This window comes from Escherichia sp. E4930 (assembly GCF_005845405.1).
Lineage (GTDB): Bacteria > Pseudomonadota > Gammaproteobacteria > Enterobacterales > Enterobacteriaceae > Escherichia.
The window spans coordinates 171,724-217,832 of the sequence record NZ_VCDZ01000001.1 but is presented as its reverse complement, the minus strand read 5'-3'; the positions used below and the strand labels follow the sequence as shown (position 1 = coordinate 217,832).

At 50.6% G+C, this 46,109-nt stretch carries 46 protein-coding genes and 2 tRNA genes (1 of these 48 running past the window's edge); 26 read left to right on the top strand and 22 right to left on the bottom strand.

All coding sequences use genetic code 11. The annotated features are described in order from the left end of the window. The first annotated feature begins 90 nt into the window (after positions 1–90). From FFT88_RS01105 to gstA, 7 genes are all read left to right on the top strand, one after another. The gene (locus FFT88_RS01105; RefSeq protein WP_276609669.1) at positions 91–276 is read left to right on the top strand and encodes a hypothetical protein; all 186 of its coding nucleotides are present in this window, start codon (positions 91–93) and stop codon (positions 274–276) included. After that, complete coding sequence (rsxD, locus tag FFT88_RS01100) at positions 277–1,335, top strand: electron transport complex subunit RsxD (protein ID WP_135405862.1); 1,059 nt, start codon at positions 277–279, stop codon at positions 1,333–1,335. A gap of 3 nt (positions 1,336–1,338) precedes the next feature. Then, complete coding sequence (gene rsxG / locus FFT88_RS01095) at positions 1,339–1,959, top strand: electron transport complex subunit RsxG (protein ID WP_130219004.1); 621 nt, start codon at positions 1,339–1,341, stop codon at positions 1,957–1,959. A 3-nt stretch (positions 1,960–1,962) separates the two neighbouring features. Beyond that, positions 1,963–2,658 carry an electron transport complex subunit RsxE gene (gene rsxE / locus FFT88_RS01090; RefSeq protein ID WP_064530022.1) on the top strand — a complete coding sequence of 232 codons (696 nt, stop codon included), beginning with the start codon at positions 1,963–1,965 and terminating at the stop codon, positions 2,656–2,658. Continuing rightward, complete coding sequence (gene nth, locus FFT88_RS01085; protein ID WP_001030332.1) at positions 2,658–3,293, top strand: endonuclease III; 636 nt, start codon at positions 2,658–2,660, stop codon at positions 3,291–3,293. The genes rsxE and nth overlap by 1 nt, the downstream gene beginning before the upstream one ends. Positions 3,294–3,902: 609 nt before the next feature. Then, on the top strand, positions 3,903–5,405 hold the full coding sequence (gene dtpA, locus FFT88_RS01080) for a dipeptide/tripeptide permease DtpA (protein WP_135405861.1): 1,503 nt from the start codon (positions 3,903–3,905) through the stop codon (positions 5,403–5,405). Positions 5,406–5,511: 106 nt separating this feature from the next. Continuing rightward, on the top strand, positions 5,512–6,117 hold the full coding sequence (gene gstA / locus FFT88_RS01075; RefSeq protein ID WP_135405860.1) for a glutathione transferase GstA: 606 nt from the start codon (positions 5,512–5,514) through the stop codon (positions 6,115–6,117). Between the two features lie 44 nt (positions 6,118–6,161). Here gstA and pdxY read toward each other — a convergent pair whose 3' ends face one another. The 5 genes from pdxY to anmK form a co-directional block, all read right to left on the bottom strand. Further along, entirely contained in the window at positions 6,162–7,022 is an 861-nt protein-coding gene (gene pdxY / locus FFT88_RS01070) for a pyridoxal kinase PdxY (protein WP_130219000.1), read from the bottom strand. A gap of 60 nt (positions 7,023–7,082) precedes the next feature. Then, a complete protein-coding gene (gene tyrS / locus FFT88_RS01065) occupies positions 7,083–8,357 on the bottom strand; it encodes a tyrosine--tRNA ligase (RefSeq protein ID WP_053264059.1) in 1,275 nt (424 codons plus the stop codon). A gap of 128 nt (positions 8,358–8,485) precedes the next feature. After that, positions 8,486–9,142, bottom strand: a complete 657-nt coding sequence (pdxH, locus tag FFT88_RS01060) for a pyridoxamine 5'-phosphate oxidase (RefSeq protein WP_130224736.1) — start codon at positions 9,140–9,142, stop codon at positions 8,486–8,488. A 58-nt stretch (positions 9,143–9,200) separates the two neighbouring features. Then, the gene (gene mliC / locus FFT88_RS01055; RefSeq protein WP_130208174.1) at positions 9,201–9,530 is read right to left on the bottom strand and encodes a C-type lysozyme inhibitor; all 330 of its coding nucleotides are present in this window, start codon (positions 9,528–9,530) and stop codon (positions 9,201–9,203) included. Between the two features lie 85 nt (positions 9,531–9,615). Continuing rightward, entirely contained in the window at positions 9,616–10,737 is a 1,122-nt protein-coding gene (gene anmK, locus FFT88_RS01050) for an anhydro-N-acetylmuramic acid kinase (protein WP_135405859.1), read from the bottom strand. A 274-nt stretch (positions 10,738–11,011) separates the two neighbouring features. Here anmK and slyB point away from each other — a divergent pair, with 274 nt between their 5' ends. Next, positions 11,012–11,479, top strand: coding sequence for an outer membrane lipoprotein SlyB (gene slyB, locus FFT88_RS01045; protein WP_064530029.1), 468 nt, complete (start codon positions 11,012–11,014; stop codon positions 11,477–11,479). A gap of 46 nt (positions 11,480–11,525) precedes the next feature. Here the strand turns inward: slyB and slyA are convergent, their stop codons facing one another. Further along, positions 11,526–11,960 (bottom strand): transcriptional regulator SlyA, encoded by a 435-nt coding sequence (gene slyA / locus FFT88_RS01040; RefSeq protein WP_064530079.1) that lies wholly within the window; start codon positions 11,958–11,960, stop codon positions 11,526–11,528. Between the two features lie 200 nt (positions 11,961–12,160). On the opposite strand from slyA, the gene FFT88_RS01035 reads away from it, so the two are divergent. Genes FFT88_RS01035 through FFT88_RS01025 form a run of 3 tightly spaced genes read left to right on the top strand, consistent with a single transcriptional unit; the run spans position 12,161 to position 15,269 of the window. After that, positions 12,161–12,397, top strand: a complete 237-nt coding sequence (locus FFT88_RS01035; protein WP_130208178.1) for a DUF1656 domain-containing protein — start codon at positions 12,161–12,163, stop codon at positions 12,395–12,397. A 2-nt stretch (positions 12,398–12,399) separates the two neighbouring features. Further along, positions 12,400–13,257 (top strand): HlyD family secretion protein, encoded by an 858-nt coding sequence (locus tag FFT88_RS01030; protein WP_135405858.1) that lies wholly within the window; start codon positions 12,400–12,402, stop codon positions 13,255–13,257. Next, on the top strand, positions 13,257–15,269 hold the full coding sequence (locus FFT88_RS01025; protein WP_135405857.1) for an FUSC family protein: 2,013 nt from the start codon (positions 13,257–13,259) through the stop codon (positions 15,267–15,269). Before FFT88_RS01030 ends, FFT88_RS01025 begins: the two co-directional genes overlap by 1 nt. Here FFT88_RS01025 and sodC read toward each other — a convergent pair whose 3' ends face one another. From sodC to FFT88_RS01010, 3 genes are all read right to left on the bottom strand, one after another. Continuing rightward, positions 15,270–15,791: a superoxide dismutase [Cu-Zn] SodC gene (gene sodC, locus FFT88_RS01020; RefSeq protein WP_135405856.1), complete on the bottom strand. Its 522-nt coding sequence runs from the start codon at positions 15,789–15,791 to the stop codon at positions 15,270–15,272. Between the two features lie 79 nt (positions 15,792–15,870). Next, complete coding sequence (locus tag FFT88_RS01015; protein WP_135405855.1) at positions 15,871–16,767, bottom strand: aldo/keto reductase family oxidoreductase; 897 nt, start codon at positions 16,765–16,767, stop codon at positions 15,871–15,873. Positions 16,768–16,815: 48 nt separating this feature from the next. Then, a complete protein-coding gene (locus tag FFT88_RS01010) occupies positions 16,816–17,055 on the bottom strand; it encodes a DUF1289 domain-containing protein (protein ID WP_024258169.1) in 240 nt (79 codons plus the stop codon). A 102-nt stretch (positions 17,056–17,157) separates the two neighbouring features. Between FFT88_RS01010 and nemR the strand changes: the two genes are divergently transcribed. The 5 genes from nemR (at position 17,158) to FFT88_RS00985 (ending at position 24,837) form a co-directional block, all read left to right on the top strand. Beyond that, the gene (gene nemR, locus FFT88_RS01005; RefSeq protein WP_135405854.1) at positions 17,158–17,757 is read left to right on the top strand and encodes a DNA-binding transcriptional regulator NemR; all 600 of its coding nucleotides are present in this window, start codon (positions 17,158–17,160) and stop codon (positions 17,755–17,757) included. A gap of 35 nt (positions 17,758–17,792) precedes the next feature. Then, entirely contained in the window at positions 17,793–18,890 is a 1,098-nt protein-coding gene (gene nemA, locus FFT88_RS01000; protein ID WP_135405853.1) for an N-ethylmaleimide reductase, read from the top strand. Between the two features lie 80 nt (positions 18,891–18,970). Continuing rightward, the gene (gene gloA / locus FFT88_RS00995) at positions 18,971–19,378 is read left to right on the top strand and encodes a lactoylglutathione lyase (RefSeq protein ID WP_001237796.1); all 408 of its coding nucleotides are present in this window, start codon (positions 18,971–18,973) and stop codon (positions 19,376–19,378) included. A gap of 102 nt (positions 19,379–19,480) precedes the next feature. Further along, positions 19,481–20,128, top strand: coding sequence for a ribonuclease T (gene rnt / locus FFT88_RS00990; RefSeq protein WP_001282281.1), 648 nt, complete (start codon positions 19,481–19,483; stop codon positions 20,126–20,128). 92 nt (positions 20,129–20,220) lie between these two features. After that, positions 20,221–24,837 carry an ATP-dependent helicase gene (locus tag FFT88_RS00985; protein ID WP_135405852.1) on the top strand — a complete coding sequence of 1,539 codons (4,617 nt, stop codon included), beginning with the start codon at positions 20,221–20,223 and terminating at the stop codon, positions 24,835–24,837. A 48-nt stretch (positions 24,838–24,885) separates the two neighbouring features. On the opposite strand, the gene grxD is transcribed toward FFT88_RS00985, so the two are convergent. Further along, positions 24,886–25,233 carry a monothiol glutaredoxin 4 gene (grxD, locus tag FFT88_RS00980; RefSeq protein WP_000108172.1) on the bottom strand — a complete coding sequence of 116 codons (348 nt, stop codon included), beginning with the start codon at positions 25,231–25,233 and terminating at the stop codon, positions 24,886–24,888. 335 nt (positions 25,234–25,568) lie between these two features. Between grxD and mepH the strand changes: the two genes are divergently transcribed. Next, positions 25,569–26,399, top strand: coding sequence for a peptidoglycan DD-endopeptidase MepH (mepH, locus tag FFT88_RS00975; RefSeq protein ID WP_130208194.1), 831 nt, complete (start codon positions 25,569–25,571; stop codon positions 26,397–26,399). 127 nt (positions 26,400–26,526) lie between these two features. Further along, entirely contained in the window at positions 26,527–27,108 is a 582-nt protein-coding gene (gene sodB, locus FFT88_RS00970; protein ID WP_130208196.1) for a superoxide dismutase [Fe], read from the top strand. Between the two features lie 163 nt (positions 27,109–27,271). Here sodB and FFT88_RS00965 read toward each other — a convergent pair whose 3' ends face one another. Continuing rightward, the gene (locus tag FFT88_RS00965; protein WP_130208198.1) at positions 27,272–28,441 is read right to left on the bottom strand and encodes an MFS transporter; all 1,170 of its coding nucleotides are present in this window, start codon (positions 28,439–28,441) and stop codon (positions 27,272–27,274) included. A 165-nt stretch (positions 28,442–28,606) separates the two neighbouring features. Further along, on the bottom strand, positions 28,607–28,696 hold the full coding sequence (gene cydH, locus FFT88_RS00960) for a cytochrome bd-I accessory subunit CydH (protein WP_000102278.1): 90 nt from the start codon (positions 28,694–28,696) through the stop codon (positions 28,607–28,609). A gap of 298 nt (positions 28,697–28,994) precedes the next feature. Between cydH and purR the strand changes: the two genes are divergently transcribed. Then, positions 28,995–30,020 carry an HTH-type transcriptional repressor PurR gene (gene purR, locus FFT88_RS00955; RefSeq protein ID WP_000190978.1) on the top strand — a complete coding sequence of 342 codons (1,026 nt, stop codon included), beginning with the start codon at positions 28,995–28,997 and terminating at the stop codon, positions 30,018–30,020. On the opposite strand, the gene punR is transcribed toward purR, so the two are convergent. Beyond that, entirely contained in the window at positions 30,017–30,949 is a 933-nt protein-coding gene (punR, locus tag FFT88_RS00950; protein WP_130218967.1) for a DNA-binding transcriptional activator PunR, read from the bottom strand. The genes purR and punR overlap by 4 nt on opposite strands. A 112-nt stretch (positions 30,950–31,061) precedes the next feature. Here punR and punC point away from each other — a divergent pair, with 112 nt between their 5' ends. Then, positions 31,062–32,273 carry a purine nucleoside transporter PunC gene (gene punC / locus FFT88_RS00945; protein WP_135405851.1) on the top strand — a complete coding sequence of 404 codons (1,212 nt, stop codon included), beginning with the start codon at positions 31,062–31,064 and terminating at the stop codon, positions 32,271–32,273. Positions 32,274–32,561: 288 nt separating this feature from the next. Further along, positions 32,562–33,710 (top strand): cyclopropane fatty acyl phospholipid synthase, encoded by a 1,149-nt coding sequence (cfa, locus tag FFT88_RS00940; RefSeq protein ID WP_130208204.1) that lies wholly within the window; start codon positions 32,562–32,564, stop codon positions 33,708–33,710. A 51-nt stretch (positions 33,711–33,761) separates the two neighbouring features. On the opposite strand, the gene FFT88_RS00935 is transcribed toward cfa, so the two are convergent. Beyond that, the gene (locus FFT88_RS00935; protein WP_064530047.1) at positions 33,762–34,379 is read right to left on the bottom strand and encodes a riboflavin synthase; all 618 of its coding nucleotides are present in this window, start codon (positions 34,377–34,379) and stop codon (positions 33,762–33,764) included. 215 nt (positions 34,380–34,594) lie between these two features. On the opposite strand from FFT88_RS00935, the gene mdtK reads away from it, so the two are divergent. Then, positions 34,595–35,968, top strand: a complete 1,374-nt coding sequence (gene mdtK, locus FFT88_RS00930; RefSeq protein ID WP_130218963.1) for a multidrug efflux MATE transporter MdtK — start codon at positions 34,595–34,597, stop codon at positions 35,966–35,968. Positions 35,969–36,007: 39 nt separating this feature from the next. On the opposite strand, the gene FFT88_RS00925 is transcribed toward mdtK, so the two are convergent. After that, positions 36,008–37,264, bottom strand: a complete 1,257-nt coding sequence (locus FFT88_RS00925; RefSeq protein WP_135405850.1) for an AIDA repeat-containing protein — start codon at positions 37,262–37,264, stop codon at positions 36,008–36,010. Between the two features lie 308 nt (positions 37,265–37,572). Between FFT88_RS00925 and FFT88_RS00920 the strand changes: the two genes are divergently transcribed. The 4 genes from FFT88_RS00920 (at position 37,573) to FFT88_RS00905 (ending at position 39,879) form a co-directional block, all read left to right on the top strand. After that, positions 37,573–37,649: transfer RNA gene (locus FFT88_RS00920), tRNA-Val, on the top strand. 4 nt (positions 37,650–37,653) lie between these two features. Then, positions 37,654–37,730: transfer RNA gene (locus FFT88_RS00915), tRNA-Val, on the top strand. A 113-nt stretch (positions 37,731–37,843) separates the two neighbouring features. Further along, on the top strand, positions 37,844–38,149 hold the full coding sequence (locus FFT88_RS00910; protein WP_130218959.1) for a monooxygenase: 306 nt from the start codon (positions 37,844–37,846) through the stop codon (positions 38,147–38,149). A 125-nt stretch (positions 38,150–38,274) separates the two neighbouring features. Beyond that, the gene (locus tag FFT88_RS00905) at positions 38,275–39,879 is read left to right on the top strand and encodes an FAD-NAD(P)-binding protein (protein WP_135405849.1); all 1,605 of its coding nucleotides are present in this window, start codon (positions 38,275–38,277) and stop codon (positions 39,877–39,879) included. Between the two features lie 10 nt (positions 39,880–39,889). Here FFT88_RS00905 and ydhT read toward each other — a convergent pair whose 3' ends face one another. The 7 genes from ydhT to fumD form a co-directional block, all read right to left on the bottom strand. Continuing rightward, positions 39,890–40,702, bottom strand: coding sequence for a protein YdhT (gene ydhT / locus FFT88_RS00900; protein WP_135405848.1), 813 nt, complete (start codon positions 40,700–40,702; stop codon positions 39,890–39,892). 3 nt (positions 40,703–40,705) lie between these two features. After that, positions 40,706–41,491 (bottom strand): thiosulfate reductase cytochrome B subunit, encoded by a 786-nt coding sequence (gene phsC / locus FFT88_RS00895; protein WP_135405847.1) that lies wholly within the window; start codon positions 41,489–41,491, stop codon positions 40,706–40,708. Then, positions 41,488–42,156, bottom strand: a complete 669-nt coding sequence (locus FFT88_RS00890) for a 4Fe-4S dicluster domain-containing protein (RefSeq protein WP_135405846.1) — start codon at positions 42,154–42,156, stop codon at positions 41,488–41,490. The genes phsC and FFT88_RS00890 overlap by 4 nt, the downstream gene beginning before the upstream one ends. Positions 42,157–42,225: 69 nt before the next feature. Further along, positions 42,226–42,876, bottom strand: coding sequence for a YdhW family putative oxidoreductase system protein (locus tag FFT88_RS00885; protein WP_130218951.1), 651 nt, complete (start codon positions 42,874–42,876; stop codon positions 42,226–42,228). Between the two features lie 12 nt (positions 42,877–42,888). Next, complete coding sequence (locus FFT88_RS00880) at positions 42,889–44,991, bottom strand: aldehyde ferredoxin oxidoreductase (protein WP_130224705.1); 2,103 nt, start codon at positions 44,989–44,991, stop codon at positions 42,889–42,891. Between the two features lie 20 nt (positions 44,992–45,011). Continuing rightward, positions 45,012–45,638: a ferredoxin-like protein gene (locus FFT88_RS00875; RefSeq protein WP_130218947.1), complete on the bottom strand. Its 627-nt coding sequence runs from the start codon at positions 45,636–45,638 to the stop codon at positions 45,012–45,014. A 459-nt stretch (positions 45,639–46,097) separates the two neighbouring features. Continuing rightward, a protein-coding gene (gene fumD, locus FFT88_RS00870; protein WP_000528337.1) for a fumarate hydratase FumD crosses the window boundary here: on the bottom strand, positions 46,098–46,109 show its final stretch. Its footprint extends 198 nt past the window's final position; 12 of the gene's 210 nt are visible here — the last part of the coding sequence; its start codon lies off the right edge, out of view — the gene reads right to left on this strand; the stop codon is at positions 46,098–46,100.

The following is a 46,109-nucleotide window of genomic DNA, read 5'->3' as shown; positions in this document are numbered from 1 at the left end:
CGCGTAAAGCTGCCGTTGAAGCCGCTATCGCCCGCGCCAAAGCGCGCAAGCAGGAACAGCAGCAGGCCAACGTAGAGCCAGAAGAACAGATTGACCCGCGTAAAGCTGCCGTTCGAAGCCGCTATCGCCCGTGCTAAAGCGCGCAAGCTGGAACAGCAGCAGGCCAACGGAGAGCAGGAAGAACAGGTTGATCCCCGCAAAGCTGCAGTTGCCGCGGCGATCGCCCGGGTTCAGGCAAAAAAAGCCGCTCAGCAAAAGGTTGTAAACGAGGACTAAATGGTATTCAGAATAGCTAGCTCCCCTTATACCCATAACCAGCGCCAGACATCGCGCATCATGCTGCTGGTGCTGGTCGCAACCGTCCCTGGCATCGCTGCGCAACTGTGGTTTTTTGGCTGGGGTACTCTCGTTCAAATCCTGTTGGCTTCGGTCAGTGCACTCTTAGCCGAAGCTCTCGTACTCAAACTGCGCAAGCAATCTGTAGCTACAACCTTAAAAGATAACTCAGCATTGCTAACGGGCTTATTACTGGCGGTAAGTATCCCGCCTCTTGCGCCGTGGTGGATGGTGGTACTCGGCACGGTGTTTGCCGTAATCATCGCTAAACAGCTGTATGGCGGTCTGGGGCAAAATCCGTTTAACCCGGCAATGATTGGTTATGTGGTATTACTGATCTCCTTCCCGGTACAGATGACCAGCTGGTTGCCGCCGCATGAGATTGCGGTCAACATCCCTGGATTCATTGACGCTGTACAGATTATCTTCAGCGGTCATACCGCCAGTGGTGGTGATATGAACACACTTCGCTTAGGTATCGATGGCATTAGCCAGGCGACACCGCTGGATACGTTCAAAACATCTGTACGCGCCGGTCATTCGGTTGAACAGATTATGCAGTATCCAATCTACAGCGGTGTTCTCGCGGGCGCTGGCTGGCAATGGGTAAACCTCGCCTGGCTGGTTGGTGGCGTGTGGCTGCTATGGCAGAAAGCGATTCGTTGGCATATTCCCGTCAGTTTCTTAGTGACACTGGCCTTGTGCGCAACGCTGGGTTGGTTGTTCGCCCCCGAAACACTAGCTTCGCCGCAGATTCATCTGCTGTCTGGCGCGACCATGCTCGGTGCATTCTTTATTCTGACCGATCCAGTCACCGCGTCTACCACCAATCGTGGTCGTCTGATTTTCGGTGCGCTGGCGGGATTATTAGTCTGGCTGATCCGCAGTTTTGGTGGCTATCCTGACGGCGTTGCCTTCGCTGTCCTGCTGGCGAACATCACGGTTCCTCTGATCGATTACTACACGCGTCCACGCGTATACGGCCATCGCAAAGGATAAACCATGCTGAAGACTATCCGAAAACACGGTATTACGCTGGCGCTGTTCGCCGCTGGTTCAACAGGTTTAACGGCTGCCATCAACCAGATGACCAAAGCCACGATTGCTGAACAGGCTAGCCTGCAACAAAAAGCGTTATTTGATCAGGTGTTACCAGCCGATCGCTATAACAACGAGCTGGCCCAAAGTTGCTATATAGTGACTGCGCCAGAGTTAGGAAAAGGTGAACATCGGATTTACATCGCGAAACAGGATGATAAACCGGTAGCTGCCGTTCTGGAGGCCACCGCGCCGGATGGTTATTCCGGTGCGATTCAGTTGTTGGTTGGGGCCGATTTTAACGGCACGGTACTTGGCACCCGCGTGACAGAACATCACGAAACGCCGGGACTTGGCGACAAAATCGAACTACGCCTTTCTGACTGGATCACCCATTTTGCGGGTAAACAAATCAGCGGTGCGGATGACGCTCACTGGGCGGTGAAGAAAGATGGTGGTGATTTCGACCAGTTCACCGGGGCGACCATTACGCCTCGCGCGGTGGTGAATGCGGTAAAACACGCCGGATTGTATGCCCAAACGTTGCCAGCACAACTTTCTCAACTTCCTGCCTGTGGAGAATAAACCGTGAGCGAAATTAAAGACGTTATTGTTCAGGGGTTATGGAAGAACAACTCTGCGCTGGTCCAGTTACTTGGCCTCTGTCCGCTGCTGGCGGTCACTTCCACTGCCACCAACGCACTGGGTTTAGGGCTTGCGACAACGCTGGTGTTGACTCTCACCAACCTGACCATCTCGACGCTGCGTCACTGGACGCCAGCCGAAATCCGAATCCCGATTTACGTGATGATCATCGCCTCGGTGGTCAGCGCCGTACAAATGCTGATTAACGCATACGCCTTTGGCCTGTATCAATCGTTAGGGATTTTTATTCCTCTGATTGTCACTAACTGTATCGTTGTTGGCCGTGCGGAAGCCTTCGCCGCAAAAAAAGGTCCGGCGCTCTCCGCACTTGATGGTTTTTCGATAGGCATGGGCGCAACCTGCGCCATGTTCGTACTGGGTTCACTACGCGAAATCATCGGCAACGGAACATTGTTTGACGGTGCCGATGCGCTGTTAGGTAGCTGGGCCAAAGTACTGCGGGTAGAGATCTTCCATACCGATTCTCCCTTCCTGTTAGCAATGTTACCGCCAGGCGCATTCATTGGTCTGGGGCTGATGCTGGCGGGAAAATATCTGATTGATGAAAGAATGAAAAAGCGCCGTGCTGAAGCAGCTGCTACACGCGAGTTGCCAAACGGTGAAACAGGGAATGTCTGATGAACAAAGCAAAACGACTGGAGATCCTCACTCGCCTGCGTGAGAACAACCCTCATCCTACAACCGAACTTAATTTCAGTTCGCCTTTTGAATTGTTGATTGCTGTACTGCTTTCCGCCCAGGCGACCGATGTCAGCGTCAATAAGGCGACGGCAAAGCTTTACCCGGTGGCCAATACACCTGCCGCAATGCTCGAACTGGGCGTCGATGGGGTTAAAACGTATATCAAAACCATTGGGCTATATAACAGCAAAGCAGAAAATATCATCAAAACCTGCCGTATTTTGCTCGAACAGCATAATGGCGAAGTTCCGGAAGATCGCGCTGCGCTGGAAGCCCTGCCCGGTGTAGGGCGTAAAACAGCAAACGTGGTATTGAATACTGCTTTCGGTTGGCCGACCATTGCTGTAGATACGCACATTTTCCGCGTCTGTAATCGCACCCAATTTGCACCGGGGAAAAATGTCGAACAGGTTGAAGAAAAACTACTCAAAGTGGTTCCGGCAGAATTCAAAGTCGATTGCCACCACTGGTTAATCCTCCACGGGCGTTACACCTGTATTGCCCGCAAGCCTCGCTGTGGCTCCTGCATTATTGAAGATCTTTGTGAATACAAAGAGAAAGTTGACATCTGACGAAAAGGGGTAACATCGTTATCCCATTCATAACTATTTCTCATCCTCTTATAAAACATCTTGTTAACGTCAATGATGCCGCCTCGCGGCATCATTATCAGGCAATCCGTTTGTGAATAACCAAAAATGCAGGTTAATTGTTTTTTTAATAGCGAAATTTTCTATCTATTCGTGATCAAGATCACATTGATGTCATAATGTAAAAATATTGCTCTGTTTAAGTTAAATTTGACAAGGCATTGATTCAACCAGGGCATAAACCTACAAAACATTACACTGTCTATTTTTCAGATAATGGACTTTCTCACTACATAAAACACCTTACAGTAGAACATATCGCCAAATATCAGTATCTCCCCTCTTCTGGTAGTGAAAAAATCTGCCGTTACGTTTTTTGAAAAATTTAACGCTGGATAACATTTCAATGGGCCGATGATTTCTCCATGCCAGTTATATGTAACAGATTATTACAAAGGACTTGTCTGAAAGTGCAAGATAGTGAACATTACCTGCCGTTTCCCCTCCCACTATAACAATTGCGCGTATGTTTATTAGACATCACGCGAGAAAGCACCCCCGTTAATATGGGATGTAAAAAAAGAGGTAAAAGTGTCCACTGCAAACCAAAAACCAACAGAAAGCGTTAGTTTGAACGCTTTCAAACAACCGAAGGCGTTCTATCTCATCTTCTCGATCGAGTTATGGGAACGTTTTGGTTATTACGGCCTACAAGGAATTATGGCTGTTTACCTGGTTAAACAACTGGGTATGTCCGAAGCGGATTCAATCACACTTTTCTCTTCCTTTAGCGCCCTGGTTTATGGTCTTGTCGCTATTGGTGGTTGGTTAGGCGATAAAGTACTGGGTACAAAACGCGTCATTATGCTTGGTGCTATTGTGCTGGCTATTGGCTATGCGCTGGTTGCCTGGTCTGGTCACGATGCCGGTATCGTCTATATGGGTATGGCGGCAATTGCGGTCGGTAACGGCCTGTTTAAAGCCAACCCGTCTTCACTGCTGTCAACTTGCTACGAGAAAAACGATCCACGTCTGGACGGTGCATTCACCATGTACTACATGTCCGTCAACATCGGTTCATTCTTCTCTATGATTGCAACGCCGTGGTTAGCAGCCAAGTATGGCTGGAGCGTCGCATTCGCCCTTAGCGTAGTTGGTCTGTTGATCACCATCGTTAACTTCGCCTTTTGCCAACGCTGGGTTAAGCAGTACGGTTCAAAACCTGACTTCGTGCCGATCAACTACCGCAATCTGCTGTTAACCATTATTGGTGTTGTCGCGCTGATTGCTATTGCCACCTGGCTGCTGCACAACCAGGACGTTGCGCGTATGGCGCTGGGCGTTGTTGCCTTCGGTATCGTGGTTATCTTCGGTAAAGAAGCCTTTGCAATGAAAGGTGCTGCACGTCGTAAAATGATCGTTGCTTTCATCCTGATGCTTGAAGCAATCATCTTCTTCGTGCTGTACAGCCAGATGCCGACGTCTCTGAACTTCTTTGCAATCCGTAACGTTGAGCACACCATTCTGGGCCTGGCCGTAGAACCTGAACAGTATCAGGCACTGAACCCGTTCTGGATCATCATTGGTAGCCCGATTCTCGCCGCTATCTATAACAAGATGGGCGATACCCTGCCGATGCCGACTAAGTTTGCTATCGGTATGGTGATGTGTTCTGGCGCGTTCCTGATCCTGCCACTGGGCGCGAAATTCGCCTCTGACGCCGGTATCGTGTCTGTAAGCTGGCTGGTCGCAAGCTATGGCCTGCAGAGTATCGGTGAACTGATGATCTCCGGTCTGGGTCTGGCAATGGTTGCGCAGCTCGTTCCACAGCGTCTGATGGGCTTCATTATGGGTAGCTGGTTCCTGACCACTGCCGGTGCGAACCTGATTGGTGGTTATGTTGCGGGCATGATGGCTGTACCGGATAACGTAACCGATCCGCTGATGTCGCTGGAAGTCTATGGCCGCGTGTTCTTACAGATTGGTGTCGCCACTGCCGTTATTGCAGTGCTGATGCTGCTGACCGCGCCGAAACTGCATCGTATGACTCAGGACGATGCTGCTGATAAAGCGGCGAAAGCTGCCGTAGCGTAAATTTCAGGGAAACTCTTTTACAAGCCGCTAACTTTTCGTTAGCGGCTTTTTTTTTTGTTCAGCAACGCACTACCATACTTTAAACCACAGCCAAAAGGAGTTACCGATGAAACTGTTCTACAAACCGGGCGCCTGCTCTCTTGCTTCCCATATCATCCTGCGTGAGAGCGGAAAGGACTTTACGCTCACCAGTGTGGATTTAATGAAAAAACGTCTGGAAAACGGCGATGATTACTTTGCGATTAATCCTAAAGGGCAGGTTCCTGCTCTGCTGCTGGACGATGGCACTCTGCTTACGGAAGGCGTGGCCATTATGCAGTATCTTGCCGACAGCGTCCCCGACCGCCAGTTACTGGCTCCGGTAAACAGTATTTCTCGCTATAAAACCATCGAATGGCTGAACTATATCGCCACTGAGTTGCATAAAGGCTTTACTCCGCTGTTTCACCCGGCTACACCGGAAGAGTTCAAGCCGACTGCACGCGCACAGCTGGAGAAAAAACTGCAGTACGTTAACGATGCGCTGAAAGAGGATAACTGGATTTGCGGGCAACGTTTTACTATTGCTGACGCCTATCTGTTTACTGTACTGCGCTGGGCATATGGGGTGAAATTGAATCTGGAAGGTTTAGCGCATATTGCCGCCCATATGCAGCGTATGGCTGAACGTCCGACGGTAAAAGCCGCGCTAACAGCAGAAGGCTTGCAGTAATGGTTTATCGGCCCGCAGGATACTGTGGGCCGACAAGACACTTTTCAGAGCTTCGTCGCACTGAAGTAGTGTTCTGGTTTAGCAATACGATCCTGGGCAGCTACAACTTGCAGCTCATATTCCTGCATTGCTTTGGTGGTTACCATAATTTCGTATACCGCCGCGGTCACATGCTCCAGCGCCTGCTGCAACGTTGCGCCCTGTAGTAGTTTCACCAGCAGTAACCCGCTCGTCACATCACCAACACCTACTGGCTGACGCGTGCCAAAATCTACCAGAGGACGGTCGATATGCCATGCTTCATCGGCAGTGACCAGCAGCATTTCAAAACGTTCTGTGCTGTAACCGGCACGCGCCAGATGTTTCACCAGTACGATTTCAGGCCCCTGAGCAATAAGTTCGCGCGCAGCTTTAACCGCATCTTCGACGTTATGTACCGGATGCTCGCAGAGGATTTCCAGCTCAACCAGATTAGGCGCGATGATATCGCTGGCAGGAAGACCGTGACGCACGTGGAACTCCGCCACACCTGGCGCAACGATACAGCCTTTTTCGGGGTGTCCCATTACCGGATCGCAAAAATATTTCGCCTGCGGGTTCGCCGCTTTCACCTGACGGACAATACCGAGGATATGCTCGCCCTGCTCCGCCGAACCCAGATAGCCGCTTAATACAGCATCACAAGTGTGCAACTTATCGATGGCAGCAATGCCTTGCACAATTTCGGTTAAATGGCTGGGCGGCATAACACAGCCGGTCCATTTGCCGTATTGAGTGTGATTAGAAAATTGAACGGTGTTGAGCGGCCAGACATTTGCGCCCAGGCGGCGCATTGGAAACTCTGCCGCGCTGTTACCCGCATGACCATAGACAACGTGAGACTGGATAGCGAGAATATTTTTCATCGTGTTCCCTGTATAAAAATCAGGGGGAGTGATTTCTCACCCCCCTTTCCACTTAATGCATTATTTCCAGCAAATCAGACAGTAATTCTTTTTGCCGCGACGAAGTAAGGTATAACGACCAAACAGACGATCTTCTTCTTTAAAGAAGTATTCTGGATCGGACTGTTTTTCACCATTAATGGTGATGGCATTAGAGGCGATAGTTTTACGCGCCTGACCACGAGAAGGTTGCAGTTCAGAATCAACCAACGCCTGCATCAGATCAGCGCCTTTTTCCATCTCTACCATCGGTACGCCGTCCTGCGCCAGTTGTTCGAAGTCCGCTTCACTCAGCGCACTCAGAGAACCGCTGAACAGGCACTCGGTAATACGTTTCGCAGCTTGCAGACCTTCTTCACCGTGAACCAGACGCGTCACCTGCTCCGCCAGCACATACTGAGCGCGCGGCGCTTTACCGCTGTTTTTGTCTTCTTCTTCGAGGGCATTGATCTCTTCAATGCTCATAAAGGTAAAGAACTTCAGGAAGCGGTAAACGTCAGCATCAGCAGTATTGATCCAGAACTGGTAGAACTTGTACGGACTGGTTTTCTTCGGATCCAGCCATACTGCACCACCTTCAGTTTTACCGAACTTAGTGCCGTCTGCTTTGGTGATCAGCGGAACGGTCAGGCCAAACACCTGGTTCTGATGCAGACGACGGGTCAGATCGATACCAGAGGTGATGTTACCCCACTGGTCAGAACCGCCGATTTGCAGCACCACACCGTACTGTTTGTTCAGGCAGGCAAAGTCATAGCCCTGCAACAGGTTGTAGGAAAACTCGGTAAACGAAATCCCCTGATCTTCACGGTTGAGACGCTGTTTAACCGCTTCTTTGTTGATCATCTGGTTAACGGAGAAGTGTTTGCCGATATCGCGCAGGAAGGTCAGCACATTCATATTGCCGAACCAGTCATAGTTGTTCGCTGCGATAGCAGAGTTTTCTCCGCAGTCGAAATCGAGGAACGGGGCAACCTGCTTGCGGATTTTGTCCACCCACTCCTGAACAGTTTCTTCAGTGTTCAGCTTACGCTCGGCAGCTTTGAAGCTCGGGTCGCCAATCAAACCCGTGGCGCCGCCTACCAGCGCAACCGGCTTGTGGCCCGCCTGCTGGAAGCGTTTCAGGCATAACAATGGAACAAGATGCCCCAAATGCAAGCTGTCAGCGGTAGGATCGAAGCCGCAATAGAGCGCGATCGGGCCTTGCGCCAGTCGCTCTGCTAACGCTTCTTCGTCCGTCACCTGGGCCACTAGCCCCCGCTCTTGCAATTGTTTAATCAAGTTACTGCTTGCCATCAAAATCTCCATGTATATAACGACTGCACCTTTGCCGGTACACGACTTTTCGCCAGATGCGAAAGAGACATAGAATAAAGTGCCGGAATCAGGAGTACCAGCGATTAAAGCAAGATTTTTGCATCTTTTCAGGGTGCGAGGCGATCGATTTTCCACGCCTCGTTTTCACGCTGGTACAAAAAGCGGTCATGCAGCCGATGCTCACCGCCCTGCCAGAACTCAATCTGTTCAAGGCTGACGCGAAAACCGCCCCAAAAACTCGGCAACGGCACTTCGCCCTGCTGAAACTTCTGCTTCAATTCCAGGAATTTGCTTTCAAGGATCCCACGCGCAGAAATACGGCTGGATTGCTTCGATACCCACGCGCCAATCTGGCTATCACGCGGGCGGCTATGAAAATATTTCATCACTTCGAGAGTCGAAAGACGTTCCGCTTTACCGGTAACCATCACCTGGCGTTCCAGGGTATGCCACGGAAAAAGCAGGCTAACGCGCGGGTTATTTTCGATTTGGTGTGCTTTACGGCTGCCAAGGTTGGTGTAAAACACCATCCCTTTTTCATCGTAATGTTTTAGTAAAACAATCCGCTGATAGGGTTGGCCATGTTCATCAACGGTGGCGACGACCATCGCAGTAGGATCGGCCAGTTTGGCTTCACAGGCCTGAGAAAGCCAGCGTTCAAAAAGGGTTAAAGGATCGGCGGGAAGATCGCGGCGGCGTAAACCGCCTTTAGTGTATTCGCGGCGCAGATGCGCGATTTGCTGCAATTCGTCGTTATCGGCCATGGTTTTCTTTACAAATTGTCAGTGGGTGACGCTATTGTGCGCCGCCCCTGGAAAAATCTCAACGCTGTGGATTTTGTAACTGACAGTTATTCAAGACGATGCGGTCACGTTTATAGACCGTCGCCTCATCACCTTTTGACCAGAAAACGTAGATACCGTCGGTATAACGTGCGCCAGAAGCTGAAATACCCTGTTTAAGGTGCAGCAGTTGATTATCGTAAACAAAACTAACTTCCTGACGCGGATTATTCAGTTTGACCGTCAACGGTTTTTCATCACACTGGTATTCCAGCGTATCAGTTTGCATGCGCTCAACCAGTTGATTAAACGCGCCACAGCCGGTAAGAAATAGCGGCAGACAAAGTAGTAACAGTTTTTTCATAAACATATCCCGAAGACTTTCCTGGTCCGGAGGGCAAAAACGCCCTCCTCAACTTCCAAGTGTAACGGCAGACGCAGTAAGAAAAATTCAGTTAACTCTGATATCGCGGGTTGGCAGGGAAAATAGCGCCCAGCACCGTCTCCTCGCTTGCGCCGGTAACGGAAGGTAGATTGCCGGGCAGCCCAGCCAGCGTTCGCCAGGCAAGCCATGCGAAGGCTAACGCTTCCATATCATCGCCACTAATGCCAACGGCATCGGTGGTGGTCACTTCAGTACCTGGCAGTAATGCAGCCAGACGCGCCATAAGCAGCGGATTGCGACTTCCGCCACCACATACCATCAATCGATCGCAGCCACCGCTCAACAAGACTTGTTCAGAAATGGTCACGGCGGTGAGTTCCGCCAGTGTTGCCTGAACATCTCGCGCATCCAGGCCAGGGAAATCGCGTAGATGGCGCTCCAGCCAGGCATAGTTAAAGTATTCGCGCCCGGTGCTTTTGGGTGCTGGCTGGGAAAAATAGGGATCGCTAAGCATTTTTTGCAGCAGCGGCAGAATAACCTTGCCCGCCCGCGCCCACTCAGCGTCTTTATCGTAAGGTTTACCGACCTGACGCCAGATCCATGCGTCCATTAGCATGTTGCCCGGTCCGGTATCGTAGCCACCTACCGGCATCCCTGGTATGAGTAGTGACAGATTGGCAATACCACCAATATTAAGCACCATTCGCCGCTCAGTTGGATGGGCCAGCAATGCGTGATGAAAAGCAGGTACCAGCGGTGCGCCCTGGCCACCTAAGGCGATATCGCGACGGCGAAAATCCCCGACGACGGTAATTCCAGTCCGCGCAACAATTTGATTGTTATCACCAATCTGTAGCGTATGTGGCGCGACGCCCATGGGTTCGTGCCAGACGGTCTGGCCATGACAACCGATAGCTACGATATCTTTCGGCTGTAAATTTTCTGCTTTTAATAGTGCATTAACGGCATCCGCAAACAAGCAGCCAAGTCGGGTATCCAGTTGACCAAACTGGGAGAGCGTAAGCTGTTGCCCCTGGCAAATATCCAGCACCGCCTGTTTGATTGATGGGGGAATCGGCCAGCTCAAACTCGCCAGCTGCGCCACCCGGTGTTCATCGATCGTCGCTAACACAACATCGACACCATCCAGGCTAGTACCTGACATAACCCCAATAAAGCGGCCTGATTTCATAGTTCATCCTTTTTCAACCTGATGTTTGCGTTCCACTCAAACACAAACCTTTCGCGAATTCCATGCATAAGAGCCGATTTTTATCGTTGGTAGTAAAAGATTATATTCACATCAATAACTAATATGAATGTTTTGTTTATACTTGGTTAACCCTACTCTAATTATGATTTAATCATGTTTTAGTGGAACATGTAATCATGGTTATACTAATGCGAATAACTTTGACCATTAGGGATGCTCGTGAGGCGTTTCATGGTAATCAGGAGATTTTTCAATGATTAAACGCGTACTGGTTGTATCAATGGTAGGTCTTTCTCTTGTTGGTTGTGTTAACAACGATACCCTATCTGGTGATGTTTATACTGCCTCTGAAGCGAAGCAAGTGCAGAATGTCAGCTACGGCACAATCGTTAACGTACGGCAGGTACAAATTCAGGGCGGTGATGATTCCAACGTCATCGGCGCAATTGGCGGTGCAGTTCTCGGTGGTTTTCTTGGTAATACCGTTGGTGGTGGTACGGGACGCTCTTTGGCTACCGCAGCAGGTGCCGTCGCGGGTGGCGTAGCCGGTCAGGGTGTACAGAGCGCAATGAACAAAACACAGGGTGTGGAGCTGGAAATTCGTAAAGATGATGGTAACACCATCATGGTGGTTCAGAAACAGGGCAATACCCATTTCTCTCCGGGACAACGTGTCGTTCTGGCCAGCAACGGCAGCCAGGTGACGGTTTCCCCGCGCTAAACAAGTTGACGTGTGGTCAGCTACCTGGCCACACGCCCCCTTTATTTCACCCTTTGGCCTGTAACTCAGTAATATTATGCTCAAGTTTTGCAATGAGCCTAATCAGTTGTTCCAGTTCCTCTGCTGAAATCCCATCCAAAATTTCCGCCCGGGTCTTGTTAATAACAGCTTCCATTTCGCTAATCAGCGGCTCCGCCTTTTCCGTCAGTTTAATACGTTTGGCCCGCCGATCGCTGGGACAAGTTTGACGCGAAATTAACCCTTTTTCTTCCAGTTGGTCCAACGTACGAACCAGTGATGGCTGCTCAATGCCGATCGCTTTTGCCAGTTGAATTTGCGACTGGTCTGGAGGTAACTGATGTATATTGTGCAACGTCACCCAATGGGTTTGCGTTAACTCCAGGGGTTTCAGGCGATGGTCTATCAGAGCACGCCATATGCGCACCAACCGTGCCAGATCAGAACCTAGTGGCGATTCCAATTTCATCTCCTTATAATTAGCTTGCTAAGATATTATACGGCTTTTAGAATAGTGTGCAGCAATTGTATTGCTAAAACAAATGGATTGCTGCATTTGCTTACCGTCAGACATGCTTTTCAGAAATAGCGAGTAATTTTCTCTCACATAAACAATATTTATTAATCTAAAGCAATAAACTCAGCCTCAAAGGAATCTATTTTGTGAAGTTTATGCATAGTGCAACAGGATTGCCCCTACAAGATCTGGTGTTCGGTGCATCCGTCTACTTTCCTCCGTTTTTCAAAGCCTTCGCGCTTGGATTCGTCGTCTGGCTTGTCCTGCACCGCCTGCTTCGCGACTGGATCTACGCGGGCGACATCTGGCATCCCTTGTTAATGGATTTGTCGCTGTTTGCGATCTGCGTATGCTCCGCCCTGGCAATATTGATTGCGTGGTAACTATGTCAATTAAAACCATTAAGTATTTCTCAACAATAATTGTAGCAGTAGTTGCCGTTCTCGCCGGGTGGTGGCTCTGGAACTATTACATGCAGTCACCGTGGACGCGGGATGGCAAAATACGCGCGGAACAGGTCGCTATCACCCCACAAGTGTCCGGACGTATTGTTGAGATGAATATAAAAGACAACCAGTTGGTTAACGCTGGCGATATTCTGTTCACTATCGATAAAACACCCTTCCAGATTGCCGAACTGAATACCCAGGCCCAACTGGCGAAAGCGCAATCGGATCTTGCCAGAGCCAATAATGAGGCCAATCGCCGCCGTCATCTCTCGCAAAATTTTATCTCTGCCGAAGAACTGGATACGGCAAACCTCAATGTTAAAGCGATGCAGGCCAGTGTCGATGCTGCACAAGCAACGCTGAAACAGGCACAATGGCAACTGGCACAAACGGAAATTCGCGCCCCGGTCAGCGGATGGGTCACCAACCTCACTACCCGCATCGGCGACTACGCCGACACAGGAAAACCGCTGTTTGCCCTGGTGGACAGTCACTCGTTTTACGTCATTGGTTATTTTGAAGAAACCAAATTGCGGCATATCCGCGACGGTGCGCCAGCACACATTACGCTCTATAGCGACAACAAAACGTTACAGGGTCACGTCTCCAGTATCGGTCGGGCAATTTATGATCAGAGTGTGGAAAACGATTCCAGCCTGATTCCAGACGTTAAACCTAACGTTCCCTGGGTTCGTCTCGCCCAGCGCGTCCCGGTTCGCTTTGCCCTTGATAATGTTCCCGGCGATGTCACGCTAGTATCCGGCACAACTTGTAGTATCGCAGTAGGTCAGTAATGAACGCCTGGTCATGGTCTCTGCGCAATCTGCCCTGGTTTAAGGCCACGCTGGCACAATGGCGCTATGCGTTGCGCAATACCCTTGCCATGTGTCTGGCGCTGACTGTTGCTTATTATTTAAATCTGGACGAGCCCTATTGGGCGATGACGTCAGCCGCGGTAGTGAGCTTTCCGACAGTTGGCGGTGTCATCAGCAAAAGCCTGGGGCGCATCGCTGGCAGTTTGCTGGGGGCTATCGCGGCGCTAATCCTTGCCGGGCATACTCTCAACGAACCGTGGTTCTTCCTGTTGAGCATGTCGGCATGGCTTGGTTTTTGTACCTGGGCCTGCGCGCATTTCACGAATAACGTGGCCTATGCGTTTCAACTGGCGGGTTACACAGCCGCGATTATCGCCTTCCCGATGGTCAATATCACTGAAGCAAGCCAGTTGTGGGACATCGCCCAGGCGCGCGTTTGCGAAGTGATCGTCGGTATTCTCTGCGGTGGGATGATGATGATGATTCTGCCGAGCACTTCCGATGCCACTGCCCTTTTGACCGCATTGAAAAACATGCACGCCCGTTTACTGGAACATGCCAGTTTACTCTGGCAGCCTGAAACAACCGATGCCATTCGTACCGCACATGAAGGGGTGATTGGGCAGATACTGACCATGAATTTGCTGCGTATCCAGGCTTTCTGGAGCCACTATCGCTTCCGCCAGCAAAACGCGCGCCTCAATGCGTTACTCCACCAGCAATTACGCATGACCAGCGTAATTTCGAGCTTGCGGCGTATGTTGCTCAACTGGCCATCACCCCCTGGTGCTATACGGGAAATTCTTGAACAGTTGCTAACGACCCTCGCCAGCGGGCAAACGGATTTTTACACCGTCGCACGCATTATTGCCCCGCTACGCCCGACGAACTCAGCTGACTACCAGCACGTCGCCTTCTGGCATCGACTACGTTATTTTTGCCGCCTTTATCTGCAAAGTAGTCAGGAATTACATCGTCTGCAAAGCGGCGTAGATGATCAAACCAGACTCCCTCGCGCGTCCGGGCTGGCACGTCATACCGATAATGCAGAAGCCATGTGGAGCGGGCTGCGGACATTTTGTACGTTGATGATGATTGGTGCGTGGAGTATTGCCTCGCAATGGGATGCCGGAGCCAATGCATTAACCCTGGCTGCAATTAGCTGCGTCCTTTACTCCGCCGTCGCAGCACCGTTTAAGTCATTGTCGCTGCTGATGCGCACGCTGGTATTGCTTTCGTTCTTTAGCTTTGTGGTTAAATTTGGCCTGATGGTCCAAATTAGCGAGCTGTGGCAATTTTTGCTGTTTCTTTTCCCCCTGCTGGCAACGATGCAGCTACTCAAAATACAATTGCCAAAACAAGCTGCATTATGGGGGCAACTGATTGTTTTTATGGGATCATTTATCGCTGTCACTAATCCCCCGGTGTATGATTTTGCTGATTTTCTTAACGATAATCTGGCAAAAATCGTTGGCGTGGCGTTGGCGTGGTTAGCGTTCGCCATTCTGCGTCCAGGATCAGATGCTCGTAAAAGCCGTCGTCATATTCGCGCGCTGCGCCGGGATTTTGTCGATCAACTAAGCCGCCATCCAACACTGAGTGAAAGCGAATTTGAATCGCTCACTTATCATCACGTCAGTCAGTTGAGCAACAGCCAGGATGCGCTGGCGCGCCGCTGGTTATTACGTTGGGGGGTGGTGCTACTGAACTGTTCGCATGTTGTCTGGCAATTACGCGAGTGGGAGTCACGTTCTGATCCGTTATCACAAGTGCGGGATAACTGTATTTCGCTGTTGCGGGGAGTGATGAGTGAGCGTGGCGTTCAGCAAAAATCGCTGGCAGCCACACTTGAAGAATTACAGCGGATTTGCGACAGCCTTGCCCGGCATCATCAGCCTGCCGCCCGTGAGCTGGCGGCGATAGTCTGGCGACTATACTGCTCGCTTTCACAACTTGAGCAAGCACCGCCGCAAGGTACGCTGGCCTCTTAACTACTTAATAACACCACAGGCATAGCGTTCACCGCCACCGCCCAGCGGTTTAGGTTGATCGGACATATTATCGCCGCCAACGTGGATCATCAGCGCCTTGTCTTTGATTTCATCGAGTGATTTCAGACGAGGCGCAATAACGGCATCGGTCGCCTTGCCGTCATTATTGACCACCAGCGCAGGCAGATCGCCTAAATGTCCCGCACCTTCCGGCCCTTCATGCTTGTTGGTTTTTTGTGGATCAAGATGCCCGCCTGCAGATTCCGCGGCGCTGGCTTTGCCATCTTTGGTGGCTGGCTGGCAGCTTCCTTTAGCATGAATATGGAAGCCATGTTCACCGGGGGGTAATGCTTTCAGATCGGGTGAAAACTCCAGACCTTTATCGGTTTCAGTAATAGTTACGCTACCTATTGACTGCCCAACCCCTTGCGACGTAACGAGGTTCATCTCGACTTTTTCACTGGCCGCTTGTGCGCCGGTCGCAACAACCAGCGCCAGAATAGCCAGACTAAAACGCTTCATAGGACCTCCGTTCATTGTGCATACCCGTTAAGTGTAAACCAGTGACACATATTTGAACGGCGGCTATTCCTAAAAGTGTTTATGGTACGTCGTAACCCAGTGCCGCTTTACGGATACGGAACCACTGCTGACGCGTCATTTTCAGGGCTTCTGCCTCTACAGCAGCCCGTACGCGCTCAATTTTACCGGAACCAATTATCGGCAACGGTTGCGACGGCAGACGTAATATCCAGGCATAAACAACCTGCTCAATAGTGGCCGCGTTTAATTCCTGGGCTATCACAGCGAGTTCATCACGCAGCGGCTGGAAAAAATCATCATTGAACAGACGTCCACCACCAAGGCACGACCACGCCATCGGACGAACACGCAGTTGTTGCAGTTGGTCGAGCGTGCCATCCAGCAGCAACGGCTGATGCACCGGGGATATTTCCACCTGATTAGTGGCAAGGGTAAATGGCAGGCGTGATTGCAACAGGGCAAATTGCGCAGACGTGAAGTTGGAGACGCCAAAATGGCGCACTTTGCCGCTCTGATGCAGATGTTTAAACGCATCCGCCACTTCATCGGCATCCATTAACGGGTCGGGACGGTGGATTAACAGCAGATCCAGATGATCGGTCGCGAGATTAATCAGCGACTGTTCGGCGCTTTTAATAATATGGTCGCGGTCAGTGATGTAATGACCAATGACGTTTTCTTCACGCGCGGTCGTTGCGATGCCACATTTGCTGACGATTTCCATCCGTTCACGCAGATGAGGCGCCAGCTTCAGCGCCTCGCCAAACGCTGCTTCGCACTGATAGCCGCCATAAATATCAGCATGGTCCACAGTGGTAATGCCGAGATCCAGATGCTCCTCAATAAAGCTAACCAACTGACGGGCAGACATATTCCAGTCCATCAGTCGCCAGTAGCCCATCACAAAACGGGATAACTCCGGGCCTTGCGGCGCAATAGTAATACGCTGAACCATAATCGCTTCCTCTTATCAGATATGAGAGGAGTATACGCAAGATTATGCTCAAAAGAGTGATGGTTGCTCCGGTTCATCTGATGACGTTGGCTTATTTGCGCGTAATTTACGCATCAGCCGTTGCCGACAAAGGCGCAGCACCTCTTGTTTTTCGCCATCGCTCATATTATTCCAGTTAAAACGCTCGTCCCGGCTTCGAAAACAGCCGCGACAAAACCCGCGCTCATCAGACTGGCAAATTCCCCGGCACGGGCTCTGGACGGGAAAGAACTCTAGTTGCTCCGCCACTTCGCCCCCCTGAAATGAGATTATTACCACTATTGAAGCTCTTAATGCCCAAAGTAGCAACTTTGCTTGCACTAGACCGACTGGTCTACTACACTCGAACGCATGAACAAACACACCGAACATGATACTCGCGAACACCTCCTGGCGACGGGTGAGCAACTTTGCCTGCAACGTGGATTCACCGGGATGGGATTAAGCGAATTACTGAAGACCGCTGAAGTGCCGAAAGGATCCTTCTATCACTACTTTCGCTCTAAAGAAGCGTTTGGCGTTGCCATGCTTGAACGTCATTACGCAGCATATCACCAGCGACTAACAGAGTTACTGCAATCCGGCGAAGGTAATTACCGCGACCGCATACTGGCTTATTACCAGCAGACGCTGAACCAGTTTTGCCAACACGGAACCATCAGTGGTTGCCTGACAGTAAAACTCTCTGCCGAAGTGTGCGATCTGTCAGAAGATATGCGCAGCGCGATGGATAAAGGCGCTAGCGGCGTGATCGCCCTGCTCTCGCAGGCGCTGGAAAATGGCCGTGAGAACCATTGTTTAACCTTTTGTGGCGAACCGCTGCAACAGGCGCAAGTGCTTTACGCACTATGGCTGGGTGCGAATCTGCAGGCCAAAATTTCGCGCAATTCCGAACCACTGGAAAACGCGCTGGCACATGTAAAAACCATTATTGCGACGCCTGCCGTTTAGTAGGCTTTTTTATCACCAGACGACCGGGAGCCTTTATGTCATCTGAAAAACTGTATTCCCCACTGAAAGTAGGCGCGATCACGGCGGCAAACCGTATTTTTATGGCACCACTAACGCGTCTGCGCAGTATTGAACCGGGTGACATCCCTACCCCGTTGATGGCGGAATACTATCGCCAACGTGCCAGTGCTGGTTTGATTATTAGCGAAGCCACGCAAATTTCTGCCCAGGCAAAAGGATATGCAGGCGCGCCAGGCATCCATAGCCCGGAGCAAATTGCCGCATGGAAAAAAATCACCGCTGGCGTTCATGCTGAAAATGGTCATATGGCCGTACAGCTGTGGCACACCGGACGCATTTCTCACGCCAGCCTGCAACCTGGCGGCCAGGCACCGGTAGCGCCTTCAGCACTTAGCGCGGGAACACGTACTTCTCTGCGCGATGAAAATGGTCAGGCGATCCGTGTTGAAACATCCACGCCGCGGGCACTGGAACTGGAAGAAATTCCGGGTATCGTCAATGATTTCCGTCAGGCCATCGCTAACGCGCGTGAAGCCGGGTTTGATCTGGTGGAGCTCCACTCCGCTCACGGTTATTTGCTGCATCAGTTCCTTTCCCCTTCTTCAAACCATCGTACCGATCAGTACGGCGGCAGCGTGGAAAATCGCGCACGCCTGGTACTGGAAGTCGTTGATGCCGGGATTGAAGAATGGGGAGCCGATCGCATTGGCATTCGCGTTTCGCCAATTGGTACTTTCCAGAATACGGATAACGGCCCGAATGAAGAAGCCGATGCGCTGTATCTGATTGAACAACTGGGCAAACGCGGCATTGCTTACCTGCATATGTCAGAACCAGACTGGGCAGGCGGCAAACCATATACCGAGGCGTTTCGCGAAAAAGTACGCGCCCGTTTCCACGGTCCGATTATCGGCGCAGGTGCATACACGGTAGAAAAAGCAGAAATGCTGATCGGTAAAGGGCTAATTGATGCGGTGGCATTTGGGCGTGACTGGATTGCGAACCCGGATCTGGTCGCCCGCTTGCAGCGCAAAGCCGAGCTTAACCCACAACGTGCTGAAAGTTTCTACGGTGGCGGCGCGGAAGGCTATACCGATTACCCGACGCTATAATCCAACATTGCGAGCGGCGTAAAGCCGCCGCTATACTAAAACAACATTTTGAATCTGTTAGCCATTTTGAGGATATAAAGATGCGTCTTCTTCATACCATGCTGCGCGTTGGCGATCTGCAACGCTCCATCGATTTTTATACCAAAGTGCTGGGCATGAAACTGCTGCGTACCAGCGAAAACCCGGAATACAAATACTCACTGGCGTTTGTTGGCTACGGCCCGGAAACCGAAGAAGCGGTGATTGAACTGACCTACAACTGGGGCGTGGATAAATACGAACTCGGCACTGCTTATGGTCACATCGCGCTTAGCGTAGATAACGCCGCTGAAGCGTGCGAAAAAATCCGTCAGAACGGGGGTAACGTCACCCGTGAAGCGGGTCCGGTAAAAGGCGGTACTACGGTTATCGCGTTTGTGGAAGATCCGGATGGTTACAAAATTGAATTAATCGAAGAGAAAGACGCCGGTCGCGGTCTGGGCAACTAATCTCCTGCCGGGCGCGAACTCATCGCGCCCGCATCTTTACTGCATCGACAAGTAATATTTGTCATAATGCGCGCTGCAATTTATCCGTATTAAGAGAATCAGATGTCCGATAACGCTCAACTTACCGGTCTGTGCGACCGTTTTCGTGGTTTTTATCCTGTTGTGATCGATGTTGAAACAGCCGGATTTAACGCCAAAACCGATGCGCTGCTTGAGATTGCCGCCATCACCCTGAAAATGGATGAACAAGGCTGGCTGATGCCGGACACCACATTACATTTCCACGTCGAACCATTTGTCGGCGCAAATTTGCAGCCAGAGGCCCTCGCCTTCAACGGCATTGACCCGAACGATCCCGATCGCGGCGCGGTCAGCGAATACGAGGCGCTGCACGAAATTTTTAAAGTTGTACGTAAAGGCATTAAAGCGAGCGGCTGTAACCGCGCCATTATGGTGGCGCACAACGCCAATTTTGATCACAGCTTTATGATGGCCGCCGCAGAACGCGCCTCACTGAAACGTAACCCATTCCACCCTTTCGCCACTTTTGACACCGCGGCACTGGCCGGGCTGGCTCTCGGACAAACCGTATTATCAAAAGCCTGCCAGACCGCGGGGATGGACTTCGACAGCACCCAGGCGCACTCCGCGCTGTACGACACCGAACGCACTGCTGTGCTGTTTTGTGAAATCGTCAATCGCTGGAAACGTCTGGGAGGCTGGCCGCTGCCTGCCGCCGAAGAGGTGTAATCGAGTCGATGCCTGATGACATGCAATGATTCAGGCATCTATAGTGAGGCTATCCCACGCATCATGCATGATATTCACGGGGAATAGCGTTAATGGCAGATAATCAACCCCCTTCATCGCCCCTGCCGGACGTGTTTTCACCGGCGACCCGCGACTGGTTTCTTCGCGCCTTTAAACAGCCGACCGCTGTCCAGTCACAAACCTGGCATGTGGCGGCACGAGGTGAACATGCGCTGGTGATTGCACCGACCGGCTCCGGGAAAACGCTGGCAGCATTTCTCTACGCCCTCGATCAGCTCTTCCGCGAAGGCGGCGAAGATACCCGCGAGGCGCATAAACGTATAACCTCACGCATCCTCTATATTTCACCGATAAAAGCCTTAGGCACCGACGTTCAGCGCAATTTGCAGATCCCGTTACAAGGCATTGCAGAGGAACGGCGGCGGCGCGGCGAAATGGAAGTCAACCTCCGCGTGGGCATCCGGACTGGCGATACGCCCGCGCAAGAACGCAGCAAACTGACCCGCAATCCGCCGGATATTCTGATCACCACACCCGAATCACTCTATCTGATACTGACCTCCCGCGCGCGCGAGACGCTGCGCGGCGTCGAAACGGTAATTATTGATGAAGTCCACGCGGTAGCGGGCAGTAAACGTGGTGCGCATCTGGCGTTAAGTCTGGAGCGGCTCGATGCGCTGCTCCACACCTCAGCACAGCGAATTGGCCTCTCCGCGACTGTACGCTCAGCCAGCGATGTGGCAGCATTTCTTGGTGGCGATCGTCCGGTTACGGTAGTCAACCCGCCCGCAATGCGCCATCCGCAGATACGGATTGTCGTACCGGTCGCCAATATGGATGATGTCTCATCGGTCGCCAGCGGCACCGGGGAAGACAGCCATGCGGGCAGAGAAGGCTCAATCTGGCCGTATATTGAAACCGGCATTCTTGATGAAGTGTTGCGCCATCGCTCGACCATCGTCTTTACAAATTCACGCGGCCTGGCGGAAAAACTGACGGCACGGCTGAATGAGCTTTACGCCGCACGATTGCAGCGCTCCCCGGCCTTCGCCATAGACGCCACTCATTTCGAGTCGACCTCCGGCGCAACCTCAAACCGCGTACAAAGTAGCGACGTTTTCATTGCCCGCTCGCACCACGGTTCCGTCTCTAAAGAACAACGGGCGATAACCGAACAAGCCCTGAAATCAGGCGAATTGCGCTGTGTGGTCGCGACTTCCAGTCTCGAACTGGGGATTGATATGGGCGCGGTGGATCTGGTGATTCAGGTGGCGACGCCGCTTTCTGTCGCCAGCGGGCTACAGCGCATTGGTCGCGCCGGACATCAGGTTGGCGGTGTATCTAAAGGGCTATTTTTCCCCCGTACCCGGCGTGATTTAGTCGATTGCGCCGTCATTGTCGAGTGTATGTTTGCAGGCAGGCTGGAAAACCTGACGCCACCGCATAATCCACTCGACGTCCTTGCGCAGCAAACCGTTGCCGCCGCGGCGATGGACGCCTTACAGGTGGAGGAATGGTATGCTCTGGTGCGTCGCGCGGCACCGTGGAAAGATCTGCCAAGACGCGTTTTTGACGCCACGCTGGATATGCTTTCCGGGCGCTATCCCTCTGGCGATTTTTCTGCTTTTCGACCAAAACTGGTCTGGAACAGGGAGACGGGGATATTGACCGCCCGACCTGGCGCTCAGCTGTTGGCTGTTACCAGCGGTGGCACCATTCCGGATCGTGGCATGTACAGTGTGTTATTACCCGAAGGTGAAGAACAGACAGGCTCGCGGCGGGTGGGCGAACTGGATGAAGAGATGGTGTATGAATCGCGAGTGAATGACATCATCACTCTCGGCGCTACCTCATGGCGGATCCAACAAATCACCCGCGATCAGGTCATTGTGACACCTGCGCCAGGTCGCTCTGCCCGACTTCCCTTCTGGCGTGGCGAAGGTAATGGACGCCCCGCTGAATTGGGGGAAATGATCGGCGATTTTCTCCATTTGCTGGCGGATGGCGCGTTCTTTTCCGGAAATATCCCGCCGTGGCTGGCAGAAGAAAATACACTCGCCAATATTCAGGGGCTGATTGACGAACAGCGTAACGCTACGGGCGTTGTCCCTGGAAGCCGCCACCTGGTTCTCGAACGCTGCCGTGATGAGATTGGCGACTGGCGCATTATTTTACACTCTTCCTATGGAAGACGAGTGCATGAACCGTGGGCGCTGGCGATTGCCGGGCGACTGCATGCGCTATGGGGCGCTGATGCCTCGGTAGTCGCCAGCGATGACGGTATTGTCGCCCGCATTCCTGACACCGATGGTAAATTGCCTGACGCCGCGGTTTTTTTGTTTGAACCAGAAAAGTTGCTGCAAATTGTCCGCGAGGCGGTGGGCAACTCGGCACTTTTCGCCGCCCGTTTTCGCGAATGCGCCGCGCGGGCATTATTAATGCCGGGCCGCACGCCGGGCCATCGCACCCCGCTCTGGCAACAACGGCTGCGTGCCAGCCAGTTACTGGAAATCGCCCAGGGTTATCCGGATTTTCCTGTCATTCTCGAAACTCTGCGTGAATGCCTGCAGGATGTGTATGACCTTCCCGCTCTGGAACGTTTGATGCGTCGCCTGAACAGTGGCGAAATTCAAATTTCCGATGTCACCACCGCGACGCCCTCACCTTTTGCCGCCAGTTTATTGTTCGGTTATGTGGCGGAATTTATGTATCAGAGCGACGCCCCGCTGGCAGAACGCCGGGCATCCGTACTGTCGCTAGACAGCGAGTTACTGCGTAATCTACTCGGTCAGGTTGATCCGGGGGAATTACTCGACCCGCAGATCATTCGTCAGGTGGAAGAAGAGTTACAGCGGCTGGCCCCCGGCAGAAGAGCGAAAGGTGAAGAAGGTCTTTTCGACCTACTGCGCGAACTGGGGCCAATGACCGTTGAAGACCTGGCGCAACGGCATACAGGCAGCAGTGAAGAGGTTGCGTCGTATCTGGAAAATCTTCTTGCAGTAAAACGAATCTTCCCGGCGATGATTAGCGGACAGGAGCGTTTTGCCTGTATGGATGATGCCGCCAGGCTGCGCGATGCCCTCGGCGTACGACTACCAGAGTCTCTGCCAGAGATTTATTTGCATAGAGTCAATTACCCGCTTCGCGATCTCTTTCTGCGCTATCTCCGGGCTCATGCTCTGGTCACGGCTGAACAACTGGCTCATGAGTTTAGCCTCGGTATTGCCATTGTCGAAGAGCAACTTCATCAATTGCGCGAACAGGGGCTGGTGATGAATTTGCAACAAGACATCTGGGTGAGCGATGAAGTTTTTCGTCGTTTGCGTTTACGTTCCCTGCAGGCTGCCAGAGAAGCTACGCGTCCGGTACCCGCCATTGCCTATGCACGATTGCTGCTGGAACGTCAGGGCGTGCTCCCCGCCACCGATGGTAGCCCGGCGCTCTTTGCCTCAACATCGCCAGGCGTTTATGAAGGCGTGGATGGCGTCATGCGAGTTATCGAACAGCTTGCTGGTGTCGGTTTACCCGCCTCACTCTGGGAAAGCCAGATCCTGCCCGCCCGTGTACGCGATTACTCGCCAGAAATGCTCGATGAACTGCTGGCAACCGGTACGGTTATCTGGTCGGGGCAAAAAAAGCTCGGTGAGGATGACGGTCTGGTGGCACTGCATTTACAGGAATATGCCGCCGAATCGTATATTCCTGCAGAAAATGATCACGCGAAACGTTCAGCGCTTCAGCAAGCAATTATCGCGGTTCTGACTGACGGGGGCGCCTGGTTTGCGCAACAAATCAGCCAACGAACAGGCGAGAAAATCGGCGAGCCAGTAGATCCTTCAGCCCTGCAAGAGGCGCTTTGGGAACTGGTCTGGCAAGGCGTCATCACCTGTGACATTTGGGCACCGTTGCGCGCCCTTACCCGAAGTAGTACCAGCGCACGCCCTTCAACTCGCCGTAGTAGCCGGGCTCGTCGTGGACGTCCGGTTTATGCACCGTCAGCTATGCCGTTGGTATCTTACAACACACCAAAGCTGGCTGGACGCTGGTCGTTATTGCAGGTGGAGTCACTAAACGATACCGAAAGGATGCTGGCGCTGGCGGAAAATATGCTCGACCGCTACGGAATCATCAGCCGTCAGGCGGTGATTGCTGAAAATATTCCTGGCGGATTTCCGTCGATGCAAACGCTTTGTCGAAGTATGGAAGACTCCGGGCGAATTATGCGGGGTCGATTTGTTGAAGGTTTGGGTGGTGCACAATTTGCTGATCGCCAGACCATTGACCGTCTGCGCGACCTGACGCCCCATGCCACGCAGACGCGACAATATATGCCCGTGGCCCTTAGTGCCAACGATCCGGCCAATTTGTGGGGGAATCTGCTACCCTGGCCTGCACATCCGGCGACGCTGGTTCCGACTCGTCGGGCAGGCGCGCTGGTGGTCATTTCTGGCGGAAAATTATTGATTTATCTGGCGCAAGGTGGCAAAAAAATGCTGGTCTGGCAGGAAAAAGATGAATTATTACCGCCGGAGGTTTTCCTGGCGCTAACCACCGCGTTACGGCGAGAACCACGGCTACGGTTTACGTTGACAGAAGTGAATGACCAACAGGTCAGGCAAACGCCGATGTTTACGCTGCTGCGTGAGGCGGGATTTTCAAGTTCGCCACAAGGGCTGGATTGGGGATAAAACGCACTGACGGATGCCGGTTAGCATCCGTCAGTATTGCGAAACGGATTATTCAGCATCCGGCTCTTCAGACTTGTATTTAGCAGCAGTTTCTTTGATCAGCTGCTGCAGTTCGCCACGCTGATACATTTCAATCACGATATCACAACCGCCTACCAGCTCGCCGTCAACCCACAGTTGCGGGAAAGTCGGCCAGTTCGCATATTTCGGCAGTTCCGCACGAATGTCCGGGTTCTGCAGGATATCAACGTAGGCAAAACGTTCGCCACAAGCGGCAAGCGCTTGGACTGCCTGGGCAGAGAAACCGCAGCTCGGCAGTTTCGGTGAACCTTTCATGTACAGCAGGATCGGGTTTTCAGCAATCTGGCGTTGGATTTTTTCGATAGTGGTGCTCATTGTCTTGCTTCCTCAAACTTCTTTACGGCAGTAATCTGACATTGTAGCGGGTCAGTGCGGCATCGGAAAATAACATTTTCATCACGCTTTTGCTATTTTATCCCTTTGCTCTATTTGTTGCATTTCAAATATTCGTTTCTTCTCTGCCACGCTGCAAGCTGGCGTATTTGTGACCATTTTTAGCTTTCACTGCTGCTTTTTTTTTGCGCTCGCCGACGAAACGTATTTTTTAACAATAAAAGCTATTAACTTTCCCTTCTTCTATGCATTAGAATCATCAAGTTTTGTAAATCAGACGCAGGCATGATAGACCTGCCTTAACAGAGGGACGCTCAGTGGCGCGGATAAACCGTATTTCGATCACGCTCTGTGCTTTACTTTTTACCACCCTGCCTTTAATGCCTATGGCCTATGCTTCCAAGCAAGCCAGGGAGAGTTCTGCTACCACTCATATCACCAAAAAAGCAGATAAAAAGAAAAGCACGGCAACCACCAAAAAGACCAATAATAAAGCCAGTCAGAAAACCGCCAAAAAAGTCGCCAGTAAAAGTACGACCAAAAGCAAAACCGCTTCTTCCGTTAAAAAATCCTCTATTACCGCTTCTAAAAACGCGAAAACTCGCAGTAAAAATGTTGTCACTAAAACGGCGTCTGCCAGCTTTACGGAAAAGTGCACCAAACGTAAGGGCAATAAGTCACATTGCGTGAAAGTCAAAAATGCCGCCCCTGGCACTATTGCCGACGCGCACAAAGCCAAAGTTCAGAAAGCCACTAAAGTGGCGATGAATAAACTGATGCAGCAAATTGGCAAGCCATATCGTTGGGGCGGGAGTTCACCGCGTACCGGTTTTGATTGCAGTGGACTGGTTTATTACGCTTATAAAGACCTGGTTAAGATCCGTATTCCGCGCACGGCAAACGAAATGTATCACCTGCGCGATGCGGCACCTATCGATCGCAGTGAACTGAAAAACGGCGACCTGGTCTTTTTCCGCACGCAAGGGCGTGGGACTGCCGATCACGTAGGCGTGTACGTTGGCAATGGTAAATTTATTCAGTCACCGCGCAGTGGCCAGGAAATTCAAATCACGTCGTTAAGTGAAGATTACTGGCAACGTCACTATGTTGGCGCTCGTCGGGTAATGACCCCAAAAACACTTCGCTAAAACTTTACCCTGTTGTTACAACAACAGGGTAAGTTCATCTTTTGTATCACCTTTTAATTTGCTACCCTATCCGTACTCACAATAAGGCTATTGTGCGTATACCAATGAATAATAAAGGAGAGTAGCAATGTCATTTGAATTACCTGCACTACCATATGCTAAAGACGCTCTGGTCCCGCACATTTCTGCGGAAACTATCGAGTATCACTACGGCAAACATCATCAGACTTATGTCACTAACCTGAACAACCTGATTAAAGGCACCGAGTTTGAAGGTAAATCACTGGAAGAGATTATTCGCAGCTCTGAAGGTGGCGTATTCAACAACGCAGCTCAGGTCTGGAACCACACTTTCTACTGGAACTGCCTGGCACCGAACGCTGGTGGCGAACCGACTGGCAAAGTCGCTGAAGCTATTGCCGCATCTTTCGGTAGCTTTGCCGATTTCAAAGCACAGTTTACTGACGCTGCGATCAAAAACTTTGGTTCTGGCTGGACCTGGCTGGTGAAAAACAGCGATGGCAAACTGGCTATCGTTTCTACCTCTAATGCTGGTACTCCGCTGACCACCGATGCGACCCCGCTGCTGACCGTTGATGTCTGGGAACACGCTTATTACATCGACTATCGCAATGCGCGTCCTGGCTATCTGGAGCACTTCTGGGCGCTGGTGAACTGGGAATTCGTAGCGAAAAATCTCGCCGCATAATAACTGATGGCAAATGCAACATTGCCTGACGCGCTACGCTTATCTTGCCTACGCGGATCATCAATGTAGGTCGGTTAAGGCGCTTGCGGCGCATCCGGCAAGATAAACGTAATTTGCCTGCAAACTGTAACGCAGAAGGTATCCCCTTCTGCGTTTTGTTTTATTAGCTGTTGGCAACGCAAACTGCTTCAGGTTGTTTTCTGGCTGACATAAACACCAGCAACAATGCCAGGCCTGCGACAATTGCCCCCATCACCGGCACAAAACTGTACCCCAGACCACCCGAAATCACTGCGCCACCTGCCGCGGCACCCAGAGCATTACCCAGGTTAAACGCACCGATATTCACTGAGGAAGACAGCCCCGGCGCTTCGCTGGCAACTCGCATCACACGCATCTGTAATGGTGGTACCACTGCAAAGGTTGCTGCGCCCCACACCACCATGCTGATAGCCGCACCAAACTCATTACGCGCCAGGAACGGGATCGCCAGCATAATCACCATCAGCAGCAGCAAAAAGCCTTTCAACGTGCCGTTGACCGAACGATCTGCCAGTTTACCGCCTAAATAGTTACCGATAGAAAACCCGACGCCAATCAGCACCAGCATGGCTGTTACGAACACCGGCGTTGCATGAGTGATACTTTGCAGTACTGGTGAAATATAGGTGTAGAGGGTAAACATTGCGCCAGCCCCCAGTACCGTCGTCAGTAAGGCTGATAACACCTGCGGACGCATCAATACCGCCAGCTCTTTTTTCACTTCCGGTCGCGCTCCTGCGCCGCCTTTCGGTAACGAGAAGAACAGGCTAACCATTGAAATCACGCCCAGCCCCGCCGTTGCCAGAAACGACATCCGCCAGCCAATAGTTTCGCCAAGCCAGGTCGCCGCAGGAACACCGCCAATATTTGCCAGAGTTAAGCCCATAAACATAGTGGCGACGGCGCTGGCCTGTTTGTGTTTAGGCACAACGCTTGCGGCCACGACTGAACCCAAACCAAAGAATGCCCCGTGATTCAGACTGGTCAGAATGCGTGAAAGCATCAGCGTCATATAATCCGGCGCGATGGCGGAAAGCACGTTGCCAAGAGTGAAAATGGCCATCAGGAAAATAAGCGCACTGCGCCTGGCGCGATGAGACAGCAGTAATGTCATCAGCGGCGCGCCAACCATCACGCCAACCGCATAGGCGCTGATTAACATGCCCGCAGCAGGAATCGAGACATCCACACCGCGCGCAATGACGGGTAACAGGCCCATTGGCGAGAACTCCGTTGTCCCGATACCAAACGCGCCAACGGCCAGCGCCAACAACGGATAGTTAATTTTCATGCCTAATCTCCACCTCTTCGCGTCATTACACGATATTCATCAAAGTGGCGAAAGCATGACAGCAATCACAAAAAATTGAAAATAACAAAAAGAGAAAACACTTTTGCCATTTTGCTAACAAAAGGGAAGAGAGTGCGAGGGAGGATGCGCTCCCTCGAAGGGAAATCAGTGCAGCGCGGCAGTCAAACCTACGGCCACGATCAAACCGAGGACAATAATGGTTGTTACCAGTGAAAATTTAAGGTCGGTACTCATCAAGTTTTCTCCTTTTTTATTACCCTACAAAAAGTGATATTACGCATTTTTACACACTGTGAAGAAAAAATCTCCCGCCATTTATAATGATAAGTGTTTTTACCACTTCCCCTTTTCATCAAGATCGGCCAAAATTCCACGCTTACACTATTTGCGTACTGGCCATTGACCCCTTCCTGACGCTCTGTGTCGTTTTTCCGGCGTACCGCAACACTTTTGTTGTGCGTAAGGTGTGTAAAGGCAAACGTTTACCTTGCGATTTTGCAGGAGCTGAAGTTAGGGTCTGGAGTGAAATGGAATGGCAACAATAAAAGATGTAGCGAAGCGAGCAAACGTTTCCACTACAACTGTGTCACACGTTATAAACAAAACTCGTTTCGTCGCTGAAGAAACGCGCAACGCCGTGTGGGCAGCGATTAAAGAATTACACTACTCCCCTAGCGCGGTAGCGCGTAGCCTGAAGGTTAACCATACCAAGTCTATCGGCTTGCTGGCGACCAGCAGCGAAGCCGCCTATTTCGCGGAGATCATCGAAGCGGTTGAAAAAAATTGCTTCCAGAAAGGTTACACGCTGATCCTCGGCAACGCGTGGAACAATCTGGAGAAACAGAGAGCCTATCTGTCGATGATGGCGCAAAAACGCGTCGATGGCCTGCTGGTCATGTGTTCTGAGTATCCGGAACCGTTGCTGGCGATGCTGGAAGAGTATCGCCATATCCCGATGGTGGTAATGGACTGGGGCGAAGCAAAAGCCGACTTTACCGATGCAGTCATCGATAACGCGTTTGAAGGCGGCTACATGGCCGGACGCTATCTGATCGAACGCGGTCATCGCGAAATTGGTGTCATCCCTGGCCCTCTGGAACGTAATACCGGCGCGGGTCGTCTGGCAGGGTTTATGAAGGCGATGGAAGAAGCGATGATCAAGGTGCCGGAAAACTGGATTGTGCAGGGTGACTTTGAACCTGAATCGGGTTATCGCGCCATGCAACAAATCCTGTCGCAGCCACACCGCCCTACTGCGGTCTTCTGTGGCGGCGATATCATGGCAATGGGCGCACTTTGCGCTGCTGATGAAATGGGTCTGCGCGTACCGCAGGATGTTTCGCTGATCGGTTATGATAATGTGCGCAACGCCCGCTACTTTACCCCGGCGCTGACCACTATCCATCAGCCAAAAGATTCGCTGGGCGAAACGGCGTTCAACATGTTGTTGGACCGTATCGTCAATAAACGCGAAGAACCGCAGTCTATCGAAGTTCATCCGCGGCTTATTGAACGCCGCTCCGTGGCTGACGGTCCATTCCGCGACTATCGTCGTTAATCATCCGTTGCGGGAGTCTCTTCCGGCTCCCGCAGCCACTCCTTATTCAGCGTCTCACTATCGCCGAGATACTCCAGCAACCAGGTTAACGCTGGCGACATATCATTCTGCTGCCATGTCAGACAACATGCCGAATCAGGGAATGGATTTTCCAGTTCTAACGCCACCCATTTTCCCTCATTAAGCCACGGTTTGGCGAAATGCGTAGGCACCATGCCAATACATAAACCGGCCGAGATACAGGTTGCCGATGATTCCCAGTCAGGTACGACAAGCCTTTTTTGGTTATCCAGCAGCCAGGTAATTCGTTTGGGTAACGTCCGCGACGTGTCTTCGCGCACCAGCGACGGCCAGTTGCGCAACGTGTCATCGCTGAGCGGACCATTCATCGACGCAAGCGGATGGTGGCGGGCAACAACACAACTCCAGCTCAACATCCCCATATCACGGAAGGCGTAACGGCCACCGACCGGAATCGCTCGTGTCGCGCCAATCGCCAGTTCCACGCGCCCATCGGAAAGCGCATCCCAGACGCCGTTGAACACTTCCTGAAAAACCAGAAGTTCGACATCATCAAAATGGCGATAGAAATCAACAATCATCTGCCGCGTGCGTTCTGGCCTGACAATATTATCTACCGCGATAGCTAATTGACCGCGCCAGCCGTTCGCTATCTGCTGACATTGTTGGCGAGTGATCTGCATTTTTTTGACAACAGAGCGCCCTTCTTTGAGAAACCACGCCCCGGCAGCGGTCAGTTCCACGTCACGATGACGCCGTTCAAAAAGCGGCACCGCCAGCCACTCTTCCAGCTGACGCACGGTATAGCTGACCGCAGAAGGAACGCGATGCAACTCCTGGGCTGCAGCGCTGAAGCTGCCATTTCGCGCCACTGCATCAACCACTTCGAGAGAATACTCAGACCACATAGTTTGCCTGCAAAATTTTTGAAACCAGTCATCAAATATTACCGTTTCACAACAGGAATTTCACTCCCTACACTTTGCGACGGTGTTTAATTGAGGAATTTAGAGAATATACATGCAACCTGGGAAAAGATTTTTAGTCTGGCTGGCGGGTTTGAGCGTACTCGGTTTTCTGGCAACCGATATGTATCTGCCCGCTTTCGCCGCCATTCAGGCCGACCTGCAAACGCCTGCGTCTGCTGTCAGTGCCAGCCTTAGTCTGTTCCTTGCTGGTTTTGCCGCTGCCCAGCTCCTGTGGGGGCCGCTTTCCGATCGTTATGGTCGTAAACCTGTGTTATTGATCGGCCTGACAATTTTTGCGCTGGGTAGTCTGGGGATGTTATGGGTGGAAAACGCTGCCACGCTGCTGGTATTGCGTTTTGTACAAGCTGTTGGTGTCTGTGCCGCGGCCGTTATCTGGCAGGCATTGGTGACGGATTACTATCCTTCACAAAAAGTTAACCGTATTTTCGCGACCATTATGCCTTTAGTGGGGCTTTCTCCGGCGCTTGCTCCGCTGTTAGGTAGCTGGCTGCTGGTCCATTTTTCCTGGCAGGCGATTTTCGCCACTCTGTTTGCCATTGCCGTAGTGCTGATTCTGCCCATTTTCTGGCTTAAACCCACCACGAAAGCACGCAATCATAGTCAGGATGGACTGACCTTTACCGATCTGCTGCGTTCAAAAACCTATCGCGGGAATGTGCTGATTTATGCGGCCTGTTCAGCCAGTTTCTTTGCCTGGCTAACCGGTTCACCGTTTATCCTCAGCGAAATGGGCTACAGTCCGGCAGTAATCGGATTAAGTTATGTTCCGCAAACCATCGCATTTCTTATTGGTGGTTACGGCTGTCGCGCCGCATTGCAGAAATGGCAGGGTAAGCAGTTGTTACCGTGGCTACTGGCGCTGTTTGCCGTCAGCGTGGTAGCCACCTGGGCTGCGGGCTTCATTAGTCATGTGTCGCTGGTCGAAATTCTGATCCCATTCTGTGTGATGGCCATTGCCAACGGGGCAATCTACCCGATTGTGGTCGCCCAGGCGCTACGCCCCTTCCCGCATGCGACTGGCCGCGCTGCTGCATTGCAGAATACCCTGCAATTAGGTCTGTGCTTCCTCGCAAGCCTGGGGGTATCCTGGCTCATCAGCGTCAGCACGCCGCTGTTCACCACCACCAGCGTGATGTTATCGACCGTGGTGCTGGTTGCCATCGGCTATAAGATGCAACATCAACCTGAATCTCACCGCCAGAATCATGGCGAGACGGAAGTCGCACATAGTGAATCACATTGATCTATAGCGATATCGTTATACTTAGGCTGCTAACAAAATTTTGTTGTATGATTGAGATTAGCAGCCTATACTGAGTTCCAGTTGTTAATATTACGATAAATATTATGTTTTTACGGGGACAGGAGCGTTCCCGGGTCACTATGGATGGTCATTTCGGCAAGGGTTCCTCCTTTCCTCTGTTCTACGTCGGATTATAGACTCGCGGTTTTCCTGCGAGATTTCTCACAAAGCCCAAAAAGCGTCTACGCTGTTTTAAGGTTCTGATCACCGACCAGTGATGGAGAAACTATGAGTTCATCGTGTATAGAAGAAGTCAGCGTACCGGATGACAACTGGTACCGTATCGCCAACGAATTACTTAGCCGTGCAGGCATCGCCATTAATGGCTCTGCCCCGGCAGATATTCGAGTTAAAAACCCCGATTTTTTTAAACGCGTTCTACAGGAAGGATCATTGGGGTTAGGCGAAAGTTATATGGATGGCTGGTGGGAATGTGACCGACTGGATATGTTTTTTAGCAAAGTCTTACGCGCTGGGCTTGAAAACCAACTCCCCCATCATTTCAAAGACACACTACGCATTGCTGGAGCACGACTCTTCAATCTGCAAAGTAAAAAGCGTGCCTGGATAGTCGGTAAAGAGCATTACGACCTTGGTAATGACCTTTTCAGCCGTATGCTGGATCCCTTCATGCAGTATTCCTGCGCTTACTGGAAAGATGCCTATAATCTGGAATCTGCCCAACAAGCGAAGCTCAAAATGATTTGTGAAAAATTGCAGTTAAAACCGGGAATGCGGGTTCTGGATATCGGCTGCGGTTGGGGCGGACTGGCGCATTACATGGCGTCTAATTATGACGTCAGTGTGGTTGGTGTCACGATTTCTGCAGAACAACAGAAAATGGCCCAGGAACGCTGCGCAGGTCTGGATGTCACCATTTTGCTACAGGATTACCGTGACCTGAACGACCAGTTTGACCGTATTGTTTCGGTTGGTATGTTCGAGCACGTCGGACCGAAAAATTACGATACCTATTTTGAGGTGGTGGATCGTAATCTGAAGCCAGAAGGCATTTTCCTGCTACATACTATCGGCTCGAAAAAAACCGATCTGAATGTTGACCCGTGGATTAACAAATATATTTTCCCGAATGGTTGCCTGCCTTCTGTACGCCAGATTGCGCAATCCAGTGAACCACACTTTGTGATGGAAGACTGGCATAACTTTGGCGCTGACTATGACACGACCTTGATGGCCTGGTATGAGCGATTCCTCGCCGCCTGGCCGGAAATTGCCGATAACTACAGTGAACGCTTTAAACGGATGTTTACGTATTATCTGAATGCTTGCGCTGGTGCCTTCCGCGCCCGTGATATCCAGCTCTGGCAAGTGGTGTTCTCACGTGGGGTCGAAAGCGGCCTTCGCGTTGCGCGTTAAGTGTTATTTCATCGCCCCCATTTTGGGGGCGATGTCATTTCAAACGCAGCTTTATTTCTTTTCCCGTGCCGCCAACACACGTTCTACAGTATCTACCACGGCCTGAGTTTGCGGATCGATTTCGATATTGACGCGTGCACCGAGTTTTTTCTTACCGAGAGTGGTACGTTCCAGCGTTTCCGGAATTAAATGCACACAAAAGCGGGTCGCTGTCACTTCACCAACCGTCAGGCTGATACCATCAATACCAATAAACCCTTTATACAGGATATATTTCATTAACTGCTCATCCTGTACTTTGAACCAGATCTGGTGGTTATTTTCTGATGTTATTATTTTCGATACTTCTGCGGTGGTCATAATATGACCTGACATTAAATGTCCGCCGATTTCATCGCTGAATTTAGCAGCTCGTTCTACGTTTACCCAATCCCCAACGTTTAAATCGCCAAGGTTTGTTATTCGTAACGTTTCTTTCATCAGATCAAAGCTGATACGGTTGCCGTTAATTTCCGTTACAGTCAGGCAGCAACCGTTATGCGCGACAGAAGCGCCTGTCTCCAGACCATCCAACATGTAATCAGGTAATTCCACTACATGGGTTCGAAAATTTGCTTTCTCGTCAATCGACACCAACTTCGCGGTGCCCTGCACTATCCCCGTAAACATACTTACAACTCCTGAAATCAGTTAGGACATTCTGTTCAGCACAATAGCAGGTGGGAAACGTCCTTACCAGTAAAGGGGGTTGAGTGGTTATTTTTTCACTGGAGAATTAATAAATCCTCGCTACAATAGACTGAATTTCCCCTGCTTCTTCTTTTTGCTGCCCATTCAGGCGGTTTTTTAGTCTCTCATATAACAACAATATAAAAGGTGTTCACGTGCAGAAATACATTAGTGAAGCGCGTCTGTTATTAGCATTAGCAATCCCGGTGATTCTCGCGCAAATCGCCCAAACAGCGATGGGTTTTGTCGATACCGTCATGGCGGGCGGCTATAGCGCCACCGACATGGCGGCAGTCGCCATTGGTACTTCTATCTGGCTCCCGGCGATTCTTTTCGGTCACGGACTGCTGCTGGCAATGACGCCAGTCATCGCGCAATTGAATGGTTCCGGTCGCCGTGAACGTATTGCGCATCAGGTGCGACAAGGTTTCTGGCTGGCCGGTTTCGTCTCCGTGCTTATTATGCTGGTGCTGTGGAATGCGGGTTATATCATCCGCTCCATGCAAAATATCGATCCGGCCCTCGCCGACAAAGCAGTGGGTTATCTGCGTGCACTATTGTGGGGGGCTCCGGGCTATCTGTTCTTCCAGGTCGCTCGTAACCAGTGTGAAGGTTTGGCAAAAACCAAGCCCGGCATGGTAATGGGCTTTATTGGCCTGCTGGTGAACATTCCGGTTAACTATATCTTTATTTATGGTCACTTCGGCATGCCTGAACTCGGAGGCGTCGGCTGTGGTGTGGCGACTGCGGCGGTGTACTGGGTAATGTTCTTTGCTATGGTTTCTTATATTAAACATGCCCGTTCTATGCGCGATATCCGCAACGAAAAAGGCACCGCTAAACCAGACCCGGCAGTAATGAAAAGACTTGTGCAACTGGGGTTACCTATCGCGCTGGCACTGTTCTTTGAAGTAACACTGTTTGCGGTGGTTGCGCTGTTGGTATCTCCGCTCGGTATTGTCGATGTGGCAGGCCACCAGATTGCCCTGAACTTTAGTTCGCTAATGTTCGTTCTTCCGATGTCACTGGCAGCGGCTGTGACTATCCGTGTGGGTTATCGTCTGGGTCAGGGGTCCACGCTGGATGCGCAAACTGCCGCACGAACCGGGCTTATGGTTGGCGTCTGTATGGCCACGATGACGGCAATTTTTACAATCTCACTGCGGGAACAGATCGCTCTTCTGTATAACGATAATCCAGAAGTTGTGACACTGGCTGCACACCTGATGTTGCTGGCGGCGGTGTATCAGATTTCTGACTCGATACAGGTAATCGGTAGCGGGATTTTGCGTGGTTATAAAGATACGCGATCTATTTTTTATATTACCTTTATCGCGTATTGGGTGTTGGGTTTACCAAGTGGTTATATCCTGGCATTGACCAATCTGGTAGTTGAGCCGATGGGGCCGGCAGGTTTCTGGATAGGCTTTATTATCGGTCTGACTTCTGCTGCCATTATGATGATGCTACGTATGCGTTTCTTGCAACGTCTACCATCGGCTATCATTTTGCAACGTGCATCTCGATAAAAAAAAGGAGGCGCAATCCGCAAAGATTGCGCCTTAATTTTAGGCTGACTGGAGCGTTGCGCCAATGCCATCTTCGTCCGGCTGCAATTTAAGTGTGCTGCAAATAGGCTGCCGACTGGCATCCGTTATCTCAACGTGAATATCACCGCTGACTTCCCCTTTCACACTGATGAATTCTGGAGAAATTTCTTTCGCACTGGTTTGCAGGGAAATCGTTCCTTCTCCTCGCAGACGTTTCACCTTCAACTGCACAGACGTTGCTGTTGAGGTTATCAGCCACACCTTTCCACCATCGAGATTCAGGTTGCCAACAGAGAAAGTGACATTGTCACCTTTAACCGTGCTGCCATCGAGGATCAACACGCCTTCCTGCTGGACTGTAATCGTTGATTGTTTCAGATCAGCGCCATAGCCAACAATCATAGAAGCGCCGTCCTGTAAGGCAACGCTCCCCGTAAGTTCAACCGGTGCGCAGTCTTCTTCTACGACAAATTTTTCGTCCGCACTGGTGGGAGGCATCACAATCACTGTCCCACTTTGTACCACTGCGTTTTCCAGCGTACCGGCATGCACTTCAGCCCGCCCACCGGTTTTAACTGTCAGGTTTTTAGTCTTACCAGAACTGTAGAGTTGCAGACCATCTGTCCCCAGGCGATAAACGGCGCCATTCTCAACGATGGTATGAATGTCTTCACCGCCGAGATTATTCATGGTGCCACCCGCAATCAGCGTATCACTGGCTTTACCTGCCAGCATAAAAACGCCGCCGTGGTTTATCTCACCATTGATGGCTTCTCCACCAGGGTAAACCAACAGTTCACCACCTTCATCTACAACAACTGCTGATGCTGTTCCGTTGACCAACAAACCACCATCCTGATCCAGAATGATTTTTTCCGCGCGATGGCCCTCCAGTACCCGCAGATTACCGCCATTCTCCAGCAATAAACCGCAGGCATAGCCCTGATCAACGCTAAATTCACCTTCGGGATGGCGGCCATTAACAGTCGCGAGCGTTGAGAGGCTAATCGCTCCACCGTCTGACTGAACAATGTCAGTGGCTATTGCGCCGTCACCGACTGATAACGTGCCATTGTTGCTGTACTGTGTACATTTGGCGATTCCACCAGTTTCAACTTTCAGCCAGCCAGTGTCTGTGACCACGGTATTTTCTGCTCTTCCGCCTGCCTCAACAATCAACTCGCCATCAGTAAGTTGAGTCGCACCGATAACGTCTCCAGCATGAACAATTTGCACTTTCCCGTCGCTAATCAAGTTTTTTGCATCAGATCCCATGACTTATTCCTTTGCTGCATCTGTGTGCCTTTATCGCTACCTAAGTGTAAAGGCTACGAAGGATTTATCCACGATAGAATTGATATGGTGGCAAAGTCTCTGTTTTACATTGTGAGTCGAAGGATAATCGGCTGTATCAGATCTGAATATGATCTCTGGCCAAAAATCGCCCTTGCAAATCAACAAAATATCGCCAATTTGCTTAAAAGCTCTGCAAACGATAGAAATACCGCAGAAAATTACGATTTGCCTCTTGCCACCTTCACGCTCTGCCGCTAATATTCGTCCCCGTTGTCACCTACAACGTTGCGTTCATAGCTCAGTTGGTTAGAGCACCACCTTGACATGGTGGGGGTCGTTGGTTCGAGTCCAATTGAACGCACCATCCTGCGTCCGTAGCTCAGTTGGTTAGAGCACCACCTTGACATGGTGGGGGTCGGTGGTTCGAGTCCACTCGGACGCACCAGATTTTCTTAATCTGGTCTTCTCTTCCCTTTTGTTTCTCCTGTTTCTTCTCTGTATCCAATACGTTAAAAGATTTACACTATCCTCTTATGCGTTATCAGAAGGAGAATAGCTATGGCAACTTTATTACAACTTCATTTTGCTTTTAATGGCCCGTTTGGCGACGAAATGGCTGAGCAACTTAAACCGCTTGCCGAGTCGATTAATCAGGAACCCGGTTTTCTGTGGAAGGTGTGGACAGAAAGTGAAAAGAACCATGAAGCCGGTGGGATCTACCTTTTTACCGATGAAAAAAGCGCCCTGGCTTATCTGGACAAACATACTGCCCGCCTGAAAAATCTTGGTGTCGCAGAAGTTATTGCCAAAGTTTTCGATGTCAATGAGCCACTGAGTCAAATCAATCAGGCAAAACTGGCCTGACAGAATTTAATCAAGGGCGGTTAGCGCCCTTTTCATCCCTGTCTGAAATTTCTCAAATTCTAAATATTTCAACCAAACTTATCTGATAACACTAAATTCGAAAGAATGCGTACAGGTAAGTAACAATGAAAAAAATTGCTATTGTGGGTGCCGGGCCAACGGGGATCTACACCTTATTCTCGCTTCTACAGCAACAAACTCCACTTTCTATTTCTATCTTCGAGCAGGCTGACGAGGCCGGTGTCGGGATGCCATACAGTGATGAGGAAAACTCAAAAATGATGCTGGCAAATATTGCCAGTATTGAAATACCGCCGATTTATTGTACGTATCTCGAATGGCTACAAAAGCAAGAGGCCAGCCATCTGCAACGTTATGGCGTTAAAAAGGAAAGCTTGCACGAACGCCAGTTTTTGCCGAGGATTTTGTTAGGAGAATATTTCCGTGATCGCTTTTTACGGTTGGTAGAGCAAGCACGGCTGCAGCAATTTGAAATCAACGTTTATGAATCTTGTCAGGTGACTGATCTGCAAGTCACAGGCTCTGGCGTGCTTATCTTCACAGATCGGGATTTGCCAGTTGAGACGTTTGATTTAGCCGTAATAGCCACCGGTCACGTCTGGCCTGACGAAGAACAGGCAAGCCGAACATATTTCCCCAGCCCGTGGTCAGGGTTAATGGAAGCGAAAATTGAAGCCTGTCGCGTGGGCATTATGGGAACATCCTTAAGCGGACTGGATGCCGCAATGGCGGTTGCTATCCAGCATGGTTCCTTTATTGAAAAAGATAATCAACGCATTCTGTTTCAGCGCGATAGCGACAGTGAAAAACTCAGTATTACATTGATGTCACGCACAGGTATTTTGCCAGAAGCCGATTTCTATTGCCCAATTCCCTACGAACCTCTATGCATTGTCACTGAACAGGCCCTGAACGCGGAAATTGAAAAAGGTGCACAGGGCCTTCTGGAACGGGTATTTAAACTTATAGTGCGAGAGATTACTTCGGCTGATCCTGACTGGAGCCGACATATTGCGATAGAGAGCCTGAATGTCGATACCTTCGCGCAAGCCTGGTTTGCCGACCGTAAACAGCATGATCCATTTGCCTGGGCAGAAAAAAACTTAGCAGAAGTCGAGCGAAATAAACGTGAAAAACATACCGTTCCCTGGCGCTATGTCATTCTTCGCCTGCATGAAGCCGTACAGGAAATTGTTCCGCATCTGAATGAGCACGACCATAAACGGTTCAGTAAAGGCCTTGCCAGAGTATTTATCGACAATTATGCGGCTATTCCTTCTGAATCTATAAAGCGCTTACTGGCTTTGCGCGAGGCGGGAATTATCCATATTCTCGCTCTCGGTGAGGACTACGATATGGAAATCGACAAAACGCACACAATGCTGAAAACAGCGGACAGCAGCTACTCGTTTGACGTTTTTATTGATGCTCGTGGGCAGCGCCCGCTCAAAGTGAAAGACATTCCTTTCCCTGGACTACGTGCACAGCTACAGAAAACAGGCGATGAAATCCCTGATGTCGGTGAAGATTATACGCTACAGCAACCGGAAGACGTTCGTGGTCGCGTGGCGTTCGGCGCGTTGCCCTGGCTAATGCACGATCGGCCTTTCGTTCAGGGGCTTACGGCTTGTGCTGAAATTGGTGAGGCTATGGCGCAGGCCGTCGTTAAGCCAGCATCCCGCGCACGCCGACGTCTGTCGTTTGATTAAGGTAAAAGAGTCAGCATTCCACAAATTGATGCTGCTCATTCAGACGATAGCGAACTCCAGCGCGAATATTATTTTCACCTTCAACGGCTACGGCAAAGCGCACTCTTTCGCCGTCATGATACGCCAGCGCGGCGCTGCCTCCTGGCCCGAGAATAATTGAATCCACCACGCCCGCACTCACTACCGTTGAATTTTCACCACTGGCGATGATATGAACGTTATCGCCGCTGTTTGCAATCCTGGCGTTTGTGCCAAAGCTGGCGATTTGCACCAGATCGCCATTACTGGCGACATGACACCGTTCACCCAATGTACAAACGCGTACTCGCATTCCGGTATTCGCAATACGACTGCTGTCTCCGGCGCTGCTTATCCGCGAGGAATTGCCGGTTACAGCAACACGAGCACGTTCACCTGAGCTACCGATATGGCTGTTAAATCCGACACTGCCAATCCGCACGCTATAACCCATGCTGGCAATTTGCGCAGCATACCCCACGGTTGCGATTCTGGCGTTATCCTCACAACAGCCGACGCGTGCGTGATCGTCGGCCCGGGCGAACTGACTGCAAAAGGGTATCTCTACGGGGCCTTTGGCCAGTTTTTGCATTGAGGAAACTTCCTGACGGGCGAAATTTTCGTCTGCCAGCCATTTTTTCCAGGCGTACTCAACCAGACTTTCCGCCCAGTCAGTAAATCCTTCGCCAATCAGGGCGTGGTGAATATCGGCATAAATTCCACCTTGCGGAAAACGGCGCAGAAACCAGCGGTACATAACCGCGCCTACACGCCACTCTCGCAGATCAGCTCGTGTAATGATCATTCGTTAATGCCGGTGATAGCCATCGACCATACATTTAAAAGTTTCGTGCGGAGTACGCCCCGTGGTGCAAAGATAGAGATGGCCGAAGATAAAAAAGAGGCTTATAACTGCCAGAGCAAAATGCGCCTGCAATAACCAGTATCTTACGCCAGGGAACACGTCCCCCACGGTTTGCGGGTAAAGGCATAGCAGCCCCGTCAACAATAACAGCGGCAGCAATCCATACATCACAGCAACATAAGCTGCTTGCTGCAATGGATTGAATTTAGACTGTGTTGTTGCAGAAAATGGATGATCTTCCCCTTGCATAATTCCAAGCAGATAAAACCGCGTTTGTTTAGCCGCTCGCCCCAGCCAGCCCTGACGACGGATAATGTAGTGATGACCATTACCCCCAACGGCATTAATGAGAATAAAGCCAAGCCAGCATGCCAGTAGCAGGAATCCACAAACTTCATGTACGGCAACCAGACTTTTGACTGCAGCAACGCCCACCAGCGCAAAGTGATTGATTAGCCCACTTGCCAGCAACAAGACAAAGAGTAACGCATTCGACCAGTGCCATAATCTCACCGCCCTGCTGTAGAGATAAACCTTCTCGCCATGACCAGTGGAGGATTTCTTTTTACCACGAGCGCGAAGCAAGGCGTGAAGCCCCAACACTAACCACATCCCGACCAGCAGCAGCCCGGCAATGACCAACCACACAGGCCAAAATTCGGGAGAAAACTGCGGTACATAGTTTGCCAACTGGTTATGAAATTGTTCAGCATTTTGCGACGGGTTCATACATTTTCCTTTTTAATCAAATGTTGACCGAACCGGCGATACAGATGCGGTTTCCCGGCACCAGGCAGCTGATATTGATAGTATTTATTTTCCTGTAACCACGCCTGAATTTCTGGGCTATCTTCGCGACCAAAGATCAACGCATGTTCCGGACAGGCGCTAACGCAGATGGGCGGAAAACCTTTTGCCAGCCGAGACTCGGCACAGAAATCACATTTATCCGCTACTTTGGTCAGTGGATTAAGGTAACGAACCTGATACGGGCATGCGCCGATGCAGTAGCTACAGCCAATGCATTGTGATTTTTCTACCCGCACGATCCCCTGTTCATCACGCCACGATGCCCCTGTGGGGCAAACGTCGATGCAAGGAGCATCTTCACAGTGCTGGCATGACTGGCGAAAAAAGTGATACAGCGTTTCGTTATTGTTATCGGTGACCGGGATATGCGCGATAGACAAACGACTTCCCTCTGCCGGTACATGGTTAGTTTTACGGCATGCTCTGGCGCAAATATTACAGCCATTGCACCGTGATTCATCGTGAATCATGGCATATCGAACTTCCTTTCCTTGTCTGGTGCTCGCTAACAAAGAAGGTGCTGAACCGGTAAAAAAGATTACCGTTCCCATCCCCAGAACAAATTTGCGTCGAGTGAAGGACATCTTATTATCCTCTAATGCTGTGGCTGTGGCTGCGACTGTCCACCCTATCCATGATATCTCCCTGAAACTTCAGGGATTCTGAAACTGCTCAACCTCGAACCATTCACATAAGCCATAAGCTTTGCCATAGCTCATAAAACGCTCGCTAAACAGGTACAACACAGCCGTCGATGACGTCACCTGGCGTATATCGGCATACTCAGGAGCGATATCCATCGCGGCGAGCGCGGCTTCAATCTGCGCTTCCTGGTAGTAATATGGCGCTTGCGTCAGCATGGCGACCTTATAAGGCCGGGGATACGTCTGGCATTCGAAGCGAACGGCGTGTGCAATGGCCCGACAGATGTCCTGCTCAACAACCTGCAAAGACATAGCGGCATAGTTTTCGCTCATGGTTTGCGTTGAGTAGTAATAATCATCTTTACTGCCCGTCATACAGGCGATATCTGCGAAATCTGAACTCTGCCGTATGCTTTCCAGCAATGCAGAAAGATCCTCTTCAGCAACCGAATATGGCGGCGACAGGAACACGGCGCGTGCAACCAGTTGACCCGCCGTCGAATGCTGGCGGATAAACTCCGCCAGAATTTCAGCCGGTTCAGGCCCTGTAACCGCATCGTTCGCAGTGTCATCGGGCTGACGCATACTGTGCAGCCATTGACGCTTAGTCACGTCAATATCAGGCGCTTCCAGTTGTGTCATTTCCTCCTGCTGGCTCATTACGCCGGTTCCTTATGCTGGTAGCAGGTTATGTGTCGCCAGATCGGCGGCAATATCTTCCAGCCCGAGTCGATGAAGCGTTTCTCGCGTTGGACAACCAAGCTGTGGGTCCCAGCCCATTTCCTTGTAGAACAGCGTGAGTGACTGGTGCATATCATCGCGGTCCATTTTGTCAGTACCTTCACTGAAGACCGGAATCTGCGGATCTTTATCAAATACCCAGGAGCAGATCAGGTCATGCTCATTGCGCATATCTTTGGTTTGCATCAGTTTTACCGTGTAGGCACGATGTAACGTAAAGATACGCTCAGCAGCTAAATCTAATTTTTCCTGCGTCATATCTTCGCCAGTGATTGCTTTAAAGAATTTGGCTTCCAGCGCAAGGTCGCCACGATAATTACGGCTTTTCAGTGGCGAAACGGTCATTGGCCAGACCCAGTTGCACAGGGTGACGGCGTTATGCAAACAAACCCGCAACAGCGACCATTTGGCATATTTAATTTTGGCGTCATTGATCGGCGTGTAGTTTTTGGTTTCATCGTAAGCATCTTCAGAGCCAAAAAGTTCTTTTGCCACTTCACGCTGCAGTTTCAACGGCAAACCGGAGCCGATAAAGTTGATATGCGTATGCGTCATACAGTCACGGTTGAACATGCAGTTAACGATAGAGCCGACCTGTGCCGACGCTTCATTGGCATGGTGAACCGGATAACCAAACGGCGACCAGAGTTTATTTTTTGCGTAGCCCCAGTACTCTTCACCCAAATTCCAGCGTTCAGCAATGGCATACGAGCCATCAGCCAGATGACTCAACTCACCCACGCGATGCGCCAGACGGTAGTAAAAATCTTTAATGAAATTAACGTCGCCAGCTTCCAGTTGATCCCAACGAATTTCCGCATACTCTTCAGCAGGCAGAACGCGCTTAAACACTCCTTTGCTGTAACAATAGGTAAAGTCGCGATGCAACTGCCCGTAGTTACACCACAGCCCGTAGTCATCGAACAGATTCAGACCGACCAGATTACCAATTACCCGGCCATCATCTTTATCTTCAAAATCTTTCGGCCCGTTCGGGAAGATGGTGGTGTGGACAAAGTTAGCGACACAGGTGTTGCCACCTGTACTGGGTACACCAAACTCTTTAACCCGAGGAATGTTCATCTGGGTCATACAACGAATTGGACATGAGTGGCAGCCACTCATTTTGACGGTGTATTTCTCTGCTGCCGGACCTAAATCAAAGACAGATTTATAGGTGCGGAAACCGACCGTGTTTTGATTGCCAGGCGGGATTTCTCCTGTTTCAATCGGGCCGCCTTCCGCTGCGCCCCAAAACAGCCCTTTACGAGCTGTCCAGCGCGACTTGGGATCAGAGTACTCTGCCCACGATTGCGGCGTACTTGGCACGACATGATTGTTATTAGCGCCAATAAGTTCGGTCATCATATAGTCATTGAGCCGTTTCATCTCCTGGCGATCGGCAATGTTGACTCCTTTTGTCCCTTCAACCGCAATCGCTTTCAGGTTTTTGGAGCCCATTATTGCGCCAGTTCCCGCGCCGCCACTGTGGTTACGACTATTCAGCATGCCAGAGAGAGGCACAAGATTTTCACCCGCCTGACCAATAGCCGCTACACAGGTTTCAGGGCTGGTTAAACGGCAAATTTCTTCCGTGGTTGCACGCGTCCCTTTCCCCCACAAGAAATCGGCTTTCTCCAGGCTAACTTTGTCATCTTTTATATTTAGCCAGACCGGTGATTTCGCTTTACCCTCGATAATAATGACGTCGTATCCGGCGAATTTCATTTGTGCAGCAAAAAAGCCGCCCATATGGGCGTCGACGACTAAATTTCCTTTGGTAAATGTGGAAAGTGATGTGATATTTACGCGAGAACTACAGGGTGCACCAGACCCTGTCAACGGCCCCGTAGCAAAAACTAATTTATTTGCTTCATCGAAAGGTTTGGTGCCTGGAGGTACTTCGTCATACATAATTTTGTAGCCAAAGCCCATACCACCGACAAAATCTTTAAACTTACTGGAATCTTCGAGGGTAATATTTCCTGTAGTAAGATTGACTCTTAATATATTACCAGTCCAACCGTTAGCCATGATTTTTTCCTTTGCAAGATTCACACAGTAATATCTTTCCACTCGATAATTTTTAACGCCCCTGTCGGGCAGGCGTTTGCGCATTCACCGCACAACACACATTTCGAGGATTTTTTAGTTTCAGTATTTACGGTGGCCATCATCCACGGACACGCAGTGGTACAGGCGCTACAACCAATGCAACGTTTATGATCGACGGTTATACATCCCTCTTCCTGCTGCCAGGTAATCGCGCCAATCGGGCAGACGTTCATGCATTGAGGATCTTTACACTGGCGGCAGGTGTCGGCGGTATAATTCAGATCGCCGTATAAGCCGCCACCGGAACCTACGCCCTTGTCGCCAAAGAAATAATTACGATGGATTTTGATGCGGGAAAAAAAAGTACCAACGGCGCCATCGTTATAGTTGGTACAGGAGATTTCACAGCGGTGGCAGCCGGTGCAACGCGCACGCTGGGTAACTAACACGCCTTTGGGCGTGTTTATTAGCCCCACCGTGCCGCTATCGACATCTTCCTGTTTACAGCCCAAAAGTGACAATAACGCAGGGGCTATTGTTAAACCAGCAAGACCTTTTCCTGATATACGCAAGAACTCTAATCGCGTTAAGCCAATATCTAATAGTGGACGTTCAACCGGGTTCATTTATTTCGCATCCTCTTCGCAAACACAGTGCTGACAATTCAGCAGCCTGATATTAAGCATTCAACTAATACGCTGCTGACTATGCCTCCAACACCAGATATTTTTGTCCTAACCCGATAGCGTATGAGACATGATTTAACGCAAGTAAACTAATCCTTTATGGTTAGGAGAAAAAATAATGTGATTATTCTTAGTCCTTAACATTGATCGTTATCAATTAAAAACGGAAAGCAGAAGATTAAAAGCGGAGTGATATTTGTTATCATTTGAAATGAATTTCATTTACTCTACAATAATTTGTGATATACATTCCAGAATATAGAAATAGTTAATTCGCTATAAAATTAAATACATATCGCAATTAATATGGTTGCCTTACATCCATTTATAAAAATAAACTTACATGTGACGATATAATAAAACAGAGGGGATAAGGCGTTACACGCTATCCCCGAACAATTATTTCACCAG

What these genes read in the sequence shown, in the direction of transcription:
- punC (WP_135405851.1), top strand. Translation starts at nt 31,062, where the DNA reads ATGCAACCTGGGAAAAGATTTTTAGTCTGGCTGGCGGGTTTGAGCGTA.
- FFT88_RS00925 (WP_135405850.1), bottom strand. Translation starts at nt 37,264, where the DNA reads ATGGGATCTGATGCAAAAAACTTGATTAGCGACGGGAAAGTGCAAATT.
- slyB (WP_064530029.1), top strand. Translation starts at nt 11,012, where the DNA reads ATGATTAAACGCGTACTGGTTGTATCAATGGTAGGTCTTTCTCTTGTT.
- FFT88_RS00880 (WP_130224705.1), bottom strand. Translation starts at nt 44,991, where the DNA reads ATGGCTAACGGTTGGACTGGTAATATATTAAGAGTCAATCTTACTACA.
- FFT88_RS01015 (WP_135405855.1), bottom strand. Translation starts at nt 16,767, where the DNA reads ATGGTTCAGCGTATTACTATTGCGCCGCAAGGCCCGGAGTTATCCCGT.
- mliC (WP_130208174.1), bottom strand. Translation starts at nt 9,530, where the DNA reads ATGTTTATGAAAAAACTGTTACTACTTTGTCTGCCGCTATTTCTTACC.
- FFT88_RS00890 (WP_135405846.1), bottom strand. Translation starts at nt 42,156, where the DNA reads ATGTCCTTCACTCGACGCAAATTTGTTCTGGGGATGGGAACGGTAATC.
- sodC (WP_135405856.1), bottom strand. Translation starts at nt 15,791, where the DNA reads ATGAAGCGTTTTAGTCTGGCTATTCTGGCGCTGGTTGTTGCGACCGGC.
- nth (WP_001030332.1), top strand. Translation starts at nt 2,658, where the DNA reads ATGAACAAAGCAAAACGACTGGAGATCCTCACTCGCCTGCGTGAGAAC.
- FFT88_RS00985 (WP_135405852.1), top strand. Translation starts at nt 20,221, where the DNA reads ATGGCAGATAATCAACCCCCTTCATCGCCCCTGCCGGACGTGTTTTCA.
- FFT88_RS00910 (WP_130218959.1), top strand. Translation starts at nt 37,844, where the DNA reads ATGGCAACTTTATTACAACTTCATTTTGCTTTTAATGGCCCGTTTGGC.
- cydH (WP_000102278.1), bottom strand. Translation starts at nt 28,696, where the DNA reads ATGAGTACCGACCTTAAATTTTCACTGGTAACAACCATTATTGTCCTC.
- rsxD (WP_135405862.1), top strand. Translation starts at nt 277, where the DNA reads ATGGTATTCAGAATAGCTAGCTCCCCTTATACCCATAACCAGCGCCAG.
- FFT88_RS00905 (WP_135405849.1), top strand. Translation starts at nt 38,275, where the DNA reads ATGAAAAAAATTGCTATTGTGGGTGCCGGGCCAACGGGGATCTACACC.
- phsC (WP_135405847.1), bottom strand. Translation starts at nt 41,491, where the DNA reads ATGAACCCGTCGCAAAATGCTGAACAATTTCATAACCAGTTGGCAAAC.
- rnt (WP_001282281.1), top strand. Translation starts at nt 19,481, where the DNA reads ATGTCCGATAACGCTCAACTTACCGGTCTGTGCGACCGTTTTCGTGGT.
- gstA (WP_135405860.1), top strand. Translation starts at nt 5,512, where the DNA reads ATGAAACTGTTCTACAAACCGGGCGCCTGCTCTCTTGCTTCCCATATC.
- FFT88_RS00885 (WP_130218951.1), bottom strand. Translation starts at nt 42,876, where the DNA reads ATGAGCCAGCAGGAGGAAATGACACAACTGGAAGCGCCTGATATTGAC.
- pdxH (WP_130224736.1), bottom strand. Translation starts at nt 9,142, where the DNA reads ATGGCCGATAACGACGAATTGCAGCAAATCGCGCATCTGCGCCGCGAA.
- nemR (WP_135405854.1), top strand. Translation starts at nt 17,158, where the DNA reads ATGAACAAACACACCGAACATGATACTCGCGAACACCTCCTGGCGACG.
- anmK (WP_135405859.1), bottom strand. Translation starts at nt 10,737, where the DNA reads ATGAAATCAGGCCGCTTTATTGGGGTTATGTCAGGTACTAGCCTGGAT.
- FFT88_RS01030 (WP_135405858.1), top strand. Translation starts at nt 12,400, where the DNA reads ATGTCAATTAAAACCATTAAGTATTTCTCAACAATAATTGTAGCAGTA.
- FFT88_RS00875 (WP_130218947.1), bottom strand. Translation starts at nt 45,638, where the DNA reads ATGAACCCGGTTGAACGTCCACTATTAGATATTGGCTTAACGCGATTA.
- rsxG (WP_130219004.1), top strand. Translation starts at nt 1,339, where the DNA reads ATGCTGAAGACTATCCGAAAACACGGTATTACGCTGGCGCTGTTCGCC.
- FFT88_RS00965 (WP_130208198.1), bottom strand. Translation starts at nt 28,441, where the DNA reads ATGAAAATTAACTATCCGTTGTTGGCGCTGGCCGTTGGCGCGTTTGGT.
- sodB (WP_130208196.1), top strand. Translation starts at nt 26,527, where the DNA reads ATGTCATTTGAATTACCTGCACTACCATATGCTAAAGACGCTCTGGTC.
- punR (WP_130218967.1), bottom strand. Translation starts at nt 30,949, where the DNA reads ATGTGGTCTGAGTATTCTCTCGAAGTGGTTGATGCAGTGGCGCGAAAT.
- purR (WP_000190978.1), top strand. Translation starts at nt 28,995, where the DNA reads ATGGCAACAATAAAAGATGTAGCGAAGCGAGCAAACGTTTCCACTACA.
- tyrS (WP_053264059.1), bottom strand. Translation starts at nt 8,357, where the DNA reads ATGGCAAGCAGTAACTTGATTAAACAATTGCAAGAGCGGGGGCTAGTG.
- gloA (WP_001237796.1), top strand. Translation starts at nt 18,971, where the DNA reads ATGCGTCTTCTTCATACCATGCTGCGCGTTGGCGATCTGCAACGCTCC.
- ydhT (WP_135405848.1), bottom strand. Translation starts at nt 40,702, where the DNA reads ATGATCATTACACGAGCTGATCTGCGAGAGTGGCGTGTAGGCGCGGTT.
- cfa (WP_130208204.1), top strand. Translation starts at nt 32,562, where the DNA reads ATGAGTTCATCGTGTATAGAAGAAGTCAGCGTACCGGATGACAACTGG.
- pdxY (WP_130219000.1), bottom strand. Translation starts at nt 7,022, where the DNA reads ATGAAAAATATTCTCGCTATCCAGTCTCACGTTGTCTATGGTCATGCG.
- FFT88_RS00935 (WP_064530047.1), bottom strand. Translation starts at nt 34,379, where the DNA reads ATGTTTACGGGGATAGTGCAGGGCACCGCGAAGTTGGTGTCGATTGAC.
- FFT88_RS01025 (WP_135405857.1), top strand. Translation starts at nt 13,257, where the DNA reads ATGAACGCCTGGTCATGGTCTCTGCGCAATCTGCCCTGGTTTAAGGCC.
- nemA (WP_135405853.1), top strand. Translation starts at nt 17,793, where the DNA reads ATGTCATCTGAAAAACTGTATTCCCCACTGAAAGTAGGCGCGATCACG.
- grxD (WP_000108172.1), bottom strand. Translation starts at nt 25,233, where the DNA reads ATGAGCACCACTATCGAAAAAATCCAACGCCAGATTGCTGAAAACCCG.